We start from the raw sequence: 41246 nt of genomic DNA, 5'->3' as shown, positions 1-41246 counted from the left end.
AGATAGCCGAGTGCGCCGACCGGCTGCAGCGGCTGACCGGCTCGATCGGCCGCTGGTTCCGGCCGTCGGCCGCGCAGTACGCCAGCCGGACGGTCCGCGACCAGGCCCGGCTGGTCGGCTACGAGCACTGCCTGTCCTTCGACATCGACCCCCGCGACTACACCGACCCGGGCAGCGACACGGTGCAGAAGCGGGTGGTGAACGCCGTCGGCAACGGCTCGGTGGTCGCCCTGCACCTGGGCCACCGGGGTACCGCCGACGCGATGCCCGGGATCCTGGCGGGGCTGGCCGGGCGGGGCCTGACCGCGGTGACCGCCAGCGAGCTGTGCGCCTGACCGGTGAACCCCGGCGGGCGGCCCGGGACCGCTCAGCCGAGCGGGTCCCCCTCGCCGTACGGGCGCAGCCGCAGCGTCCTGGCGTCGGCCGCCCTGATCTCCTCCGCCCGGGAGACCAGCTGCTCGAGGTTGTCCCGGCCCGCGTGGATGAACCGGCCGTGCAGCGCGTCGAAGCGGCCCCGTGCGGCGTCCACCGTGACGGCGACCATGTACGGGATCGAGCCCCACTCCTTCATGCCCGCGAACATCGGCATCCCGGCCGTCATGTCGGTGGCCACCGCCCCCGGGCTGATGTCCAGCACCACCACCCCGTGCGCGGCCAGCGAGTCGGCGATGTTGTCGGACAGCTGCAGCAGGGCGCCCTTCGAGGTGGCGTACGCCGTGTAGCGGCCGTCCGGGCGCAGGGCGAAGCCCGAGTTGAGGTTGACCACCCGGCCGCGGCCGCGGCCCACCATCCCGGGCAGCACGCTGCGCAGCAGGTTGTACGGGCCGCGCAGGTTGGTCTCCACCACCTGCCACCACTCGGCGGGGTCGGTCTCCCAGAGCGGCACCTCCTGGCGGTCCACCGTCCCGGCGTTGTTGACCAGCAGGTCCAGCGGGCCGAGGTCGCGCTCCACCGCCCGGACCGCCTCCCGGACGGCCCCGGGCCGGGTCACGTCGGCGGTGACGGCGACCCCGCGGGCGCCGTGCCGGGCGCACACCTTGAGGGTGTCGATCAGTGATTCGTGGGTCCGGCCGACCAGCCCGACGGACATCCCCTCGGCGGCGAGGCCGACCGCGATCTCCCGCCCGATGCCCCGGCCCGCCCCGGTGACCAGTGCGACCTGGCCCGTCAGTGATCCCGTCGCCATCCTCTGCCTCCTCGGTCGTCCGCATTGTCACCCCGCGCGCCCGCCCGCCGCCGGAGCACACGGGTGACCCGGAGCACGTCAGCCGATCGGCGCAGCCCGCGCGGCACGGCCCGGTGAGGCCGCCGGCGCCGGACGGGAGCGCCCGGAGGTGAACCGGCGTTAAGCGGGGTAGTACCGTCGTCCGGGCGGGGTTCCGGGCCACGACGTCCGGTGCACCGTCCGCAGAGCACCCGGCCGGGCACCCCCGGCACCATGTGAAGGGCAACTGAGTGAGTGACATCGCGCGCGTCGGAGTGATCGGCTGCGGCCTGATGGGGTCGGGCATCGCGGAGGTCTTCGCCCGCTCCGGCCTCGACGTCCTGGTCTCCGAGGCCAGCGGCGAGGCCCTGGAGTTCGGCCGCACCCGGCTGACCAACTCGCTGCAGACCGCGGTCAAGCGCGGCAAGCTGACGGAGGAGCAGCGGGACGAGGCGCTCGCCCGGCTCTCCTTCACCACCGACCTGGCGGACTTCGCCGACCGCGACCTGGTGGTCGAGGCGGTCGCGGAGCGTGAGGACATCAAGGTCCAGATCTTCCAGACGCTGGACCACGTGGTGGAGCGCCGTGACGCGATCCTGGCCTCCAACACCTCCTCCATCCCGATCGTGAAGCTGGCCGCCGCCACCTCCCGCCCGGAACAGGTCATCGGCCTGCACTTCTTCAACCCGGCGCCGGTGCAGAAGCTGGTCGAGGTCATCCCGACGCTGACCACCTCCGCCGAGACCACCGCCCGGATCGAGGCCTTCGCGGTCGACGTGCTCGGCAAGGAGCCGATCCGCGCCCGCGACCGGGCCGGTTTCGTGGTCAACGCCCTGCTGGTGCCGTACCTGCTGTCGGCGGTCCGGATGTTCGAGACCGGGGTGGCCACCGCGGCCGACATCGACAAGGGCATGGAGGCCGGCTGCGCCCACCCGATGGGCCCGCTGCGGCTGTGCGACCTGATCGGCCTGGACACCATCGTCTCGATCGCCGAGTCGATGTACGAGGAGTACAAGGAGCCGCTGTACGCCGCTCCCCCGCTGCTCTCCCGGATGGTCGACGCCGGTCTGCTGGGCCGCAAGTCCGGCCGCGGCTTCTACGACTACACCGCCTCCGCCTGATCCGCCCCGCCGCCGCCCCCGTCCTCCCCACGGAGGCCGGGGGCGGCGGCGTGTCCCCGGGTCGACCCGGCCGGTGGGCGGTGGGAGGCTCGTAGGTGGGCCTGGATCACCGGCTGGAGGTGGCGGCGATGGCGATCGTGCTGGTCACGGGCGGGACGGGGCATCTGGGGCGGGAGCTGGTGGAGCGGCTGCGCCCGGCGTACCGGGTGCGGGTGCTCGCGAGGTCGCCGGGGAGCGGGGGCGAGGTCGACTGGGTGCGCGGGGACCTGGCCACCGGCGCGGGGGTGGCCCAGGCGGTCGCCGGGGTGTCCGCCGTGGTGCACGCGGCGACCTGCTCGCCGGCCGCGCGGCGCGGCTACCTGCGCCCGGCGGACCTGTGGCGCAGTCCGCTCGAGGTGGACGTGGACGGCACCCGGCTGCTGCTGGAGGCGGCGGCCCGCTCGGGGGTGGACCACTTCGCGTACATCTCGATCGTGGGGGTGGACCGGCCGCGCGGGCCGTACCTGCGGTTGAAGCTCACCGCCGAGGAACTGGTCCGGGAGTCGGGGGTGCCGTTCTCGATCCTGCGGGCGACGCAGTTCCACTGGCTGCTGGACCGGATGCTCGGGAAGGCGGCCCGGCTGCCGGTGCTGCCGCTGCCGACCCGGGTGCCGGTGCAGCCGGTGGACCCGGCGGACTTCGCCGGGTACGTGGCCGAGTGCCTGGCCGACGGGCCGGGCGGGCGGCGCGAGGACTTCGCCGGGCCCGAGGTGCTGACCCTGGGGACCCTGGTGGACCAGTGGCAGTGGGCGCGCGGGCGGCCCCGGAAGGTGATCGGCCTGTACGCGCCGGCACCGCTGATGCGGGCGGCGTACACGATGACCGCGCCGTACGGGCGGCGCGGGACGACCACCTGGGCCGACTGGCTGGGCAGGCGCGGCGGCCGGTGACGCCCGAGGGGCCGGACACGGTGACGGGACCCGAGAGCGGTATCCGGCTCCCGGGCCCCTGAGGTGCCACCCACTTGCTCGCGCCGGCACGTTTAAGAGCTGCGGATCATTTTGACAGTGTCGTGTTCTGCCTTTGAACTACCGTGCCACGAGAGGCACAGGCGGGACTTGAACCCGCATCCGACCCTTTGGTCCGCACTCGGTCGATCCGGCGCGCGGCGGCGAATACTGAGACTGGAGCGAGAGTCTGAATTTCAGGGGGCTGCCTCTACCCTTTGGGCCACCCCGGCACGTGGTGCCGGGGGGAGGACTCGAACCTCCACCGTTACCCCGTCGTCAGCTTCAACATCAGTGTCAGCTTGCGCTGTTGCCAGCGCACCCCTTCGCTCGCACGAGGGGCGATCAGAAGGCTACCCGAACAGGTAGCCGAAGACGGCGTCGCCGGTCCGCCGGTCGGTGATCTCGGCGCCGTTGGCCTCCTCGCGGGCGAACTGCACGGCCTGCTGCAGCTTCTCGACCCGCTCGACCAGCTCGTTGACCCGCCGGGCCGGGAGCGCGCCGGAGAACTTGACGGTGGTCCAGTACCCGACCGGGATGTCCTCGTAGTACACCTCGACCTGGGCGGGGTGCTTCTCGGTCGCCTCGGCCTTGACGTGGTTGCGCGGCACCTTCTTGGTGCGGATGGTGCGGACCGCGTCGGTCTTCCAGGCGTCGGTGGACGGGTCGGGGCTCCAGGCCTCCGAGGCGTCCAGCACCGGCAGCTTGCGGACGAAGGTGTAGAGGTCGGTGAGCTGCTTCTCCAGGAAGAGCAGGTAGGTCACCGGCACGTCCTTGAGCAGCGGCCGGCCGTCCACCACCACGTCGGCGCGGGCCTCCTGGTTGGCCCAGTCCTTGGTGGCGGTCACGTCGAACAGCCGGGTGAGCGAGGTGGCGGTGGCGCGCAGGATGTCCTCGGCCTTCACCTGGACCCGGGTCGACTCGGGCGGCAGCTGCTCGCCCTCCTCGTCCTTGGGCTGGTAGGTGCGGGAGATGCCGGCCAGCAGGGCCGGCTTCTGCAGGCCGTGATGGGCCTGGGTGAGCTCCTGGAAGGACTTGGACTTGACGCCCTTTTCGACCGCGATGATCTGGTTGAGTTTCGCCACGTCGCAGAAGCTACCAGCACCCTGACGTACTGTCGTGCGAATAAGTGGAACCGGCCCGGCCGGCGCGGTGGTTCCCCGCGCCGGCCGGACCGGCCGGTCCGGGGTCAGCTGTTGATGCTGTACGGGTCGCCGTAGACCTTCCACTTCAGCGGCGGGTTGAGGTCGAAGTTCTTGGCGTTGAGGAATACCAGCTGCTCGGTGTCGACCCGGCTGGTGTCCGCGTGCGCCTCCTCCTTCTTCATGACCACCTTGCGGGCGTCGAGGAACGCCTTGAGGTAGGCGGTCTCGTCGCCGCCCTGGGCGGGGGTCTTGGCCTTCTTCATCGCGGCCTTGCGGATGCCGCCGAAGCTGTCGGAGTCGGTGCCGGGCCCGTGCATGACGATGGCGTCGTAGTAGATGAACTGGCCGAGCGCGCGCAGCCCGTCGGACTTGGCCTGGCTGACGGCCGGGTTGAAGTAGACCCGGTCGCGCTCGTCGTTCTGCGCCTTCTGGAACACGGTGTCCTTGGCGGCGTTCGCCCAGTCCTTCTCGAACGCGGAGCCGAGGCCGGAGTGCGACTCGCTGCCGTTGACCTTCCGCAGGGCAGGCAGGTACTTGGCGAGGACGTTGCCCGGCTTGAGGTCGGTGTAGTGCTCGACCAGGTCGAGCATGTCGCCGGTGCCGGAGCAGAAGCCGATGATGCCGGCCGTGTAGCCGCGGCCGTCGCCGATGTCCTCGATGTACTTGTACTGGGCCTTCCAGTCGAGCGAGGAGTTCTCCGCGCTGGACACCAGTTGCATGGCGATGTCCTTCTTGTGCGCGTCGTCCAGGCCCACGGCCGCCACCGAGACCACCGAGGTCTCGGCGTGTCCGACGCCGGCGGTGGCGACGGTCAGGGGAACGGCGGCGAGGACGATCGCCAGGGCGGTACGGGCGGTGCGGTGCTGCAGTGCCATGTGACGCTCCGTCTGCCGACTGCGGGCATGGGGGTACCCGCAGTTCACGTTAGGAAACTTTCCTAACTGATTGAAGCGCCTCCGCTCCCCGGGCCGCAACCCCCGCGCACCACCGACCAGTTGGCCCGAATCCCGGCCCCACCGCGGCCCGCGACGCCCGCACCCCCTCCCACCTGCGCCGACAATGTCCGCGTCAAGACCGGCGCGACGCCGGGCCGCACCGAAAAAGACGCGGACCCGGGGAGGACGCGGAACGGCCCCGGCCCCGGAGTGTGGACTCCGGGGCCGGGGCCGTTCGCGTCTGCCTACCGCCGCGCTCAGACCCCGCGCAGCACCGCGCCGGTCCGCTCGCCGGCCACCGCCACCGCGTTCGCGCGCGCGGCCGAGGCCTCGTCCGCGGTCAGCGTGCGGTCGCCGGCCCGGAAACGCAGCGAGTACGCCAGCGACTTCTTGCCCTCGCCCGCCTGCTCGCCGGTGAACACGTCGAACAGCCGGATCGCCTCCAGCAGGGCACCGGCGCCGTCCCGCAGCGCCGCCTCGACCTCGGCCGCCGGGACGGCCGCGTCGACGATCAGCGCGACGTCCTGGGTGGCCACCGGGTACGAGGACACCGCCGGACCGCTGACCCGCTGCCCGCCCCCGGCGAACAGCAGGTCCACGTCGATCTCCATCGCCGCGGTGCGCTCCGGCAGGTGCAGCGCCTTGGTCACCCGCGGGTGCAGCTCACCGGCGTGGCCCACCACCCGGTCGCCGACCAGCAGTTCGGCGCACCGGCCCGGGTGCCACGGGGCCCGCTGGGCCTGGCGGACGGTCAGCTCGACGTTGGCCGCGCGGGCCACCGTACGGGCCGCCTCGACCGCGTCCGCCCAGCCCGCCTGCGCGCCCTTGCCCCACCAGCCGGACGGCAGCCGCTCACCGGCCAGCGCGACGGCGATCCGCCGCGGCTGGTCGGGCAGGGCCGCGTCCAGCTCGGCCAGCTCGGCGTCGCTCGGACGGCGGTCGACGGGCAGCCGCGGGGCCACCTTGAGCTCCGCCTTGGGCAGGAACACCGTGCCGGTCTCGAAGACCGCCAGGTCGGTGTTGCCGCGCCCCAGGTTGCGCCGCACCGCGCCGAGCAGCCCCGGCAGCAGCGTGGTGCGCAGGCCCGGCTCCTCGTCGTTGAGCGGGTTGACCAGCTTGACCGTGCGGCGGCGGTCGTCGTCCGGCTCCAGGCCGAGGGCGTCCAGCGCGGCCTCGCCGACGAACGGGTAGTTGTTCACCTCGACGAACCCGGCCCCGGCCAGCGCCACCCCGGCCCGGCGGTGGAACCGCTGCGCCTCGGTCAGGCCGCGGCCCGGCGGGACGGTGGGCATCCGGGCGGGGACGTTGTCGTACCCCTCCAGCCGGATGACCTCCTCGGCGAGGTCGTACGGGTCGGTCAGGTCGGGCCGCCAGGTCGGCGGGGTGACCTCCAGGATGTCGGTGCCCACCACGGTGCAGCCGATCTCCTGCAGCCGCCGGGTGACGGTCTCGCGGCCGTACCCGGTGCCCGCGACCCGGTCCGGCAGGTCCGCGTCGATGGCGATGGTGCGCAGCGGGTGCGGGGCGGCGATGTCGGTGACCCCGGCCTCCGCGGTACCGCCGGCGATCAGCACCAGCAGGTCCACCGCGCGCTGGGCGGCGGCGCGGGCGGCCTCCGGGTCGACACCGCGCTCGAAGCGCTTGGACGCCTCGGAGGGCAGCTTGTGGCGCTTGGCGGAGCGGGCGATCGCGACCGGCTCGAAGTGCGCGGCCTCGATGATCACGTCGGTGGAGCCGGTGACCTGGCCGGTCTCCGGGTCGACCACCGGCTCGAGGATCTCGGTGGTGGCGCCGCCCATGACCCCGGCCAGGCCGATCGGCCCGGAGTTGTCGCAGATCAGCAGGTCCTCGGTGGACAGCTTGCGCTTCACGCCGTCCAGGGTGGTGAGGGTCTCCCCCGCGGCCGCCCGGCGGACCTGGATCGGGCCGTCGACCCGGTTGCGGTCGTAGGCGTGCAGCGGCTGGCCGACCTCCAGCATCACGTAGTTGGTGATGTCGACGGTCAGCGAGATCGGGCGGATGCCCGACTTCTGCAGCCGGCGCTGCAGCCAGATCGGCGACTGCGCCGAGGGGTCGACGCCGGTCACGGTGCGGGCCACGAAACGGTCGCAGCCGGCCGGGTCGGCGACCTTCACCAGGTAGCCGTACGAGTTGGCCGGGGGCACGTCCAGCAGCGCCGGGTCGGCCAGCGGCAGCCCGTACGCGGCGGCGGCCTCGCGGGCCACCCCGCGCATGGAGAGGCAGTAGCCGCGGTCCGGGGTGACCGCGATGTCCAGCACCTCGTCGACCAGCTGCAGCAGCTCGATCGCGTCGGTGCCGGGCTCGTGGTGCGGCTCCAGCACGATGATGCCGTTGTGGTCGTCGCCCATCCCGAGCTCGCGGGCGGAGCAGATCATGCCGGCCGAGGTGTGGCCGTAGGTCTGCCGCGCGGCGATCGGGAACGGACCGGGCAGCACCGCGCCCGGCAGCACCACGACCACCTTGTCGCCGACGGCGAAGTTGGTCGCACCGCAGACGATCTCCTGCGGCTCGCCGGTGCCGTTGGCGGCACCCACGTTGACGAAGCAGTGCCGGATCGGCTTCTTGAAGCCGGACAGCTCCTCGATGGAGAGCACCTCGCCGACCACCAGCGGGCCCTTGAGATCGGCGCCGAGCTGCTCGACGGTCTCGACCTCCAGACCGGCCCGGACCAGGCGGGCCGCGACGTCACGGCCGGTCTCACCCGCCGGAAGGTCGACGTACTCGCGCAGCCAGGAAAGCGGGACGCGCATCAGATCTCCATCCCGAACGGGAGGGTGAAGCGGACGTCACCCTCGACCATGTCGCGCATGTCGGCGACGTTGTGGCGGTTCATCAGGATTCGCTCCAGGCCGAGGCCGAAGGCGAACCCGCTGTAGCGGCTCGGGTCGACGCCGCAGGCGACCAGCACCCGCGGGTTGACCACGCCGCAGCCGCCGAGCTCGATCCAGCCCTCGGAGGAGCAGGTGCGGCAGGGGCGGTCCGGGTTGCCGACGCTCTCGCCCCGGCAGACGAAGCACTGCAGGTCGATCTCGGCGCTCGGCTCGGTGAACGGGAAGTACGAGGGCCGCCAGCGCAGCTGCAGGCCGTCGCCGATCAGCTTGGACACCAGCAGCTCGATGGTGCCCTTGAGGTCGGCGAAGGTGATGCCCTCGTCCACCGCGAGGCCCTCGACCTGACGGAAGACCGGGGTGTGGGTGGCGTCCAGCTCGTCGGTCCGGTAGACCCGGCCGGGGCAGACCACGTAGATGGGGGGCTCGCGGTCGAGCATGGTGCGGGCCTGGACCGGGGAGGTCTGGGTGCGCAGCACGACGCCGGAGTCCGGGGTGCCGTCCGGGGCCTGGACGAAGAAGGTGTCCTGCATCGAGCGGGCCGGGTGGTCCTGGTCCAGGTTGAGGGCGTCGAAGTTGAGCCACTCCGCCTCGACCTCGGGGCCCTCGGCGACCTCGTAGCCCATGGCCACGAAGGTGTCCTCGATCCGCTCGGCCAGGGTGGTCAGCGGGTGCCGGGCGCCGCGCGGGGCGCGGTCGTACGGCAGCGTGACGTCGACCGCCTCCTCGACCAGCACGCGGGCGTCCCGCTCCGCCTCCAGCTCGGCCTGACGCTTCGCCAGCGCCTGGTTGACGGCGCCGCGGGCCTGGCCGATCAGCTTGCCCGCCGCGGCCTTCGCGTGCGGCGGCAGCGCGCCGATCTCGCGGTTGGCCAGCGACAGCGGGGAGCGGTCGCCGGTGTGGGCGACCTTGGCGGCCTTCAGCTCGTCGAGGCTGCCGGCCGCGGCGAACGCCGCGACGGCCTCGTCCCGGGCCTGCTCCACCACCTCGGGCTTGAGTGCCTCGACCTCTACCGGGTCGTACGACTTATTGGGTGCCGACATCTCTATCTTTCCCGTGCTCCTGCTGGTGAAGGGTTCTGGTGGAACAGCTCGCCCCTGCGTCACGCCCGGCGTGGCCTGGTCGCGGGCAGCCGGTCCCGGTGACGGGAGGAGGGGTGTCCGCGGCTCGGCCGCGCAGGGCGTACCACAACGCCAAAGGTCGAGTGTAGTCGTAGCGCGCGCAGGGCCGGCCGCAGGTCCGCGGGGCCCCCGCACGGCGGAGCCCGCCGGGCCGGTCGCTCCAGGGGCTCTCAGAGCATGAAGTCCGGCACTCCGGCGGGCAGGATAAATCGGAACTGGGCGCCGCCGCCGGGGGCGCGGCTGATCCGGATGGTGCCGCCGTGGGCCTCGACGATGCCCTTGACGATGTAGAGGCCGAGTCCGGTGCCGCCGCGCTTGGAGCCGCGCCAGAAGCGGGTGAAGACGCGCGGCATCGACTCCTCGGGGATGCCGCTGCCTTCGTCGCTCACGGTGACCGCTGTTCCTTCCAGGACCCGGGGCGGGGTGCCCGGGGGCTCCCAGCCGGCCGCCTCGACCACTTCCTTGGCGGGCGCCACCTCGATGGTGACAGTGCCCTCGCCGTGCCGCACCGCATTTTCCAGCAGGTTGGCCAGCACCTGGTCGACCTTGTCCGGGTCGGCCCACAGCGGCCCGGCCGGTTCGCCGACCCGGATGTCGAAGCGCTCCGCCGGGATCCCGGCGGCGATCTTGCCGGCCACGTGCCGGCGGACCGCGGCCGGCAGGTCGACCACCTGCTTGCGGACCTCCAGGCGCCCGGCGTCGATCCGGGAGATGTCCAGCAGCTCGGCGATCAGCCGGGTGACCCGGTCGGCGTCGGCGTCGACGGTCTCCAGCATCACCCGCTTCTGCCCGTCGTTGAACCGCTCCCACTTGGCCAGCAGCGTCGCGGTGAAGCCCTTGACGCTGGTCAGCGGGGAGCGCAGCTCGTGCGCGACGGTGGCGATCAGTTCGGCGTGGCTGCGCTCGGTCCGCCGGCGCGCCTCGGTGCCGCGCAGCGACACCACCACCTGCCGCACCGGCCCGCAGGGGCGGTCCCGGACGTACCGGGCGCAGGCCAGCACCTCGCGGCCGCCGGGCAGCAGCAGGTTGCGCTCCGGCTGGCCGGTGCGGACCGCGAGACCGCCGTACGGGTCGGTCAGCTGCCACCAGCGCCGGCCGTCGAGGTCCTCCAGCGGCAGGGCCTGCTCCAGCGGGGCGCCGAGCGCCGCGGCCTGCGAGCGGCCGGTGATCCGGGCGGCGGCGGCGTTGAAGACGGTCACCAGGCCGCGGGCGTCGGCGACCACCAGCCCGTCCGGCAGATCGTCCGGGTCGAGCCGTGCACCGCTGCCCACCATGGGTGTCCCTCCCGCTTACCCAGCGTGTTGCCGCCCCGAGCAGACCCTAGCGCCCCTACCCCCGTACGCGACAGCCTCCGGGCGAGCGCTGCGCCCGGGCCGAGGCGTAGAGGCAGACGGCGGCGGCCGTGGCGAGGTTGAGGCTCTCGGCGTGTCCGTGGATGGGTACGCGCACCACCTCGTCGGCCAGTGCGCGGGTCTCCTCCGGCAGGCCCCAGGCCTCGTTGCCGAAGACCCAGGCGCCGGGCGCGCCCAGGGTGCCCTCGTCGAGCTCCTGGTCCAGGTCCCGCTCCCCCGCGCCGTCCGCGGCCAGCACCCGCACGCCGGCCTCGCGCAGCCGGGCGACGGCCTCCTCGATCGGCACACCGGTGGCGAACGGCAGGTGGAACAGGCTGCCGACGGAGGCCCGGACGGCCTTCGGGTTGTACAGGTCGACCGAGGCGTCGGTGAGGATCACGGCGTCCGCGCCGGCCGCGTCGGCGGTGCGCAGCACGGTGCCGGCGTTGCCGGGGTCACGGACGTGCGCGAGCACGGCGACCAGCTGCGGGCGGGCGGCCAGCACCTGCTCGAAGGGCGTGTCGATGAAGCGGCAGAGCGCGACGATGCCCTGCGGGGTCACGGTGTCGCAGATCTCGGCGATCACCTCGTCGGTCGCGGTGAGCACCGGCAGTCCGGCGGCCAGCGCCGCCTCGACGATCTCCGCGTGGCGCTCGGCGGCGTCCACGGTGAGGTAGATCTCCACCACGGCGTGCTCGGCCGAGCCCGGCAGCCGCCCGAACGCCACCGCCTCCCGGACGGCCTGCGGGCCCTCGGCCAGGAAACGGCGCTCCTTGCTGCGCTGGTTGCGCTTGGCGAGCCGGCGGGCGGCGGCCACCCGCGGGGAGCGCAGGGAGGTGAGCAGGGGGGTGTCGGTGCTCTGCATGCTCTCGTTCTCTGGGTAGGGCCGGTGGCTCCGGGAGGCCGGGGGGCCGCGCCAACGAATCGGACCCGCAGGCCCTGGGGCCTGCGGGTCCGGACAGCTCAGCTGTGATCCGCTCGGGATCAGGCAGCGGCGACCTTCGGCGCGTTCACGTCGGCCGGCAGCGCCTTCTGGGCGACCTCGACGAGCACGGCGAACGCACCGGCGTCGTGCACGGCCAGCTCGGCCAGCATCTTGCGGTCGATCTCGACGCCGGCGGCCTTCAGGCCCTGCACGAAGCGGTTGTAGGTGATGCCGTTGGCACGGGCCGCAGCGTTGATGCGCTGGATCCAGAGCTGGCGGAAGTCGCCCTTGCGCTTCTTGCGGTCGTTGAAGTTGTAGACGAGCGAGTGGGTGACCTGCTCCTTGGCCTTGCGGTACAGGCGCGACCGCTGGCCGCGGTAACCGCTGGCCCGCTCGAGGATGACCCGGCGCTTCTTGTGGGCGTTCACTGCCCGCTTGACGCGTGCCACTTGATTACTCCTAGGTTTGGACCGCGGACTGCTTCACGCGGTCCGTCATTCGATTGGGTCGGGAAGGATCAGCCGGTCCCGCGGCGGTGCCGCGGGCGAGCGATCACTTGCCCAGAAGCTTCTTGATCTTCTTGGCGTCGGCCGGGGCCAGCTCGACGGTGCCGGCCAGCTTGCGGGTCAGCGTCGAGGGCTTGTGCTCCAGCAGGTGGCGACGGCCGGCACGCTCGCGCAGCACCTTCCCGGAGCCGCTGATCTTGAAGCGCTTGCTGGCGCCGCTGTGCGTCTTTTGCTTCGGCATGTCGCCGTCTCTCCTCATCGTCCGCCCTCGGCCCGCACACTGCTGTGCGGGCCCCGGGCACAGGCCCCTCCCCACCCAGGTGTCGGGTCAGGAGGGCGGTTCGTCGGTCACCGGGGCGGATGCCCCGGTGCCTGGTGGCCGGTCGCTCGGACGAGCCGTGAGCCCTGGGGCTCAGGCGTCCTGCGCGGTCTCGGCCGGCTGCTCGACCTCGGCGGCCGGGGCCTCCGCGGTCTCGTCGCCCTCGACGTCCTCGGCCTGGTCGAGGGCCTCGTCGGCCTCGATGTCCTCGGTGTCGTCGGCGGCCGAACCGGGGGTCCGGCCCTGGCGCTCGGCCTTGCGGGCGTCCGCGATCGCACGGGCCTCGGCCATGGCCTCGGTCTTCTTCTTGTGCGGGCCGAGAACCATGATCATGTTTCGGCCGTCCTGCTTCGCCGAGGACTCGACGAAGCCCAGGTCCTGGACGTCGTCCGCGAGCCGCTGCAGCAGTCGGAAGCCCAGCTCGGGGCGGGACTGCTCACGACCGCGGAACATGATCGTGATCTTGACCTTGTCGCCCTGCTTGAGGAACCGGACGACGTGACCCTTCTTGGTGTCGTAGTCGTGCGGGTCGATCTTCGGCCGGAGCTTCATCTCCTTGATGACCGTGTGCGCCTGGTTCTTGCGCGCCTCACGGGCCTTCATGGCCGACTCGTACTTGAACTTGCCGTAGTCCATGAGCTTGCAGACCGGCGGCCGCGCGGTGGCGGCAACCTCGACCAGGTCGAGGTCGTACTCCTGGGCAAGCTCCAGCGCCTTCGCGAGCGGGACGATGCCGACCTGCTCGCCGCTGGGACCGACGAGTCGCACCTCGGGGACGCGGATCCGGTCGTTGATGCGGGGCTCGGTGCTGATGGGGCCTCCTCGGTTGCACCTTTTTTCGATGCGGCCGTCGGACGGCGGTCGCACGTAGTGGCTTCGACCACTGGGCGGGGCTTCATTCATGCTGCGCTGCGAACAGCACCGCAAGCACGAAAAAAGCCCCGCACGGTTGCACGCGGGGCTCCACACAATCCTGGGCGCCGGATGAGGGCGCCGCTGGCGACCTGCGGCCCTGACGGGCGCCTGTCGCGGACCGTACCCGTCGACCGTGAGGACGAAGCGGGTGGGAGACTGGCTCGGCGGCCCTGACGGACCTCCGGGGTGGAGCCTCCACTTGCTGGCCACGAACCCATGCGGGAACCTGGCCGGTCAGTCTCGAAGCATACAGCCTTTCCCCGGCCACCGGTATTCCGGCCCCGCCGGGCCCCACCGCCCACCTGCGGCGGCGCACCGGCTGGGTACGCTCGCTGTGTACCCAACCCGGCACGACGGAGTGAGCCCACCTTGACCAGCCAGCCGCACGAGCACGACGACGACCAGGCGATCGGCTTCGACGACCTGACCCGCGACATCGCGGAGGTGCCGGCCGTCGAGGTGATCACCACCGTGGCGGTCCACCTGATGAGCGCCGCCGCCGTGAAGTGCGGACTCGCCGAGGGCGGCGAGAAGGACAAGGACCTGGACGAGGCCCGCAAGCTGATCACCGCACTGGCCGGCCTGGTCACCGCCGGTGCGCCGGAGATCAGCAACTTCCACGCCGCCCCGCTGCGGGACGGCCTGCGCTCGCTCCAGCTGGCCTTCCGCGAGGCCTCGCTGGTCCCGGACGCCCCCGGCGCCGGCCCCGGCGAGAAGTTCACCGGGCCCGTCTACTCCTGAGCGCCGCCGCTCCCGTACGCCGATGCCCCCGGAGTCCGCTCCGGGGGCATCGGCGTGTCAGGCGCCGGTGGACACCGGACCGCGCCCGCGGGCGCCGGGTCAGCGGCGGTGGAGGGCGTCGGCGGGCAGCGCGGTGGTGGCCGGCACCAGTGCCAGCTGCAGACCGCGGTCCAGCCTGACCCGGAGCACCGGGTCCCCGGTCAGCGCCCGGGCCAGCCGCTCGACCGTCTCCCGGACCTCCGCCTCGGCAGTCCCCTCCGCCAGGGTCACCGCCACCGTGCCGTCCACTCCCTCGCCGGGCAGCAGATGGCCGGCCACGACGGCCGGTTCGGCCGCGAGCACCCCGCGCACCGCCTCGCGCACCTGCGGATCGGCGACCGGCGGCAGGTAGTGCCGGTTCTCCGCCACCGCGCGCAGCCGGGCGCCGGTCAGCTGGAACGGGACCGGCCCGGCCGGGTCGAGCAGCAGGGTGTCGGCCCGCTCGGAGTACGCCACCATGGCAGCCTGCGGGGCGGCCACCGGCGCCGGCCGGGCGTCGGCGCGCCAGCGGGCCATGCTCGCCAGCGAGGTGAAGGCCGGCAGCGCCCGGCGGCCGTCCGCCGCCTCGACCACCGGGACGGCCATGTCGCTGGTCTTCTCGTGCCGCAGGCCGTCGGGGCCGGTCTCCACCTCACCGAGCAGCGCCACGATCGGCACCATCAGCCGGCTCGCGGTCAGGGCGTCCAGCAGCTCGCCCTCCGCCGCGCGATCCTCGGCCCAGGCCGCCAGGGCCGCGGCGAGGCGGGGGTCGGCGGTGCCGTCGTCGTCCGCGAACCCGGGGTTCGGAATGTTCTTGCGCTCCACCCCGTGAGGGTATGCCACCCGGCCGCGATATCCGGGACGGGACCCTACCCAGCGGTAGCGCCGTGTGGCAGTCTGCGGCCATGGCCAACCTCCGCCCCGCCCCGGGTACCGCCGCCGACCGGGCCCGCTACGACCGGGCCACCGCGCACCTCGACGCGCCACTGGCCGTGGTCGACCTGGACGCGTTCGACGCCAACGCCGCCGACCTGGTCCGGCGGGCCGCCGGCAAGCCGGTCCGGGTGGCCAGCAAGTCGGTGCGCTGCCGGGCACTGCTGGAACGGGTGCTGGGGATGGACGGGTTCGCCGGGATCATGAGCTTCACCCTGGCCGAGTCGCTCTGGCTGGCCCGCTCCGGCTTCGACGACGTCCTGCTGGCCTACCCGTCCGCCGACCGCTCCGGCTACGCCGAGCTGACCGCCGACCCCAAACTGGCCGCCGCCGTCACCGTCCTGATCGACGACCCGGCCCAGCTGGACCTGGTGGACCGGGCCCGCGAGGGCACCGAGACCGTCCGGGTCTGCCTGGAGCTGGACACCTCGCTCCACCTGCTCGGCGGCCGGGTCCGGGTCGGCGCCCGGCGGGCACCGCTGCGGACCCCCGAGGAGCTCGGCGCGTTCGCCGAACTGGTGCACAACCGACCGGGGTTCAGGGTGGTCGGCCTGATGGCGTACGAGGGCCACATCGCCGGCGTCGGCGACCGGGTGGCCGGCCGGCCGCTGCGCTCGCGGGCCGTACAGCTGATGCAGGCGAAGGCCCGTACCGAACTGGCCGTCCGGCGGGCCGCGGTGGTGCGGCGGCTGCGCGAGGTCGCGGACCTGGAGTTCGTGAACGGCGGCGGCACCGGCAGCGTGGAGAGCACGGTGGCCGAGCGCGCGGTGACCGAGGTCGCCGCCGGGTCCGGCCTGTACGTGCCCCGGCTGTTCGACAACTACCGCTCGTTCCACGGCCGTCCGGCCGCCCTGTTCGCCCAGCCGGTGGTCCGGCGGCCGGGGGTCGGGGTGGTCACCGTGCTCGGCGGCGGGTACCCCGCGTCCGGCGCGGCCGGGCCGGACCGCTCGCCGGAGCCGTACCTGCCCGCCGGGCTGCGCTACGACCCGCAGGAGGGCGCGGGCGAGGTGCAGACCCCGCTGCTCGGCCCGGCCGCCGACGACCTGCTGATCGGCGACCGGGTCTGGTTCCGGCACGCCAAGGCCGGCGAACTGTGCGAGCGCTTCGCCGAGTTGCACCTGATCGAGGGCGACCGGGTGGTCGACACCGTGCCCACCTACCGGGGCGAGGGGAAAACGTACCTCTGACCGTCACCGGTCCGGTCTAGGCTGACGGTCAGTCGGACGGTGACACCGAGAGGGGGCCGCCATGGAGGCGGAGATCGTCGCACTGGCCACGTCAGGGGCGAGCACGCTGGTCGGGTTGATGGTGACCGAGCTGTGGACGGAGGCGCGCGGGCGGTTCGCGTCGCTGTTCGGGCGGCGCAGCGAGGCGGTCGGCGAGGAGCTGGAGGAGGTCCGCCGCGAGCTGCTGTGCGCCGATGACCAGGCGGCCGCGGCCGTCGGCGCCGAGGCGGAGTGGGAGGCCCGGCTGCGCCGCGCCCTCGCGGCCGACCCGGAGGCCGCCGCCCAGCTGCGGGCACTGCTCGACGAGCTCGCGCCGCACCAGGAGCCGGCGCCGGCGCCCGGCTCGGTGCACAACAGCATCACCGGCCGTGGGGTATACAACGAGCCGGTGATCCAGGCCGGCTACGTCCAGGGCGACGTCAACGGCCGCGTCACCGGCCGCTGACCCCACGCGCGACGGTCCCCGGCGCCGGGCACCGGGGACCGTCGGCAGGGTGGGCCCGCTCAGGTGCGGGTGCCGCCCGGGGCGCCGCCGAGGGCGGGGCCGTCGTACGTGGTGATCCCGGCGACGATGGTGTCCATCACCTTCACGTCGGGCGCCTTGGGGTCGATGTCGAAGCCCAGGTGGACGGTGGCCAGCTGCTTGCCGTCCGCGGTCGGGAAGACCACGGTCTCGACGTAGCCGTCGTTGCCCTGCGCCGCGTCGACCTTCCAGCGGACCAGGTAGCCGCTGTGCCCGGCCACCGTGACCGGCTCCGACTTCAGCTCCTCGTGCGACTTGACGTCGTTGTAGGACTCCTTGGCCGCCGCCGCGATGTCCGCGAGCGCCGCCTGCTTGGCGTCGGTGCCGTCGACCTTGCCGGTGACCGCCCCGCCGAGGGAGCAGTCGCTCTTGCCGTCGGCGCAGGTGTACGAGCCGATGGTGAGCGCGGCGTAGCCCTTGTCGGTGGTGCCGCCGTCCCAGCCGTCGGGTACCGGCAGGCTGATCCGGTTGACCGCGTCGACGGCCGGTCCGCCGCCGCCCGGGCCACCGTTGCCGCCGCGGCCGCCCTGGCCGTTGCCCTGGCCGCCCTTGCCCTGGCCGTTCTGGCCGCCCGGGCCGTTGCCGCCCTTACCGCCGGGGCCGCCGCCGCCCGGGCCGCGCATGCTGTCCGAACCCGGGCGCTGGCCCGGCCGGTCCACGGCGCTGCTGTGGCCGGAGCGGCCGTCCATCACCAGGTAGGTCACCCCGGAACCCACCGCCAGGCCGATCAGCGCGGCCACCGAGGTGGCCAGCAGGACCGCCTTGCCGGGGCCGGTCCTGGGCTTGCGCGGGGCCGCGTCGGCCGGCGGCAGCTCGGGGAAGCGGACCGTCGGGTCGGCACCCAGCACCTGGCCTTCGAGCACCCGCCCGTCGTCACTCCCGGTTGCGTCGGCGACCGTGCCGGGCCGGGTCTCGGCGGTCCATCCATGGCCGTCCCACCAGCGCTCGGGCCGCGGGTCGCCGGTCGGGTCCTTCGGGTCCGGGTACCACCCGGCGGGAATCTGCTCGCTCACCCCAGAGAATCTAAGGGCCCGCGGATAAGCACGGAATCAGCGGGAGCTGAGATTGGCGCTCCCCCGATGAGATTCGGATGAGAAAGACACACCGCTCACCCGGATCGCCCCAGCGGCCGCATCGCGCCCCACGAGACGGCAGAATTCCCGGCATGACCCACGGCATCGCCCAACGGCCCGTCATCGGCATCAGCACCTACCGCACCACGGCCGCCTGGGGCCGCTTCGACCGCCGGCTCGCGGTCATGCTGCCCGAGCGCTACCCGGCCCTGGTCCGGGACTCCGGCGGCGTCGCCGTCCTGCTCCCGCCGGACGCCCCCGAACACGCGCCCGCCGCGCTGGCCCGGCTGGACGGCCTGGTGATCGCCGGCGGCGAGGACGTCGACCCGCTCCTCTACCACGAGCCCGCCCACCCCCGGACCGAGGCCGACGCACCCGAGCGGGACGCCTGGGAGGCAGCGCTGCTGCGCGCCGCGCTGGCCGGCGGCGTCCCGGTGCTGGGGATCTGCCGGGGGATGCAGCTGCTGAACGTGGTCCGGGGCGGCTCGCTGATCCAGCACCTGCCCGATGTGGTCCACCACGAGGGCCACGCGGGCGGCGAGGGCAGCTACGGGCGGCACGCCGTCCGCGCGCTCGCGGGCACCGGGCTGGGCGGGGTGCTCGGGACGGAGAGCGTGGTGGTGCCGACCTCGCACCACCAGGCGGTGGACCGGCTCGGCGAAGGGCTGACGGTCTGCGCCCGGGCCGAGGACGGCACCGTCGAGGCGGTGGAGGACACCGCCGGCGGCGCCTTCGTGCTCGGCGTGCAGTGGCACCCCGAGCAGGGCGAGGACCTGCGGGTGATGCAGGCGCTGGTGGGTGCCGCCGCGGCCGCCCGTGCCCCCGAACTGCAGCCGGTCGGCTGACCGCCGGGACCGCCCCGGCCGCCGCCCCGCCCGCCGCGCGGACGGGCCGCCACTCGGCCGCTCGGCGGCCCCGCGGTAGCCCGTCCGGCGGGAACGACAACGGTCACCAGTGCAGGCTTTGGATCTTCCTCCGATCTGGGGTTCACTTCGTGGACGGGCAGTTGCGCCCGGCGACCGGAGCGTGCGGGAGAGGATCTCGATGGGCGGCCACGACCACCAGGGACACGACCACCAGACGCACGACCCGGGCGGTTCGGACCACAGCGGGCACGGCCACAGCGCGCACGACCACGGCGGGCACGGCGGGCACTCGCACGCGGTGGCCGCCGACGCCGACCGCCGCTGGCTGCTCAGCGCACTCGCGCTGATCGTGGTCTTCATGGCCGGCGAGGTGGTGGTCGGCTTCGCCGCCCAGTCGCTGGCCCTGATCTCCGACGCCGCCCACATGCTCACCGACGCGGCCTCCATTGTGCTGGCCCTGGTCGCCATGCGGCTCGCCGCCCGGCCCGCCCGCGGCGGCTACACCTACGGGCTCAAGCGGGCCGAGATCCTCTCCGCCCAGGCCAACGGCGTCACGCTGCTGGTGCTGTCCGCCTGGCTCGGCTACGAGGCCGTCCAGCGCCTGATCCACCCGCCCGCGGTGGAGGGCGCGCTGGTGCTGGTCACCGCGCTGGTCGGGATCGTCGTCAACATCGCCGCGACCTGGTGCATGTCCAAGGCCAACCGCAGCTCGCTCAACGTCGAGGGCGCCTTCCAGCACGTACTGACCGACCTGTACGCCTTCATCGCCACCGCGGTGGCCGGCGCCATCGTGCTCACCACCGGATTCGAGCAGGCCGACGCCATCGCCTCGCTGATCGTGGTGGCACTGATGCTCAGGGCCGGCGTCGGCCTGGTCCGGGACTCCGGACGGATCTTCCTGGAGGCCGCCCCCGCCGGCATCGACCCCGACGTGGTCGCCGACCGGATGGTCGCCTCCCCCATGGTCGAGGAGATCCACGACCTGCACATCTGGGAGATCACCTCCGGGCAGCCCGCCCTGTCCGCACACATCCTGGTCACCCCCGGCGGCGACTGCCACGCCGTCCGCCGCACGCTGCAGCGGCGGCTGCGCGAGGAGTACCGGATCAGCCACAGCACCCTCCAGGTCGACCACGTCGGCGAGGACGACGCCCAGGGGCTGCTGCAGATCACCGGCCCGGGCACCGAACCGTGGGAACACTGCGCCGACGCCCACGGCCCCGTCCACCGCGCCGGACCGCACGAGCACTGACCGACGCGTGGTCCGCCGGACCGACGGAACGTCAGCGTGGTGCGGCATGATCTGAGGGTGACCGCACCCCGCCTGATGCTGCTCGACACCGCCAGCCTCTACTTCCGCGCCTACTTCGGCGTGCCGGAGTCCATGAAGTCACCCGACGGGCAGCCGGTGAACGCCGTCCGCGGCCTGCTCGACTTCATCGCCCGCCTGGTCCAGGACCACCGGCCCGACCAGCTGGTCGCCTGCATGGACGCCGACTGGCGCCCGCAGTGGCGGGTCGACCTGATCCCCTCGTACAAGACCCACCGGCTCGCCGCCGAGCCCGCCGAGGACGGCGAGGAGGAGATCCCGGACACCCTCTCCCCCCAGGTCCCGGTCATCGAACAGGTCCTGGACGCGCTCGGCATCGCCCGGGTCGGCTCGCCCGGCTACGAGGCGGACGACGTGATCGGCACGCTCACCGCGCGGGCCGCCGGGCCGGTCCAGATCGTCACCGGCGACCGGGACCTGTTCCAGCTGGTCGACGACGCGCGGCGGGTCACCGTGCTCTACCCCGTGAAGGGGGTCGGGCAGCTGCAGGTCACCGACGACCGGCTGCTGCGGGAGAAGTACGGCGTCGACGGCGCCTCCTACGCCGACCTGGCGGCCCTGCGCGGGGACGCCAGCGACGGGCTGCCGGGGGTCAAGGGCATCGGCGAGAAGACCGCCGCCCAACTGCTGCACATGTACGGCGATCTGGGCGGGATCCGGGCAGCCGCACTCGACCCCGACTCCAAGCTGACCCCGGCCCGGCGCAAGAACCTCCTGGACGGATCGGGCTACCTCGACGTCGCCCCCACCGTGGTCCGGGTCGCCACCGACTGCCCGCTCCCCGCCTACGACCCGGCCCTGCCGGCCGAACCGCTCGACCCGATGACCCTCGAGGACCTCTCCACCCGCTGGAACCTGGGGAGTTCGCTGGAACGCGTGCTCGCCGCACTGGCCCTGCCGCCCGCCGAGGCGTAGATCAGGCGCGCCCCTTGCACGCTGGGCCGGCCAAAAGACAGGGGCGCGGGGAACTGCGCGAGAGCGGAAGGGTTCAACGAGTGCCCTCCCGACTTCGCGCAGTTCCCCGCGCCCCTGAACGGTTGCCCCTGGGGTCAGCCGACCGAGGAGTAGGCGATGATGCCGCGGCGGAGGGCGTCGACCGCCTTGCGGGCGGTGCTCCGCAGGTCGGTGTCGTCGCCTGCCGCGTCCTGGATCTGGCCCAGGACGTCGATCAGTTGCTTGGTCCAGCGGACGAAGTCGCCGGCCGGCATGTCGGCGTCGCGCAGGACGGAGTCCAGGTTGTGGCCGAGCGCCCAGCGGTAGGCGGCCCAGGCGAAGCCGAGGTCGGGTTCGCGCTGGCCGACGCCCTCGGCGGTGGAGATCCGGTGCTGCTCCTCCAGGGCGTCGAGGTGGCCCCAGATCCGGACCATCTGGCCGAGCGCCTCCTTGGCGCCGCCCTCGGGGACCCGGGGGGCGGTGGCGTCGTCGGACTGCCGGGCCTCGTAGACCAGGGCGGAGGCGCAGGCGGCGAGTTCGGCGGCGGCGAGGCCCGACCAGACGCCTTCGCGGATGCACTCGGAGGCGAGCAGGTCGAGTTCGCCGTAGAGCCGGCCGAGCCGCTTGCCGTCGTCGGTGACGGTGTCCGCGCTGAGGTAGCCGAGGTCGGTGAGCAGGCCGCAGACGCGGTCGAAGGTGCGGGCGATGGTGTGGGTGCGCGAGCGCATCCGGCGTTCCAGCAGTTCGGTGTCGCGGTGCAGGCGGTGGTAGCGCTCGGCCCAGCGGGCGTGGTCCTCGCGTTCGTCGCAGCCGTGGCAGGGGTGCTGCCGCAGTTCGCCGCGCAGCCGGGCGATGACCTCGTCGTCGGCGGCGGCGGCGCGGCCCTTGCGGTACCGCTCGGGCTCCAGGTGGCCGGCCTTGGTCCGCAGGGCGGAGGCGAGGTCGCGGCGGGACTGCGGGCTGCGCGGGTTGAAGGACTTGGGGATCTTGACCCGCTCCAGCGCCTGGACCGGGTGCGGGAAGTCGATCATCGCGAGCCGCTTGACCTGCCGTTCGGCGGTGAGCACCACCGGGCGGGGCCCGTCCTGGTAGTCGGGGTGGCGGCTGGTCCGCGGTGAGCGGCTGACCGGCGGCAGGCCGGGGTCGAGGACCAGGGCGAGGCCGGCGAACTTGCCGGTCGGCACGTGGATCACGTCGCCCGGCTTGAGCTGCTCGATGGACTGGATCGCGGCGGCCCGGCGCTGGCTGCTGCCCTCGCGGGCGAGTTCGTTCTCCCGCTCGCGCAGGGCGTGCCGCAGCGCCATGTACTCGTCGAAGTCGCCGAGGTGGCAGGTCATCGACTCGCGGTACCCGTCCAGGCCCTCTTCGTTGCGCTGGACCTGGCGGGCGATGCCGACCACCGAGCGGTCGGCCTGGAACTGCGCGAAGGAGGTCTCCAGCAGTTCCCGGGAGCGGTGCCGGCCGAACTGGCCGACCAGGTTGACGGCCATGTTGTAGGACGGGCGGAACGAGGAGCGCAGCGGGTAGGTGCGGGTGCCCGCCAGCCCGGCCAGGGCCTCCGGGTCGAGGCCGCGCTGCCAGAGCACCACGGCGTGGCCCTCGACGTCGATGCCGCGGCGGCCGGCCCGGCCGGTGAGCTGGGTGTACTCGCCGGGGGTGACGTCGGCGTGGGTCTCGCCGTTCCACTTGACCAGCTTCTCCATGACCACCGAGCGGGCGGGCATGTTGATGCCGAGGGCGAGGGTCTCGGTCGCGAAGACCGCCTTGACCAGGCCCTTCACGAAGAGCTCCTCGACCACTTCCTTGAACCTCGGCAGCATGCCGGCGTGGTGGGCGGCGATGCCGCGCTCCAGGCCGTCCAGCCACTCGAAGTAGCCGAGCACGTGCAGGTCCTCGTCGGGGATGTCGGCGCAGCGCTGCTCGACGATCTCCCGGACCACGGCCCGGTCGGCCTCCCGGTTGAGCCGAAGGCCCGAGGTGAGGCACTGCTGGACGGCGGCCTCGCAGCCGGCCCGGCTGAAGATGAAGGTGATGGCGGGGAGCAGGCCCTCGGCGTCGAGGCGTTCGATCACGTCGACCCGGCCGGGGGTCCAGATCCGGGTGGGGCGGCCGGTGGGCATGGAGCGGCCGCGGCCCTTGGCGAACCGGTCGCGGCCGCCGCGGTCCTGCTCGGAGCGGGCGAGCCGGACCAGTTCGGGGTTGACCGCCTTGGCCGGGTTGCGCGGGGCGTCCTTGGGGCGGCCGTCGCGGTCGGGGCTGGCGAACAGGTCGTACATCCGGTTGCCGGCCATCACGTGCTGCCAGAGCGGGACCGGGCGGTGCTCGGAGACGATCACCTTGGTGCCGCCGCGCACGGTGTCGAGCCAGTCGCCGAACTCCTCGGCGTTGGAGACGGTGGCGGAGAGCGAGACCAGGGTGACGGACTCCGGGAGGTGGATGATCACCTCTTCCCAGACCGCGCCGCGGAAGCGGTCGGCGAGGTAGTGGACCTCGTCCATCACCACGTAGCCGAGGCCGTCGAGGGCGCGCGAGCCCGCGTAGAGCATGTTGCGCAGCACCTCGGTGGTCATCACCACCACGGGGGCGTCGCCGTTGACCGAGTTGTCGCCGGTGAGCAGGCCGACCTTGTCGGCGCCGTAGCGCTTGACCAGGTCGCCGAACTTCTGGTTCGACAGGGCCTTGATGGGGGTGGTGTAGAAGCACTTGCGGCCGCCGGCCAGCGCCAGGTGGACGGCGAACTCGCCCACGATGGTCTTGCCGGAGCCGGTGGGGGCCGCCACCAGGACGCCCTGGCCGGCCTCGACGGCCTCGCAGGCCTCCAGCTGGAAGGGGTCGAGCGGGAAGTCGTACAGCTCCTGGAAGCCGTGGAGGGCGGTCGCCTGCACCTCGGCCCGGCGCCGGGCGGCCTGGTAGGCCTCGGCGGGGCTGAGCTGCTCCTGGTCACCGAGCTGGTCGCTGCGGCCCGGCATGGCGCTGTTCATCGGCGTCACCTCTTCTTCCCGCGGGCGGACGGCCCCGAGGGGCGGGACGGGCGCGCAGACGGCGACGCCTGCGGCTGCGGGGCCGGGGCTTGGGAGGCCGTCGGGGCGCAGCTGGTGTGGTGGGTGGTGTGGTGATCGAGCATCTCAGCCTGAGATTACCCGCCGGGACTGACATCGATAGCACCGTTTTTCCACGCTCCGGGAGCATGGCGGGCCTTGCTGCGTTTTTAGCGGTTTGTCGACACGAAATCGGCCAGCCGTTCGGCAACGTGGCGCAATCGAGCCTGTGCAGCGAGTCACAGGGCTGGTCCACTGTCCCGGTACGAGGTTCCAGGCACAGGACTCACGCACCGCCTACTCCCCGACCACTCCCAGAGAGGCAAGCCGCATGCTGGCCAACCGCCACCGGCTCCCGCACCGCCTGATCACGGCCCTCCTCGCCCTCGCCACCGCCGCCGTGCTCGGCCTGACCGGCGCCGCCACGGCCACCGCCACCGAGCTGAACGGCACGACGGACAACGGCGAGTTCTCGCTGTACAGCGGACCTGACACCACGGCGATGGTGCTCGACCTCTACACCTCGAAGGACAACTTCGGCTACCTCAGCTGGCCGGTGTACGGCGGGAACCCGAACGACCGCAACGAGTCCTACTGGAACAACGACAGCTACACCTGGCACGTCTACACCGACGCCAACCGGGGTGGCCGGCACGGCTGGGTGAGCCCGGGCGTGATGTCCAACGCCTCCAGCACCTTCCGGCGCCAGGTCTCGTCCGCGTACTACACGGGCTGACCTCCGTACCGCCGACCCCGTACCGCCGATGCCGCCCGGCCCGCGCCGGGCGGCACATCCCGTCCCCCGCCGTTGCCGAACCCGACGTCCCCCTGGAGAGAATGTGCCGAGCCGGCCGCAGACCACCCGGACCTCCCTGCCCGTGGTGCTCGCCGCCGCCGCCGTCCTGCTGACGGCCTGTGGCAGCGGGTCGGCGGCGGAGCCGGCGGTGACCGCCGTGCCGACGCCCGCGGACGCGAGCGCGCTGCGGCTGCCGCTCCAGGACTACATCCCTGACGCCGAGCAGCTGCACCGGCTGGACAGCGCCCAGCGGATCCTCACCGACCAGTGCATGAGCCGGTACGGCTTCCGCTTCCGGGTGCCCGACCTGCCCGAGGCGCCGCCCGCCGAGGCCGAGAACGCCCGCCGCTACGGGCTGTACGACGAGGCGGCCGCGGCCGCCTCCGGCTACAGCACGCACGAGGAGGACCGGCCGCAGAAGCCGCCGATGCCCTCGATGGACCCGGCGGAGACGCTGGTGCTGGGCGGCACCGGCCGGGCCGACGCCAAGACCATGCCGCGCAGCCAGGAGGAGGCGGAGCGCTCCGGCGCCGGTGACGGCGAGGTCAACGGCGTCAAGGTGCCGATCGGCGGCTGCCGGCGGGAGGCGTACCTGCGGCTGTGGGCGCCGACCGCGGCCTCCGTCGACCCGATGAAGGTGCAGGACATGGACGCCGAGGGGTACGACCGCTCCCGGCAGGACAGCCGGGTGGTCAAGGCCACCGAGCAGTGGACCTCCTGCATGGCCGAACACGGCTACCACGCCCGCAACCCGGTCAGCCCGCAGGCCGAACTGGGGCTGGACCAGGGGGCGTTCGCCTCGCCGGCCGGGCTGGCGGCGGCGGTCGCGGATGTCGGGTGCAAGCGCCGGACCAATCTGGTGGGGATCTGGTTCGCCGTCGAGTCCGCGTACCAGCGCTCCCTGATGGACGGTCACGAGGAGCTGCTGCGCGCCGCCAGGAGCCAGCAGGAGGACTCGCTGCGGCTGGCCGCGCAGCTGGTGGCGCAGGGGTGAGGTCGGTGCCCGATCATTCAGATCCCGAGTTGCAAAAGTCTGCATACCGTCACTGACGACCATCGGACGGTCAGGATGTGACCGCAGCGGGCCAGTTCCGATCATCCGGCCGGGGTCGGCGGTGCGCTTCCTACAGTCGGAGCATTCACCTCGCCACCGCGGCGCGGGAATGACCTGCAGGAGGCTGCGATGGCGACTCTGGAGACCGCGCTGAAGGACGCCATGACCATCGAGGGCGCGATCGGCGTCGCGCTGGTCGACTACAGCAGCGGCATGGCGATGGGCACGCTCGGCGACAACACCGAGCTCGACCTCAACGTCGCCGCCGCCGGCAACACCGACGTGGTCCGCGCGAAGATGCGCACCATGGAGATGCTCAACCTGCACGACAACGAGATCGAGGACATGCTGATCAGCCTGAGCAGCCAGTACCACCTGATCCGGCCGCTCACCACGCAGACCGGCCGCGGGCTCTTCCTCTACCTGGCGCTCAGCCGCTCGCGCGCCAACCTCGCGATGGCCCGGCACCAGCTGAAGCGCATCGAGGCCCAGCTGGAGGTCTGACCCCGCGGGTGGGACCAGTGACCGGCCGAGGGAGCGACGCGCGGAGGGGGGAGCGGGGTGCCTCTGCCGCTGCACCAGGCCAAGGCCGAACTGTTCCGGATACTCGGCCACCCGGTCCGGATCCGGGTGCTCGAACTGCTGCAGGCCGGCCCCACGCCCGTCCGCGACCTGCTCGCCGAGCTGGACGTCGAACCCTCCAGCCTCTCCCAGCAACTCGCCCAGCTCCGCCGCGCCCGCCTGGTGACGGCCACCCGCGAGGGCTCGACGGTGATCTACGCACTGGCCGGCGCCGACGTCGCCGACCTGCTCCGGGCCGCCCGCCGGATCCTCACCGAACTCCTCACCGACCAGGGCGCCCTGCTGGCCGAACTCCGCGCGGCCGACCGGTCCGCCCGGAGCCGCCCGGACCCCGCCTCCGGACCCGCCACCACCTCGACCGCCGTGCCGTCGCCGGCCCGCGACCGGACACCGGGCGTCCGCGGCACGCCCGTGCCGGGTCCGCCCGTGCCGGGTCCGCCCGTGCCGGGTCCGACCGTGCCGGGTCCGACCGTGCCTAGCGGGCGATCAGTTCCTTCAGGCCGGTGGCCAGCTCCAGGTACTCCTGGGGCCGGTTGTACAGCTGGGCACTGATCCGCAGGACCCCGCCGCCCGGCCACGGACGGACCGCGATCCTGGTGTGCAGCCGGCGGGCGACCACGACCATCAGCGCCTTCGCGGCGTGCTCGCTCTCGGCGGTGCCGGGCGGCAGCCGCAGTGCGCGCATGGCCAGGCCCGGCATGGCGGCGAGCGGGCGCAGCCCGGCGTGGTCGGCGAGCAGCCGGGCGCCGTGGTCGGCGAGTGCCTCGTTGTGGGCGCGGACACGGTCCGCGCCGAGCTGTTCGAGCAGGGCGAAGCCGGTCGGGGCGGCCAGCCAGGGCGTGTAGTCGCAGGTGCCGCGCCACTCGACCCGGCCCGGGAAGCCCCGGTCGTGCTCCCAGGAGACGGTGAGCGGCCTGATCCGGCGGCGCCAGGCGCCGCCGACCGCGAGGACGGCGGTGGCCCGCGGGGCGAAGGCCCATTTGTGCAGGTTGCCGATCCAGAAGTCGGCTCCGCCGGCCCCGGCGCCGAGCTGGACCGGCAGCATTCCGGGGGCGTGGGCGGCGTCCACCACGGTGATCACACCGCGGGCGGCGAGTTCGGCCAGCAGCGGGCGGGCGGCGATCTCCCGGGCGGTCGGCGAGGTGACCAGGTCCAGGACGGCGACTCGGGTGCGCTCCCCCACCGCGGCGAGCACCTGCGCCTGCACGGCCTCGGCGTCGGGGGTGTGCAGCGACAGCCGTACGGTGCGGACCCGGGCGCCGCACTCGGCGGCCCGGCGGCGGACGGCGTCGTTGACGACCCCGTAGCCGTGGTCGGTCACCAGGATCTCGTCGCCGTCCGCCAGCGGGAGCGAGTCCAGGACCACCGCGACGCCTTCGGTGACGTTGGTGAGCAGCGCGATCCGGTCGGGCTCGGCGCCGAGCGAGGCGGCGATCCGGGCGCGGGCGCGGGCGATCCGGTCCGGGAGGTCGGCGAAGAAGGCGTCCGGGTCCTGTTCCTGTTCGGCCCGCAGCCTGGCCTGGGCGCGTTGGACCGGCATCGGCACAGCCCCGTACGAGCCGTGGTTGAGGTGGGCGACCGAGGGGTCGAGGGTGAACAGGGCCTGGGTGCCGGGCAGGGGTGCGGGGGGCGGTGTCGGTGCCGGGGATGTCACCGGGGGCAGGGTCATCGAGGCTCCATCATCGGGGCGCTATTGATGTGTGACATTTCACACTGCATAGTTCTAGCCGAGCGGCCCGCCCCGGGGCAAGCATCGGTGCCCGTGACCCACACCGACCCCTTCCTCGCCCTGAGCGCCCGCACCGGCCGCTTCACCCATGGTTCCCCGCGCGCGGCCGTCTTCTCCTCGGACGGCACCCGGCTGCTGTTCCTGCGCTCCACCGGACCGCAGGACCCGGTCGAGCGGCTGTGGCTGCTCGACCTGACGACCCGCCGCGAACAGCTGGTCGCCGACCCGGTGGCGCTGGTCCCGCAGCGCACCGGAGACCTGGCCGACCTGCCCGCCCTGGAACGGCGGCTGCGCGAGCGGCTGCGGCTGTGGGCGCCCGGCATCGGCTCCTTCGCCGCCACCGCCGACCTGTCGACGGCCGTCTTCACCCTGGACGGCCGGCTGTTCAGCACCTCGACCACGGACCGCGTCACCGTCGAACTCCCCACCGCGGGACCGGCCTTCGACCCGCGTCCGGACGCCACCGGCCGGCGCGTCGCCTACGTCAGCGACGGCGCCCTGCACCTCACCCCGGCGCCCGCCCTGCACCCGGGCGGCCCGCTCAGCCCGGCGGACGGCGCCGTCTGGGGCGTCGCCGAGTTCGCCGCCGCCGAGGAGCTCGGCCGCACCCGCGGCCACTGGTGGCGCCCGGACGGCGGCGCCGTCCTGGCCGCCCGGGTGGACGAATCCGCCCTGCCCGCACGCCATTTCGCCGATCCGGCGCACCCCGACCTGGCACCGGAGTCGTTCGCCTACCCGCAGGCGGGCGGCCCCAACGCGGACGTCCAGCTCTGGGTGCTCACCCTGGACGGCCACCGGGTCCGGCTGCGCTGGGACGCCGACACCTTCCCGTACGTCACCGCGGCCGGCTGGGAGGGCGACGGCGAGATCCTGCTCACCGTCGCCGACCGGCTGCAGCAGCGGGTGCTGCTGCTCGGCGCGGACCCGGTGACCGGCACGACCACGGAACTCTCCCGCACCACCGACGCGTTCTGGGTCGACGACCTGCCCGGCACCCCGGCCCGGCTGGACGGCGGCCGGCTGCTGACCGCCGCCGACACCCCGGACGGCACGGCCCGCTCGCTCGCCCTGGACGGCAAGCCGCTCGGCCCCAGGCACCTCCAGATCCGCCGGGTGGTCGGCCGGCTGGGCGGCCGGCTGCTGGTCGAGGCGGGCGAGGACCAGCCGGCCGACCAGCACGTCTACCTGATCGACCCGGACGGCGGCGGCGCCGAACGGCTCACCGACGGTCCCGGTGTGCACTCCGCGACGGCGGGCGGCGAGAGCCTGCTGCTCACCTCCGCCACCCCGGACGGCATCCACCGCCGGATCCGCTTCCGCGGCGCGGAGATCCCGCTGACCGACCACGCCGAGCCGCTGCCGTACCGGGTCGTCCCCCAGCTCGCCCGGGTCACCGAACGCGGCCTGCCCACCGCGGTGGTGTACCCCCGCGCCCACGTCGCCGGGCAACGGCTGCCCGTCCTGCTGGACGTCTACGGCGGTCCGGGGGCGCAGGCGGTGGCCAACGAGCCGCGCCGCTGGCAGCAGCGGCAGTGGTGGGCCGACCAGGGCTTCGCGGTGGTCACCACCGACAACCGCGGCACGCCGTTCGTGTCACCGGAGTTCGCCCGGGCGATCTTCCGGCGGTTCTCCGCGGTCGCGATCGAGGACCAGGTCGCGGCGCTGGCGGCGCTCGGCGAGCGCCACCCGGACCTCGACCTCGGGCGGGTCGGGGTGCGCGGCTGGTCGTACGGCGGCTACTTCGCGGCGCTGGCCGTGCTGCGCCGCCCCGACGTCTTCCACGCCGCCAGTGCCGGGGCCCCGCCGACCGACTTCCGGCTGTACGACACCGCGTACACCGAGCGCTACCTGGGCCTGCCGCAGGACAACCCGGAGGGCTACCTCGCCGACTGCCTGATCGAGGACGCCGCGGCGCTGTCCCGACCGCTGCTGCTGATCCACGGCCTGGCGGACGACAACGTGCACCCAGCGCACAGCCTGCTGCTGTCCGAGGCTCTGGTGCGGGCCGGACGCCCGCACAGCCTGCTCACGCTGCCGGGCGTCAGCCACCTGACGGCGGGTGGGGTGATGGAGCAACTCGCGGCCCTGGAGCTGGACTTCCTGCGCACCGCGCTGGCCTGACCGCGGACCGTCGCGGATCGCACACCCCGGGTGACGGCAGTCACAACCCTTCCATGTGACCGATGACATGTGAAATATTACGCCCGCTCACCCGACCACCCCCGTCCGGAAAGGACCGGTCAGTTGCGCAGAATCCCCGCGGCCCTCGCTGCCGCCCTCAGCACCGGCGCGATAGCCGCGACCATGCTGGCGACCCCCGCCTACGCCCGCCCCGCCGCACCCGTCACCGTGGCCGGCCAGCCGGCCTCCGCGGGCACCCAGGCCGCCGACGGCCAGGAGGGCCCGCAGCAGGACCTGTCACCGCAGGAGCGCAAGCGCCAGGCGCTCCGCGGCCTCGCCCTCGAACAGGTCAACAGCGGTGCCGTGGCCAGGAGTTCGGCGGGCACCACGCCCGCCCAGGTGAAGATCGGCAACGACTACGTCCAGCTCGCGCAGCAGCGCAAGGACAAGGTCTTCGTGATCCTCGCCCAGTTCGGCAACGAGGTCGACAACTCGACTCTCTACAACGGCCAGCCGCGCTACGGCGGCACCCCCGGCCCGCAGCACAACGCCATCCCGCAGCCGGGCAAGGACGACACCCACACCTTCTGGAAGAACGACTTCGGTCGCGACTTCTACCAGCAGATGTTCTTCGACGACTCCCCCGGCGCCAACTCGGTCCGCAACTACTACCGCACCCAGTCCTCGGGCCGGTACGACATCGAGGGCACGGTCAGCGACTGGGTCACCGTCCCGTACAACGAGGCCCGCTACGGCAGCAACAAGGGCCCGCAGGGCAGCGGCGCCTGGACCCAGGCGCAGGAGTTCATCAGGGACGCCACCAAGGCCTGGTACGACGGCGAGATCGCCAAGGGCCGCACCCCCGCCGACGTCAAGGCCGAGCTGGCCCAGTACGACGTCCAGGACCGCTACGACCACGACAAGGACGGCGACTTCAACGAGCCGGACGGCTACCTCGACAATGTGATCGTGGTGCACGCCGGCGTCGACGAGACCTGGGGCGGCGGCGCGCAGGGCGCCGACGCGCTGTGGGCGCACCGCAGTTGGGACCTGCCCGACCCGACCGGGCAGACCGGCCCCGAGGGCAACCGGATCGGCGGCGCGCCGGTCGGCGACACCGGCCTGTACGTCTACGACTACGTACAGGCGGGCGAGAACAGCGGCGTCGGCCTGTTCTCCCACGAGTACGGCCACAACCTGGGCCTGCCGGACCTCTACCCGACCAACGGCGGCGACAACGCCGTCAACTTCTGGTCGCTGATGTCCTCCGCCTCCTACCTTGGCAAGGGCAAGAACACCACCGGCGAGTTCCCCGGTGACCTCGACGCCTGGAGCAAGCTGCAACTCGGCTGGCTCAACTACGACGAGGCGCAGGCCGCCACCCGCTCCAGCCACGCCCTGGGGGTCAGCGGCTACAACACCGACCAGGCCCAGGCTGTGCTGGTGCACCTGCCGCCGTCGCAGACCACCACCAGCCTGGCCGTCCCGGCCGAGGGCGCGGCCCAGTGGTGGAGCGACACCGGCGACAACATGGACGCCTCGCTGAGCCGCACGGTCGACCTGCGCGGCCGCAGTGCCTCCGCGGCCCTGGACGCCTCCGCCTGGTACGACGTCGAGCAGGACTACGACTTCCTGTCGGTCGACGCATCCACCGACGGCGGCAAGACCTGGACCTCGCTGCACGGCACCGTCGACGGCGCGCCGATCGGCAACACCACCGCGCTGACCCCGGGCCTGACCGGTACCTCCAACGCCTGGACCAAGCTGCACATCCCGCTGGACGCCTACCTCGGCCAGCAGGTCCAGGTCCGCTTCCACGTCACCTCGGACGGCAACACCCACGGCCGCGGCGCCCTGATCGACGCGGTCACCGTCACCGCCGACGGCGTGCGACTGGTCGAGGACGGCGCCGAGAGCGGCGGCCAGGGCTGGACGCTGACCGGCTTCTCGGTCATCAAGGGCAAGGACGCGGTCAAGGACCACCCGCGCGCCTACCTGGTGGAGAACCGCCGCTACGTCGGCTACGGCGCCTACCTGAAGACCGGCCCGTACAACTTCGGGTACTCCGGGATCTGGGGCAAGGCCAACATCATCGACACCTACCCGTACCAGGAGGGCGTCCTGGTCTGGCTGTGGGACACCGCCTACGAGGACAACAACACCAAGGACCACCTCGGCGGCGGCCTGATCCTGCCGGTCGACGCGCACCCGGAGGTGAACTACTTCAACGGCGGCACCGCGGTCAACGGCCGGATGCAGAGCTACGACGCGCCCTTCTCACTGAAGCCGACCACCGCGTTCCAGCTGCACAACGTCAGCGCGGTGACCAAGTTCCCGGCCAAGCCCGCCGTGCCGGCCTTCAACGACCGCACCGGTGACTACTACAACCCGGCCGCACCGCAGCTGGGCGTGAAGGTGCCGAACACCAACACGAAGATCGAGGTCGTCCGCGAGACCCAGGGCGGCAAGCTGACCACCGTCAAGGTCGGCCCGGCCGCCTGATCCGGGCCGGTCGGACGCACCACCCCGGGGAGGGGTGCCGGGAGACCCCCGGCACCCCTCTTCGGCATGCCCGCGCTTCGGCATGCGCGCGGCAGACCCGCTCAGAACCCGCGGCCGCCCGCGCCGCCCCGCAGCAGGGCGACCGCCTCGACGGTCTCGGCCACCGCCAGCCGGTGCGCCTGCTCGACCGGGGTGCCGCCGTCCAGGCGCTGCCAGTTGAGCCTCGCCAGCTCCTGCCGTACACCGATGAACTGCACCGCCACCAGCCGCGGCGCCAGTGCGCCCGCACCCGGCAGCGCCTCGGCGAGCGCGGCTGCCAGCGCGTCGATGTCGTGCCCGATGTAGTCCAGCAGGTGCGAGGACAGGCTCGGGGTGTCGTAGACCAGCCGCATGAAGGCGAGCACCTCGGGCTCCTCGCACAGGCCGGTGACCGGGTCGTGCGCGGCCAGCCGCTCCAGCTGGTGGCGCTCCAGCGCGGCCAGCGGGGTGAGCGGGGCCGGCCGCTCGCGCACCACCCGGGCGGCTTCGCCGAGGTGGTCGGCCATCCGGTGCAGGACCAGCTCCTCCTTGGTGGGGAAGTAGCGGAACAGCGTCGGCTTGGAGACCTCTGCGGCGGCGGCGATCTCCGCCACCGACACCCGGTCGAAGCCGTTCCTCAGGAACAGTCCGATCGCCGTGTCGGCGATCGCCTGCCGGGTGCGCTGCTTCTTGAGGGCTCGCAGTCCCTCCGGCTCATCGGTCATGGACCAAGCATAACTCGGATACTTTTGTTACTCAGTTGCATTTCTTCCTCGGTTGCGGTTCTCTGGAGATGCGGAGGAACACGGCACGACCGACGAGAGGGAGACTCCGATGAAGACCGTGGGGATCGTGGGAGCGGGACCGACCGGGCTGACCCTGGCCTGCTGCCTGGCCCGGCAGGGCGTCCGGGTCCGGGTGCTCGAGCAGGCGGCGGCCTTCGCCACCGGCTCCCGCGGCAAGACCCTCAACGCGCGCAGCCAGGAGGCCCTGGCCGACCTCGGGATCCTCGACCGGCTGACCGCCGGGGGCCGGACCCATCTGCCGTTCCGCAAGTACTTCGGCGGCGAGTTCATCGCCGACACCGACCCCTACGCGGACGCCCGGCCGACGCCCGGCACGCCCTACCCGACAGGCCTGTTCCTGCCGCAGTGGAAGGTCGAGGGCGCCCTGCGCGAGCTGCTCGCCGAGCTGGGCGGACAGGTCGAACTCGACAGCCGCCTCGACCGGTTCGAGCAGGGCCCGGACGGGGTGCGGGTCCTGCTCGCCGACGGCCGCACCCTCACCGCCGACCACCTGGTGGGCTGCGACGGCGGCCGCAGCACGGTGCGCAAGCAGCTCGGCATCCCGCTCGAGGGCACCAGCGACCCGGAGTTCGCGCTGGTGGTCGGCGACGTCGAGGTGGCGGGCCTGGAGCCCGACGCCTGGCACCAGTGGTTCGGCCCGGAGGGCGCGCTGATGCTCTGCCCGTTCCCGGGCGAGTCCGTCTGGCAGCTGCAGGCCACACCCGAGGTCGACGCCGACGGCGCCCCGCTGCCGCCCTCGCTGGAGAGCTTCCAGCGGCTGGTCGAGCAGCGCACCGGCCGCCGCGACATCCGGCTGTCCCGGGCGACCTGGCTGACCACCTGGCGGGTCAACGTCCGGATGGTGGACCGCTACCGGGTCGGCCGGGTGCTGCTCGCCGGGGACAGCGCCCACGTCCACCCGATCGCGGGCGGCCTGGGCATGAACACCGGCATCCAGGACGCCTGGAACCTGGGCTGGAAGCTCGGCCACGTGCTGACCGGCCTGGCCGGCCCCGGCCTGCTGGACACCTACCAGGAGGAGCGGCTGCCGGTCGCGGCCTGGACGCTGGGCGTCAGCAGTGCGGGCATGGCCGCGGTGGCCGAGGGCGTGCGGACCCCCGGCGTCGGGGTGGAGGCCGGCCGGCTCACCGACACCAGCGGTCTGACCATCGGGTACCGCGACAGCTCACTCGCCGAGGACCTGCTGGGCGGCCCGCTGCGGGCCGGCGACCGGGCCCCCGACGCGCCGTACACCGCGCCGGACGGCACCCCGACGCGGCTCTTCGAGACCTTCGCCGGCAGCCACTTCACCCTGCTCGGCTTCGGCCCGGACAGCCGCCCGGCCCTCACCGGGCTCGCCCCGCACGTCCGTCCGCTCGCGCTGGCGGCCGGCCCCGGGAGCGCGGCGGACCCGGACAGCCACGTCCGCCGGGCGTACGGGATCGAGGGTGACGCGCTGGTACTGGTGCGGCCGGACAACCACGTGGCCCTCACCGTCCCGGCCGGCCCCGGCGCGCACGACACCGTACGGGCGTACCTCGCCGCACTGTAGCGCCCGGCGCGGCCCGCGGTTTCGGCCACCGCCCGGAGCCTACCAGGATCCCAACTGCCGCCCCCGCCCTACGGGTTCGCCGACGGCACGGGCCGCCGGACACCCCGCGGGGCCGGGCGGGGACCGGCCGGTCCTCCGCACAGAAACGGCCGGTGACCCTAACAGATTCGGGCATATGCCAGACGAATATGACGGATTCCGGCCCGCGCTCGAACGTTGGGGGTTAGCGTTGCGCTCCGAACAGGTTACCGCCAGTGAGCGCGGTGCCGGGCGCGCACCCCCCACGGGTGCGCAGGAGGGGTGCGTGTCGGTGCCGGGGATCGATGACTGCCTTACCGAGGCCATGGCTGTGCCGGGTGCGCTCGGCGTCAGCCTGGTCGACTGGACCAGCGGGCTCGCGCTGGGCACCGCCGGGGAGGGCCCGGGCGGTGACCACGAGGTCGGCGCCGCCGACGCGACCGAACTGGCCAGAGCGGTGACCCAGAGCGCCTCCTTCGCCGACCCCGCCTCCGGCACCGCCCCGGCCGAGGACGTCATCCTCAGCTCGGCCGGCACCTACCACCTGGTGCGCTTCCTCGACACCGACTTCGACAGCAACCTCATCCTGTACCTGCGGCTCGACCGCGACCGCGCCAACCTGGCGATGTCCAGACTCAGACTGGCCGCCATCGCCGAACAGTTGGTGCTCGACTGATGCCCGCGACGCTGGCCGCCCAGCGCCTGCCCCGCCGGCGCCGCTCCGGCTGCTCCCCCGCCACGGTCTTCGAAACCGCCCTGACCGACCTCGCGGCCCAGCGCGCCGACGGCACCATGGCCGGCGCCGCCGGAACCCTCCACCTGGTGGACGGATACGTGGTGCACGCCGAGAGCCCGGCCGCCGCGAGCGTCGAGGCGCTGCTCACCGGCTGCGGCCGGCTCTCCGCCGCCGAGTGGGCCGGCCACCTCGCCACCGGCCTGCCGATGGCCGAACAGCTGGTCCGCTCGGGCCGGGTGAGCCGCAGCGAGCTCCAGCTGTGCCAGCTGACCGCCGTGCTGGACGCCGCCTTCTTCGCGCTCGCCCAGGACGGCGGCGAGATCCGCTTCTCGGCCGCCGCCCGGCCCGAGTTCACGCTGGCCCGGCCGATGTCCGTACGGGAGCTGCGGGCCGCCGTCGGCCGCCGCCGGGCCCTGCTGGACCGGGTCTGGCCGTGCCCGCAGCTGGACGCCGCCGCCGTGCGCCGCCGCCCGGGTGCCGTTCCCACCGCCTGCTCCCGCCGCCGCCGGGCCGTCCTGGACGCCGCCGACGGCCACCGGACCCCGGCCGACATCGCGCTGCTGCTGGGCCGTTCGGCCTTCGGCACGGTGCTGGACATCCGGCACCTGGCGGCCGGCGGGCTGATCGAGTCCACCGCGCCGCCGATCCCGGCGATCCCACCGATCCCGACGGTTCCACCGCCGCGGACGGCGATGCGCCCGGCCGTGCCCGTCGGCCCCCCGCAGGTGCTGCTCCCCACCCGGCCGCGGCACGCCGCACCACAGGCCGTACCGGTCGCGGTGGCCGTACCGGTCCCGGTGGCCGTAGCCGTACCCGCCGCCGCACCGGTGGCCGTCCACCCGGCGGTCGCCACCGCTCTGCCCTACGACCCGTCAGATCCGCACGTCGCCCTGCTGCTCAGGATCCGAGCCGGCCTGGAGGCCCGACTGTGAGTGTTCCACCCGTCCGTTCCGTCCGCCCGACCGAGTCATGAAGCGCACCTTGCGACAGTTCACCGGCCGCCGGCCTCCCATCCTGATCGACCCCGAAGTGCTGGCCGAGCCCGAGGTGCTCACCGAGCTACGCGGGCTGCGGGCCAGGGTCCCGCACCTGACCGGCTCCCTGGTGGCGACCATCGACGGTCTGGTGGTCGCCCACGACACCACCGACCTGGAGCCCTCCGGGGTCGCCGCGCTGACCGCGGCCGCACTCGGGATCGGCGCCCGGCTCGCCGAGGCGACCGGTCAGGGCGGCTTCCGCGAGCTGCTGACCAGGGGGGACTCCGGCTACACGGCGACCTACGCGGCCGGCGCCTTCGTGGTGCTGACCCTGCTCGCCGGGCCGGACGCCAACATCGGCCGGCTGCACCTGGAGGCCCGCCGGGCGGGCGGGCGGATCGCGGCGATCACCGACGCGGCCCTGGAGCGCCACGAGCGCGACTGACCCGGCCCGCCCGGCCCCGGACCACTGCACCAACCACACCACCGGAAGAAATCCAAGGAAAGAGGACACCATGGCAAGCACCGACGCCGCTCTCAAGGACATCATGAACTCGATCGACGGCACTATCGGTGTCGCACTGGTCGACTACAACAGCGGTATGGCGCTGGGCACCATCGGCGGCTCGCCCGATCTGGACCTGAACGTCGCCGCGGCCGGCAATACGGACGTGGTGCGGGCGAAGGTCCGGGCGATCGAGATGCTCAATCTCAAGGAGGCCATCGAGGACATCCTGATCTCGCTCAGCAGCCAGTACCACCTGATCAGGCCACTGACCAGCCGCTCCGGCAAGGGCCTGTTCCTGTACCTGGCGCTGGACAAGGGCCGGGCCAACCTGGCGATGGCCCGCCACCAGCTGAAGCGGATCGAGGCCGACCTGGAGGTCTGACGACGGGTGGGCCCTGTCCCGGCCGCGCCGCCGGGACAGGGCCCACCGGGCGGGGCTCGGTCCGCCGGGAGGCCCCGCTACCGGCCGCGACGGACCGTCAGCAGACCGCCGGTCGGCACCCGGACCACCAGCTCCGGTCCGTCCGGCGTCCGCGCCTCCTCGCTCAGTACGGCCCCCGTGCAGTCCCTGACCTGCAGCGTCAGCGGCCCCGGCGGGCCGTCGAGGACCAGCCGCACCTGCGGGTCCGGGTCGGCGTTGGCCAGCAGCAGGGTGTGCCACTCCCCCGTCACGACGGCGGGCAGCGGTGCGTACCGGCCGAACGCCAGGGTGCCGTCGTGCCGCGCCTCGATCAGCGGGTAGCCGAGCTCGGGCCGGTGCGGGCGCAGTTCGCCGCGCTGCAGTACGCCGGTGTGCTCGCGCATGACGGAGAGCCAGAACCGCACCACGGCCAGCTGCTCCGGCCGCTGGGCGGCGAGGTCGACCGAGACCTGCGGGGTGGCGAAGAGCACCGACTGGAACAGGACGGCGATCTGCTCGGGGCTCTCGTCCGGGTGCCAGGTGAGCGGGTCGGCGTGGACGGCGAGCGGGCCGGCCGTGAGCCGCAGGTCGGCGGTGCGGGTGCGGTTCTCGGTGGCGTTGTGCGGGCAGTCGGTGGCCCGGACCATGGTGGCGAACGGCCACAGGCCGGGTCCGGTGTAGTCCTGCCGGTGCTCGACCAGGACCTCGGGCCGGGTGGCGCGCAGCCGGGTGTCCAGGTCGGTGAGCAGGCGGTGCACGCCTTCGGCGACGGTGTCGCAGTCGGCCTCGGGTGAGCCGGTGGCGGCCTCGGCCCGGGCGAAGGTGTCGATGAAGTCGATCTTGAGGCCGTCCACCCCGTGCTGCTCCACGGCGGCGGCCAGCCGTTCCACCTGGTGCGCCCGGACGGTGGCGCTGCGCGGGTCGAGCACGTGGGTCTGCAGTTTCGCCAGGTGGGCCAGCGAGTGGGCGGCCAGCGTACCGGCGGCGGCGCTGCGTTCGCCGGCGAACGGCAGCGCGTGCCAGAGCAGGTAGTTGAGCCCGAGGGCGCGGACCCGGCGGACGTGGCCGGCGAAGTCGGGGAAACCGGCCGGGGCGGGCCGCCAGTCGCCGGTGGTGGCGTACGAGCGGCTGTCCTCGTCGGTCTGCCAGCCGTCGTCGACGATCAGCGAGCGGAAGCCGAGCGGTGCGGCGAGCGCCGCCAGCCGTTCGACGTCGGCCGCGGTCATCGCCAGGTGCAGGGTGTACCAGGTGCAGAAGACGGGTTCGAAGGCGGCGTCGGGGACCGGGGCGGTGGGCAGTTCGGCGGCCCACCAGGCGGCTGCGGCGCGGACGGTGTCGGCGAAGTGGCGGCCGCTCAGGTCGAGCAGCAGCCGCAGCTCGGTGCCCTGGTGCTCGGTCCAGAAGCTGAACTCGCCGGTCTCCTCGACCGCACCCTCGCCGATCGAGACCGGCAGCACCGGTTCGCCGACGGCGAAGGTGCACAGCGCCCGGTCGCCGGCGCCGACCAGGCTGCCGACGGGCGCGCCCTTGGGCAGTGAGGCCTCGCGCGGCCGGTTCCAGGACGGCGGCAGCCAGCGGTGGCCGGTGTCGGGGGTCCAGTAGGCGCTCGCCCCGGTGCACGGGAGCCGCCACTCCACCCGCAGCCGGGTGGGCAGCCGGTCGTCGGGGCCGGTGGCGGTGGCCTCGATCAGCACCACGCCCGGGCCGCGGGCGGTGGTGCGTACGGTCACCCCGGTGGCGCCGACGGCGGTGGCCCTGACCTTCAGGCCAGGTACGGCGAGTCCGGTGTCGACCGGCCGGCTGGTCTCGGTGCGGTCGGAGGGCGGCGCGCTGCCGTCCCAGCTGAGCGTCTCGGTCACGGGTGCTGGCTGCCTTCCGGGGCGGGTGGGCGGTGGGCCCGTACGGGCCGGGCGCGGAAGCGGTCAGGACGTCCGGCCCGTACGGGAGTTGCGGGGAGCGGGGTGGGACCCGGCCGGGCGCGGCCCGCTGTTACGGTTCCCCGCCGCGCCCGACCGGGGGTCTGTCACCTGCGGAGCGGGCCCTCGCAGGTGTAGTCGGCGGTGCCGGCCTTGCCGCCGGTCCACACGTCGACCTTGCCGAAGGAGCAGTTCATGTCGTCGAGGTTGTTCGCGACGCCCTTGGTGCGCTGCAGGATGAAGTAGTCGACGGTGGAGGACATGTCCTTGAAGACCGCGTCGGGGCTGGTGGAGTCGGAGAGGTTGGCGGTGATCCGGCCGGTGCAGACGAACCGCATCGGCTTGTTGTCCCAGTCACCGTTGTCCTTGCAGGACGGCGTGTTGGAGGTGGCCGCGGCGATGGCGGACTGCACCTCGGCCGGGTAGGCGAACTTCAGGTACCCGTTGGGGGTGAAGGAGGTACTGGGGACGTACAGGGTGGACAACTGGGCGATCTGCGTGTCCAGGAAGGCGCTGTACTGGCCCTGCAGCGCGCGGTCGGAGCCGACCCGGGTGCGCCAGGCGTCGAAGCCGGCCGGGTTGTCGGCCCGCAGGTAGCCGTACATCTCGCGCAGCTGCGAGGGGTGTTGGAGCCACAGGAACTCGAAGAAGGTTCCGGCGTAGTTGTAGAAGTGGAACGCCGGGGTGTCGGTGTAGCGGGCGTGGATCAGCTCGTTGATGCTCATCCGCGGGATGCCGGCGGCCTCGTCCTGGGCGAGCTTGGCCACCAGCGACCTGCGGACCAGGACGCCCTGGTCGCGGGTGGAGCCGTCGAAGAACTCGGCGGTGCCCTCGTCCATCGCGGTGGTGAGGTCGTTGTCGTACCAGCGCGGCTCACCGAAGGTGCCGGGGGTGGCCCAGCGGCCGTTCAGGTAGTGGGTGTACTCGTGCCGGAACAGCTCCTCCAGGGTCAGGGTGGAGTCCTGCGGCACCCGGCGCTGGTAGGTGTAGAAGGTGGCGCCGTTCTCGATGTAGATGCCGCCGTTGTTGGTGGCCATCCCGGTCAGCAGCGGGTGGTAGACCTCGTAGTCCGCGCGCGAGGCGTAGAGGTGGATGTGCAGGGTGGAGTTGACGTCGCCGGTGAGCGGCACGTCGGTGCCGAGCACCCGGAAGAACTGCGTCTTCACCTGCTTGCTGGCGTAGTACATCTGGTCGACGGTGGCCTTGTCGAGGGCGGTGTGCACCTCGAGCGCGCCGTTGTCGTACTTGTAGGTGTACGGGAAGAGCCTGGCCTCGATCTGGGCGGTGCAGACGCCGAACTGCGCGCAGACGCCGTAGAAGTTGGCCCAGCCGACGACCTTGACCCAGGGGGCGGAGTACTCGCCGAAGACCGCCTTGGTGGTGTCCAGCAGCGGGCCGAGGTCCGCGGTGAGCGCGGCGCGCAGCGCGGCGATCTGCCCGGTGCGGCCGTACTCGGCCATCGCGTCGCGGGCCACCCACTCGTTGGCGGTGCCCTTGAGGTGGGCGGCGGAGGC

36 protein-coding genes and 1 pseudogene are annotated in these 41246 nt (G+C 73.2%); 20 read left to right on the top strand and 17 right to left on the bottom strand.

Features of this window, described 5'->3' with window-relative positions:
- The coding region (locus tag AA75_RS50470; RefSeq protein ID WP_199520538.1) for a polysaccharide deacetylase family protein at nucleotides 1-335 on the top strand (335 nt) is incomplete at its 5' end.
- A 32-nt stretch (nucleotides 336-367) separates the two neighbouring features.
- Here AA75_RS50470 and AA75_RS40575 read toward each other — a convergent pair.
- The gene (locus AA75_RS40575) at nucleotides 368-1186 is read right to left on the bottom strand and encodes an SDR family NAD(P)-dependent oxidoreductase (RefSeq protein WP_033825500.1); all 819 of its coding nucleotides are present in this window, start codon (nucleotides 1184-1186) and stop codon (nucleotides 368-370) included.
- Between the two features lie 269 nt (nucleotides 1187-1455).
- Between AA75_RS40575 and AA75_RS40570 the strand changes: the two genes are divergently transcribed.
- On the top strand, nucleotides 1456-2325 hold the full coding sequence (locus AA75_RS40570; RefSeq protein WP_033825499.1) for a 3-hydroxybutyryl-CoA dehydrogenase: 870 nt from the start codon (nucleotides 1456-1458) through the stop codon (nucleotides 2323-2325).
- 95 nt (nucleotides 2326-2420) lie between these two features.
- A complete protein-coding gene (locus tag AA75_RS40565) occupies nucleotides 2421-3254 on the top strand; it encodes an SDR family oxidoreductase (protein WP_233289412.1) in 834 nt (277 codons plus the stop codon).
- Nucleotides 3255-3664: 410 nt separating this feature from the next.
- Here the strand turns inward: AA75_RS40565 and AA75_RS40560 are convergent, their stop codons facing one another.
- From AA75_RS40560 to infC, 9 genes are all read right to left on the bottom strand, one after another.
- Entirely contained in the window at nucleotides 3665-4396 is a 732-nt protein-coding gene (locus AA75_RS40560) for a hypothetical protein (RefSeq protein WP_033825498.1), read from the bottom strand.
- Nucleotides 4397-4500: 104 nt separating this feature from the next.
- On the bottom strand, nucleotides 4501-5331 hold the full coding sequence (locus AA75_RS40555; RefSeq protein WP_033825497.1) for a chitosanase: 831 nt from the start codon (nucleotides 5329-5331) through the stop codon (nucleotides 4501-4503).
- A gap of 317 nt (nucleotides 5332-5648) precedes the next feature.
- A complete protein-coding gene (gene pheT, locus AA75_RS40550; protein WP_033825496.1) occupies nucleotides 5649-8162 on the bottom strand; it encodes a phenylalanine--tRNA ligase subunit beta in 2514 nt (837 codons plus the stop codon).
- On the bottom strand, nucleotides 8162-9283 hold the full coding sequence (pheS, locus tag AA75_RS40545) for a phenylalanine--tRNA ligase subunit alpha (RefSeq protein WP_033825495.1): 1122 nt from the start codon (nucleotides 9281-9283) through the stop codon (nucleotides 8162-8164). The genes pheT and pheS overlap by 1 nt, the downstream gene beginning before the upstream one ends.
- Nucleotides 9284-9531: 248 nt before the next feature.
- A complete protein-coding gene (locus tag AA75_RS40540; protein ID WP_033825494.1) occupies nucleotides 9532-10635 on the bottom strand; it encodes an ATP-binding protein in 1104 nt (367 codons plus the stop codon).
- 55 nt (nucleotides 10636-10690) lie between these two features.
- Nucleotides 10691-11557 carry an RNA methyltransferase gene (locus AA75_RS40535; RefSeq protein ID WP_033825493.1) on the bottom strand — a complete coding sequence of 289 codons (867 nt, stop codon included), beginning with the start codon at nucleotides 11555-11557 and terminating at the stop codon, nucleotides 10691-10693.
- 119 nt (nucleotides 11558-11676) lie between these two features.
- Nucleotides 11677-12066: a 50S ribosomal protein L20 gene (gene rplT / locus AA75_RS40530; protein WP_033825492.1), complete on the bottom strand. Its 390-nt coding sequence runs from the start codon at nucleotides 12064-12066 to the stop codon at nucleotides 11677-11679.
- Between the two features lie 103 nt (nucleotides 12067-12169).
- Entirely contained in the window at nucleotides 12170-12364 is a 195-nt protein-coding gene (gene rpmI / locus AA75_RS40525; RefSeq protein WP_030055648.1) for a 50S ribosomal protein L35, read from the bottom strand.
- Between the two features lie 171 nt (nucleotides 12365-12535).
- Nucleotides 12536-13285, bottom strand: coding sequence for a translation initiation factor IF-3 (infC, locus tag AA75_RS40520; protein WP_149038667.1), 750 nt, complete (start codon nucleotides 13283-13285; stop codon nucleotides 12536-12538).
- A 441-nt stretch (nucleotides 13286-13726) separates the two neighbouring features.
- Between infC and AA75_RS40515 the strand changes: the two genes are divergently transcribed.
- The gene (locus AA75_RS40515; RefSeq protein WP_033825490.1) at nucleotides 13727-14098 is read left to right on the top strand and encodes a DUF1844 domain-containing protein; all 372 of its coding nucleotides are present in this window, start codon (nucleotides 13727-13729) and stop codon (nucleotides 14096-14098) included.
- 99 nt (nucleotides 14099-14197) lie between these two features.
- On the opposite strand, the gene AA75_RS40510 is transcribed toward AA75_RS40515, so the two are convergent.
- Nucleotides 14198-14941, bottom strand: coding sequence for an SseB family protein (locus AA75_RS40510; RefSeq protein ID WP_033825489.1), 744 nt, complete (start codon nucleotides 14939-14941; stop codon nucleotides 14198-14200).
- 80 nt (nucleotides 14942-15021) lie between these two features.
- Between AA75_RS40510 and AA75_RS40505 the strand changes: the two genes are divergently transcribed.
- Together AA75_RS40505 and AA75_RS40500 are read left to right on the top strand one after the other, a co-directional pair.
- Complete coding sequence (locus tag AA75_RS40505; protein ID WP_033825488.1) at nucleotides 15022-16236, top strand: amino acid deaminase/aldolase; 1215 nt, start codon at nucleotides 15022-15024, stop codon at nucleotides 16234-16236.
- 61 nt (nucleotides 16237-16297) lie between these two features.
- Nucleotides 16298-16720: a hypothetical protein gene (locus AA75_RS40500; protein ID WP_033825487.1), complete on the top strand. Its 423-nt coding sequence runs from the start codon at nucleotides 16298-16300 to the stop codon at nucleotides 16718-16720.
- A 59-nt stretch (nucleotides 16721-16779) separates the two neighbouring features.
- Here AA75_RS40500 and AA75_RS40495 read toward each other — a convergent pair whose 3' ends face one another.
- Nucleotides 16780-17811, bottom strand: coding sequence for a DUF2510 domain-containing protein (locus AA75_RS40495; RefSeq protein ID WP_051814258.1), 1032 nt, complete (start codon nucleotides 17809-17811; stop codon nucleotides 16780-16782).
- Nucleotides 17812-17963: 152 nt separating this feature from the next.
- On the opposite strand from AA75_RS40495, the gene AA75_RS40490 reads away from it, so the two are divergent.
- The 3 genes from AA75_RS40490 to AA75_RS40480 all read left to right on the top strand — a co-directional run bounded on the left by AA75_RS40490 (nucleotide 17964) and on the right by AA75_RS40480 (nucleotide 20982).
- Nucleotides 17964-18716 carry a gamma-glutamyl-gamma-aminobutyrate hydrolase family protein gene (locus AA75_RS40490; protein WP_033825486.1) on the top strand — a complete coding sequence of 251 codons (753 nt, stop codon included), beginning with the start codon at nucleotides 17964-17966 and terminating at the stop codon, nucleotides 18714-18716.
- Nucleotides 18717-18915: 199 nt separating this feature from the next.
- Nucleotides 18916-19989, top strand: a complete 1074-nt coding sequence (locus tag AA75_RS40485; RefSeq protein ID WP_033825485.1) for a cation diffusion facilitator family transporter — start codon at nucleotides 18916-18918, stop codon at nucleotides 19987-19989.
- 75 nt (nucleotides 19990-20064) lie between these two features.
- Nucleotides 20065-20982: a 5'-3' exonuclease gene (locus AA75_RS40480; protein ID WP_033825512.1), complete on the top strand. Its 918-nt coding sequence runs from the start codon at nucleotides 20065-20067 to the stop codon at nucleotides 20980-20982.
- 134 nt (nucleotides 20983-21116) lie between these two features.
- On the opposite strand, the gene AA75_RS40475 is transcribed toward AA75_RS40480, so the two are convergent.
- Complete coding sequence (locus AA75_RS40475) at nucleotides 21117-23981, bottom strand: RNA helicase (RefSeq protein ID WP_233289411.1); 2865 nt, start codon at nucleotides 23979-23981, stop codon at nucleotides 21117-21119.
- Nucleotides 23982-24369: 388 nt separating this feature from the next.
- Between AA75_RS40475 and AA75_RS40470 the strand changes: the two genes are divergently transcribed.
- From AA75_RS40470 to AA75_RS51250, 4 genes and pseudogenes are all read left to right on the top strand, one after another.
- Complete coding sequence (locus AA75_RS40470) at nucleotides 24370-24774, top strand: peptidase inhibitor family I36 protein (RefSeq protein ID WP_033825484.1); 405 nt, start codon at nucleotides 24370-24372, stop codon at nucleotides 24772-24774.
- A gap of 103 nt (nucleotides 24775-24877) precedes the next feature.
- Entirely contained in the window at nucleotides 24878-25828 is a 951-nt protein-coding gene (locus AA75_RS40465) for a hypothetical protein (RefSeq protein ID WP_033825483.1), read from the top strand.
- 189 nt (nucleotides 25829-26017) lie between these two features.
- Nucleotides 26018-26392, top strand: coding sequence for a hypothetical protein (locus AA75_RS40460; RefSeq protein WP_033825482.1), 375 nt, complete (start codon nucleotides 26018-26020; stop codon nucleotides 26390-26392).
- 57 nt (nucleotides 26393-26449) lie between these two features.
- Nucleotides 26450-26785, top strand: a pseudogene (locus tag AA75_RS51250) (ArsR/SmtB family transcription factor); the annotation flags it as partial.
- A 160-nt stretch (nucleotides 26786-26945) separates the two neighbouring features.
- Here the strand turns inward: AA75_RS51250 and AA75_RS40455 are convergent.
- On the bottom strand, nucleotides 26946-28139 hold the full coding sequence (locus AA75_RS40455) for an aminotransferase class V-fold PLP-dependent enzyme (RefSeq protein ID WP_033825481.1): 1194 nt from the start codon (nucleotides 28137-28139) through the stop codon (nucleotides 26946-26948).
- A 93-nt stretch (nucleotides 28140-28232) separates the two neighbouring features.
- On the opposite strand from AA75_RS40455, the gene AA75_RS40450 reads away from it, so the two are divergent.
- Together AA75_RS40450 and AA75_RS40445 are read left to right on the top strand one after the other, a co-directional pair.
- Entirely contained in the window at nucleotides 28233-30320 is a 2088-nt protein-coding gene (locus AA75_RS40450) for a prolyl oligopeptidase family serine peptidase (protein WP_199520537.1), read from the top strand.
- Between the two features lie 123 nt (nucleotides 30321-30443).
- Nucleotides 30444-32822 (top strand): immune inhibitor A domain-containing protein, encoded by a 2379-nt coding sequence (locus AA75_RS40445; RefSeq protein ID WP_233289410.1) that lies wholly within the window; start codon nucleotides 30444-30446, stop codon nucleotides 32820-32822.
- Nucleotides 32823-32923: 101 nt separating this feature from the next.
- Here AA75_RS40445 and AA75_RS40440 read toward each other — a convergent pair whose 3' ends face one another.
- Nucleotides 32924-33565 (bottom strand): TetR/AcrR family transcriptional regulator, encoded by a 642-nt coding sequence (locus AA75_RS40440; protein ID WP_033825480.1) that lies wholly within the window; start codon nucleotides 33563-33565, stop codon nucleotides 32924-32926.
- Nucleotides 33566-33674: 109 nt separating this feature from the next.
- Here AA75_RS40440 and AA75_RS40435 point away from each other — a divergent pair, with 109 nt between their 5' ends.
- From AA75_RS40435 to AA75_RS40415, 5 genes are all read left to right on the top strand, one after another.
- Nucleotides 33675-35177 (top strand): FAD-dependent monooxygenase, encoded by a 1503-nt coding sequence (locus AA75_RS40435; RefSeq protein WP_033825479.1) that lies wholly within the window; start codon nucleotides 33675-33677, stop codon nucleotides 35175-35177.
- 310 nt (nucleotides 35178-35487) lie between these two features.
- Complete coding sequence (locus AA75_RS40430) at nucleotides 35488-35871, top strand: hypothetical protein (protein WP_033825508.1); 384 nt, start codon at nucleotides 35488-35490, stop codon at nucleotides 35869-35871.
- On the top strand, nucleotides 35871-36863 hold the full coding sequence (locus AA75_RS40425) for a hypothetical protein (RefSeq protein WP_051814256.1): 993 nt from the start codon (nucleotides 35871-35873) through the stop codon (nucleotides 36861-36863). Before AA75_RS40430 ends, AA75_RS40425 begins: the two co-directional genes overlap by 1 nt.
- Nucleotides 36864-36900: 37 nt before the next feature.
- On the top strand, nucleotides 36901-37353 hold the full coding sequence (locus tag AA75_RS40420; protein ID WP_051814254.1) for a roadblock/LC7 domain-containing protein: 453 nt from the start codon (nucleotides 36901-36903) through the stop codon (nucleotides 37351-37353).
- Between the two features lie 70 nt (nucleotides 37354-37423).
- Complete coding sequence (locus tag AA75_RS40415) at nucleotides 37424-37798, top strand: hypothetical protein (protein WP_033825478.1); 375 nt, start codon at nucleotides 37424-37426, stop codon at nucleotides 37796-37798.
- 77 nt (nucleotides 37799-37875) lie between these two features.
- Here AA75_RS40415 and AA75_RS40410 read toward each other — a convergent pair whose 3' ends face one another.
- Both AA75_RS40410 and AA75_RS53095 read right to left on the bottom strand, forming a co-directional pair.
- Nucleotides 37876-39675: a glycoside hydrolase family 36 protein gene (locus AA75_RS40410; RefSeq protein WP_051814253.1), complete on the bottom strand. Its 1800-nt coding sequence runs from the start codon at nucleotides 39673-39675 to the stop codon at nucleotides 37876-37878.
- Between the two features lie 164 nt (nucleotides 39676-39839).
- On the bottom strand, nucleotides 39840-41246 hold a 1407-nt coding region (locus AA75_RS53095), incomplete at its 5' end, for a collagenase (RefSeq protein ID WP_033825504.1).

The sequence above is a fragment of the Kitasatospora sp. MBT63 genome, assembly GCF_000710465.2.
Classification (GTDB): domain Bacteria; phylum Actinomycetota; class Actinomycetes; order Streptomycetales; family Streptomycetaceae; genus Kitasatospora.
Note: the sequence above shows the minus strand (reverse complement) of the source record. Positions and strands in the feature narration are given on the sequence as shown.

Coding starts and splice junctions, on each gene's coding strand:
- AA75_RS40575 (WP_033825500.1), bottom strand. CDS start 1,186: ATGGCGACGGGATCACTGACGGGCCAGGTCGCACTGGTCACCGGGGCG.
- AA75_RS40555 (WP_033825497.1), bottom strand. CDS start 5,331: ATGGCACTGCAGCACCGCACCGCCCGTACCGCCCTGGCGATCGTCCTC.
- pheT (WP_033825496.1), bottom strand. CDS start 8,162: ATGCGCGTCCCGCTTTCCTGGCTGCGCGAGTACGTCGACCTTCCGGCG.
- pheS (WP_033825495.1), bottom strand. CDS start 9,283: ATGTCGGCACCCAATAAGTCGTACGACCCGGTAGAGGTCGAGGCACTC.
- AA75_RS40540 (WP_033825494.1), bottom strand. CDS start 10,635: ATGGTGGGCAGCGGTGCACGGCTCGACCCGGACGATCTGCCGGACGGG.
- AA75_RS40535 (WP_033825493.1), bottom strand. CDS start 11,557: ATGCAGAGCACCGACACCCCCCTGCTCACCTCCCTGCGCTCCCCGCGG.
- rpmI (WP_030055648.1), bottom strand. CDS start 12,364: ATGCCGAAGCAAAAGACGCACAGCGGCGCCAGCAAGCGCTTCAAGATC.
- AA75_RS40505 (WP_033825488.1), top strand. CDS start 15,022: ATGGCCAACCTCCGCCCCGCCCCGGGTACCGCCGCCGACCGGGCCCGC.
- AA75_RS40500 (WP_033825487.1), top strand. CDS start 16,298: ATGGAGGCGGAGATCGTCGCACTGGCCACGTCAGGGGCGAGCACGCTG.
- AA75_RS40490 (WP_033825486.1), top strand. CDS start 17,964: ATGACCCACGGCATCGCCCAACGGCCCGTCATCGGCATCAGCACCTAC.
- AA75_RS40485 (WP_033825485.1), top strand. CDS start 18,916: ATGGGCGGCCACGACCACCAGGGACACGACCACCAGACGCACGACCCG.
- AA75_RS40480 (WP_033825512.1), top strand. CDS start 20,065: ATGCTGCTCGACACCGCCAGCCTCTACTTCCGCGCCTACTTCGGCGTG.
- AA75_RS40475 (WP_233289411.1), bottom strand. CDS start 23,981: ATGAACAGCGCCATGCCGGGCCGCAGCGACCAGCTCGGTGACCAGGAG.
- AA75_RS40470 (WP_033825484.1), top strand. CDS start 24,370: ATGCTGGCCAACCGCCACCGGCTCCCGCACCGCCTGATCACGGCCCTC.
- AA75_RS40460 (WP_033825482.1), top strand. CDS start 26,018: ATGGCGACTCTGGAGACCGCGCTGAAGGACGCCATGACCATCGAGGGC.
- AA75_RS40455 (WP_033825481.1), bottom strand. CDS start 28,139: ATGACCCTGCCCCCGGTGACATCCCCGGCACCGACACCGCCCCCCGCA.
- AA75_RS40440 (WP_033825480.1), bottom strand. CDS start 33,565: ATGACCGATGAGCCGGAGGGACTGCGAGCCCTCAAGAAGCAGCGCACC.
- AA75_RS40435 (WP_033825479.1), top strand. CDS start 33,675: ATGAAGACCGTGGGGATCGTGGGAGCGGGACCGACCGGGCTGACCCTG.
- AA75_RS40425 (WP_051814256.1), top strand. CDS start 35,871: ATGCCCGCGACGCTGGCCGCCCAGCGCCTGCCCCGCCGGCGCCGCTCC.
- AA75_RS40420 (WP_051814254.1), top strand. CDS start 36,901: ATGAAGCGCACCTTGCGACAGTTCACCGGCCGCCGGCCTCCCATCCTG.
- AA75_RS40415 (WP_033825478.1), top strand. CDS start 37,424: ATGGCAAGCACCGACGCCGCTCTCAAGGACATCATGAACTCGATCGAC.